The sequence below is a fragment of the Massilia sp. BKSP1R2A-1 genome (genome assembly GCF_050586525.1).
Taxonomy (GTDB): Bacteria; Pseudomonadota; Gammaproteobacteria; order Burkholderiales; family Burkholderiaceae_D; genus Telluria.
The window spans coordinates 1-57,671 of record NZ_JBOBRE010000012.1 but is presented as its reverse complement, the minus strand read 5'-3'; the positions used below and the strand labels follow the sequence as shown (position 1 = coordinate 57,671).

The window sequence follows — 57,671 nt, the reverse complement described above, 5'->3', positions numbered from 1 at the left end:
TGCCGGCCAGCTGTTCCTTGAGGTAGCCGACCTGTTCCTTCTTGCTATCGCGCGATTCTTCCAGGCCGCGGATCTGCAGCTTGAGGCCGGCGATGCTTTCCTCAACGCTGGACAGTTCGCTCTGCAGCGACAGCTGGCGCGACAGCAGCAACTGTTCCTGCAGCGCCATGACTTCGGCCACACGCGGATCGCTACGGCGCGACTTCAGCTCGGCCGGAAAGTCGATGCTGCGCTTGTTGGCCATCTCGGCCATCAGGCGCGCCTCGACCGCGCGAGCGCTCAGGTACTGCGCCTCGGTCATCGAGAATGCCGACTGAGCGGTAACCGGGTTCATTCGCACCAGCACCTGGCCGCGTTTGACTGTGTCACCATCCTTGACCAGGATTTCCTGGATGGTGCCGCCAGTCAGGTGTTGTACCGACTGGCGGTTCGATTCCTTGGCCACCGTACCTGACAGCGGCACACCCTTGTCGAGCGGCGCCAGGGTAGCCCACAGGATGAATCCGACGAAGCCGACCAGCACCACGATCCAGCCGATACGCGCAAAACTGCGTGCGTCGGTGCTCACTTCCACCGGAGTTACGTCGTGGGTGACGACGTCTGCGGTTTCTTTCTTAACGAGCTGCATTAGTTACCCTCCCCTGCTGCCGCATTTGCGGCTGCTTGCGCCTCGGCTTGGGCGCGCTGTTGCTGCATGGCCGCCTGCTGTGCAGCCGCCTGAGCCGCCGCTTGCTGGGCTGCCTGTTGTTGCTGGATCATTTTCTGGTTCGCTTCCTGCAGCGCGGCCATTACCTCCTTGGTCGGGCCGAAGGCCTGCGCAGCGCCGTCGCGCATCAGGAGCAGCTTGGTGGTCACGCCGAGCACAGTGGTACGATGGGTAATCAGTACGATGGTCTTGCCGCGCTGGCGCAAATCGAGCACTGCCTGCACGAGTGCCTGCTCACCGATGTCGTCGAGATTCGAGTTCGGCTCGTCCAGCACGATCACGGCAGGGTCATCGTACATGGCGCGCGCCAGGCCGATACGCTGCTTCTGGCCGCCGGACAGGCCGGCGCCGCCGTCGCCCAGCTTGGTGTCATAGCCGTTCGGCATGTGCAGGATCATGTCGTGCACGCCGGCGCGCTTGGCCGCCTGCACCACCTTCTCGGAATCGACGTCGCCGAAGCGGCCGATGTTCTCGGCAACGGTGCCGCTGAAGAGTTCGATGTCCTGCGGCAGGTAGCCCATGTGCGGGCCGAGTTCGCCCTTGTTCCACTGGTAGATATCGGCGCCGTCCAGGCGCACCTTGCCGATCATCGCTGGCCACACGCCAACAAGCAGGCGCGCCAGCGTCGACTTGCCGGAGCCACTCGGGCCGATCACGCCGAGCACATCGCCGGGAGTGATGGCGAAGCTCAGGCCCTTGATGACCGGGGCCTTGGCGCCCGGCGGACCGGCGGTGACGTTTTCGACCGACATCGCGCCTTGCGGCTTCGGCAGTTCCATACCGGCTTCGCGTGCCGGATTGGCTTCCAGCAGCTTGCTCAGGCGCTCGAAGGCGCTGCGTGTGGTGCTCAGGGACTTCCATACCGCGATGACTTGCTGGACCGGCGCCAGGGCGCGACCGACCAGGATCGAGGCAGCGATCATCATACCCGGGGTCATTCTGTTTTCCAGCACCAGCAACGCGCCGAAACCGAGCACCAGCGATTGCAGCGAGACCTGCACGAACTTGGTCGCGGACGCGACCTTGGCAGCCTTTTCGCTCGCGTCTGCCTGAAGTTGCAGGAACTTGCCGTGGGTCTTGAACCAGCGCTGGATCAGGTTCGGCAGCATGCCCATCGATTCGATGACTTCGGCATTGCGCAGGTTGTTGGTGGCCATGGTGTTGGCTGCGATCGCCATGCTATTGGCTTCGGTCAGCGGCGCCTTGGTGGTACGCTCGTTGACATAGGCAAGCACCACCAGGATCAAGGTGCCGCCGAGAGAGAACCAACCGAGCGCGGGCTCGAACATGAAAATGACGGCCAGGTAGATCGGGAACCAGGGCGCATCGAAGAAAGCGAACAGCGCGTTCCCGGTCAGGAACTGGCGCAGGGTGGTCAGGTCGCTCAGCGACTGGCCAGCATTGCCACCCGCCTGCTTCAGGTTCTGCTCGAATGCCGCGGTGTAGACGCGCTTGTTGAGCATCATGTCGAACTTGGCGCCAACCCGCACCAGAACGTAGGAGCGCACTAGCTCGAGGCCAACCATGAGCAGGTAGGCGCCCAGCATCAGCACGGTGAGCATTACCAGGGTGAGCTCGTTGCGACTTGCCAGCACGCGGTCATAGACCTGCAGCATGTACAGCGAGGGCACGAGCATCAGGAGGTTGGTGATGGCGCTGAAGGTGCCAACCGTCCAGAAGGTGCTTTTGAAAGCGAGCAGGGCTTGCTCGATTTCGTTTTTCTTGTTGAAGAGTTTGGTATTCATTGGGTCCGTGAAGAACACATGGGGAATTCACTCCCTTGTCCTTCAAGCGGACTCGGCAGGAGCGAGCGACACATTATCGCTCAAATCCTACAGGAAATGTGATGTGCATCACATTTTTTGGGTATTTTGCCAACCCCGATTCCCAGTTTTTGAATACTTGACGTGGCGTACTGGATACAGGCGGGCCGTGATCGGCCCGCCTGTTATGCAATCAGCATTCGATACGTAGTGATTTCAGCAAGGGCAGCATGGTCTCGTTAAATCCGTTGGTGAGCCTCAGGGCTTCCGCGAACTCCGCTTCGGGCGTGTCCACAGGCTTGCCATTACTGATGATCCGCGACCCGCCCAGCGCCAGATTGCTGATGACAAAGCGTGCCAGCGACTCGGGTTCGTTCGCACCTTTCGCCGTCCCCATCAAAAGCAGTTTATCGATCCGGTTCAGATTGATGGCGCCGCCGATCACGGGAGAGGCCACGGCCACCACCGCATCCGAATAGCGCGCCTGTTCGCACAGCATCCGGTTCAGGCGGCGGGTCATGGGCAGGGCCGCCTCGATTGCGGCTTCGTGCTGCGCCGGCTGCAGAACGGATTGGGAAATGAGGATCGTCAATGCCTGCATCAGTGCTTCGAAACGTACACCGGCGGCCCGCACCGATTCTTCCAGCTCAGCAAACGTCAGCACACGATAGCCAGCGAAGCAATCAAGAATGGGCTTGTAGATCGCTTCGCTCATGTCGGCTTCGCCGAGAATGCCCTTGACCTTGAGCTTGACCTGGTCCCGCGGCATTACCATGGCAAAGCGCAGGCCCCGCAGCGCCTCGATCCGCTGGACCATGTTCAACTGCCGCGCGCCACGTACCCAGTAGTCCTTGCGGAACTGGCTGTTGACCATGAAGTCGCGCACGGTCTCGCGGAACATGCGGTCCGGCACTTCGCCCAGCAGCTGCCGCTGCTCGGCCGTGAGGTTGAGCACATCGACATGGTCGAGGAAGTTTGCCGAACATGCGTAAGTCAGCTTCGCCTCTTCCAGCCAGCCGCGCAAATCGGAGAAGGACATCGGCGCCCAATCCCTGTTGAAGTATTCGTGCGCCAGGTATTGGCGGTTCTGCTCCTTCAACTGGCCCAGGCGCGTGACGACGTGCGGATTGATGCGTCCATAGAGCGCGCCGCTTTTCATGACCTTGTCAGCGAAATCGAGGGACGCGTCGATGCGCGGGACAATGCCCTCGCCCGGTGCCGCCATCAGCTGGGCATGCTCGGTCAGCAGATTGCGCAGCGGGGCCATGGCAGCCCATCCCGGCTGGGTGTTATAGCTGATGTAGACGACGCCGCCGACCTTCAGCTTGCGGCGGATGAAGTCTACGATCACCTGGCGATTCGCATCGGAGATCCAGCTCCAGATGCCGTGCAGGCCAATGAAGTCGAAGTCCGGCAGGTCGGCGCGGCCGCAGAATTCGTCGAAGGCCTGGTCATACAGCTTCACGTCGGCGCCGGATGCTTCCGCCATCTCTTGGGCGAAGCCGGCCTGGGAGGGATTGAAGTCGGTTCCATGCCAGCGAGTGACAGAGGCGGCAGCATGCACATTGGTGCTCACACCTTGGCCGAATCCCAACTCACATGCAGTTCCCGTCTCGGGGAAAGCATAACCCGCGTTGAGGAAAGCCAGCTTGATCCGCAAGGGGTTGAGCTCCGCGTAATAACCGTGGGTGTACCCGATCTCGGCGACGTAGCCACCGGTCCAATCCGACATGATGTCTCCTAACATGTTTCAAAGATTAAACATGGTAACACTGGCCGCCAGCAATATTCCGTTAGACCCTAGGAGTAAAGAAAAAACCCCATCCCTCTTGCGAGGAATGGGGTTTCGAGCACATGTCAGACGCCCGCTTGGGCGGGCGCCTGTTGCCGGGTCGATTAGACCAGGCCGACGGTGCCGTAGGTGGCGTTCCAGGACACGTTGTCCAGGGTGTTCACGCCAGCCAGCTGGATGATGGCGTCGACGTTGGTTTCCCAAGCGCCGCCGTCCACGCCGTTGTCGATCACGACATACGAGTTGCCGTTGAACGCGAACCAGACCGCACCGTTACCGGCTTGGGCAGTTGCTGCAGCCACGTAGTCGGAGAACACCGAGGTGCTCTCGTTCAGGGTGGCGGTCAGCTTGGCGAACGAGCCCACGACAGCGCCCACGTTGGTGTGCAGCTTCAGCAGGTCGCCAGCTTGCATGTCGGTGACGATGCTGTAGGTGTTGGCTTCCTTGCTGCCAGCTTGCAGGACGAACATGTCGTTGCCTGCGCCGCCGGTCAGACGTGCACCGTTGCTGCCTGCGTACAGGGTGTCATCGCCAGCGCCGCCGACCAGAACGTCAGCTTTGGCGTTCGCGCCAGCAGTTGCGTACAGCACGTCGGCACCAGCACCGCCGGTCACGGTGACTGCAACACCGTTGTGAGCCGACAGGTTCAGTTGCAGCGAGCCGGTTGCAGCGCCTGCGTTCACAGCCGACACAGCGGTAGCACCTGCACCGTTACCACCGGTACCCAGGGTCAGGACGGTATCGCCTGCACCAGCGACGGTGACGGTCTTCAGCGAGGTGTTGCCGGTGATAGCGATCGAGATGTCTTCGTTCGCGGTCACGTTCACGGTTTCGGTGTTGGCGGTGCTGATGGTACCCAGGGCGCCAGCAGCGTTGCCGATCACGTTCAGCACGTCGGCGGTGCCGGTAGCAGCGTCCTTGATGCTGACGAAGGCGCCGGCGCCGGTGTCAACCAGTTCCAGGGTGCCATTGTTGGCGAAGTTGCTGATGGTCAGCGAAGCAGCGGCCGTACCAGCGTTGGCGCCGGCGGTCGACGTGCCGATTGCGAAGGCTGCGGTGCTTGGGGTGGTCGCTTCGTCGGTGAACCAGCCGGTGGTTGCAGCCGGGACGGTGGTCGCTGCGCCAGCAACACGTGCTTCGAAGGTGACAGCGGTGCCGCTGACCGACTTGACGATCCAGTCGGTGTAGGTCTGGGCGCCCAGTTGCAGAGCCAGTTGCTCAGCAGTCAGGTTGCCAGCGACGTTCACGGTGCCGCCGTTGAACTGGAAGGTATCGCCAGCGTTTGCGGCGCCGGTGACGTTCACGGTGAAGACCGACTTGGTCGCTGCCGGGGTGCTGGTGCCCGAGTTTTCGCTGATGACGTAGTCGATGTTGTCCAGGTTCGCCATGTTGATGGTGCCTGCAGCAACTGCGCGGTCGATCGCCAGGATTTCGAAACCGTCGAACTTGGCGCCAAAGGCGGTAGTCGCCGACAGGGCCACTGCGTTTGCAGCGGTCATCGCCAGGGTATCACGGCCGTCGCCGCCCTTCAGGTCCACGGTCGGGGTGACGATGGTGCCCAGCAGGGTCAGGGTGTCGTCGCCGGCGCCCAGGTTGATCGACTTGCCGATTGCGGTGCCAGCGTTGGTCACGGTGACGTTGTCGACGCCAGCGCCGCCAGCGTAGGTCGAGGTGCCCTTGATAGCGATGGTGGTTTCGCCGGTGGTGCCGGTGGTGTCGACCGAGGTCACGTTGGTACGCTCGGTGGTGCCCAGGTCCAGACCAGCCGAACCGCTCACCTTGATGGTGGTGACAGTGGTCAGCACCGAACCGTCAGCGGTCAGCGTGCCGGTGCCCGAAACGTTCAGGTTGGCGGCAGCGGTGGCGCCCGACAGGTCCAGGTCAAAGGCGTTGTCGCCGTTGCTGGTCACGTTCAGGGTCTTGGTGGTGGCGTTGGTCAGGACGAAGTCGCCATCGACGTTGGTCAGGTTGACAGCCAGGGCTTCTGCGGCTGCGTCGACGGTGAAGTCGCCGCCGTTCAGCAGGTTCAGGGTGTCGAACTTGGTCGAACCCGCGCCGGTCATGCCCGAACCATTCGCGGTGTAGCCGTCGACGGTCACGGTCTTCAGTGCAGCTGCGCTCGATGCGTCGATGCTGACGACACCGGTTTCCACGCCCATCACGCCACCGGTGAAGGTGGTGCCGGCGGTCTGTGCGACGCCCTGGACGATGGTGAAGGCCGGAGCGGTGCTGGTGTTGCCCGAACCCTTGGTGAACGTGAACAGCGATGCGTCGTTCAGGTCGGTCACGTTGCTGTTGTTCGGCACGGCGGTGAACACGACGGTGTCGCCGGTGGCGGCGCCGCTGGTCCATGCTGCGGTGTTGAACAGGCCGGTGTAGCTACCCTTGGTGTACACGCCACCCGACTGGGTGTCGCCGGTTGCCGGCAGGGTGTTCTTGACCAGGCTTGCGAAGGCGGCAGCGACTTCGTTGGCGGTCATGTCGGCCTTGGCGGTGAAGGTCAGGCCGTTCAGGGCGATCGAATCACCGTTCTTCAGTGCGTTGAACTTGACGGTTGCGGTTTCGCGCACGCCGCCGGTTGCGGCAGCTTCAGCAGCTTCAGCAGCCATGTCAGCGGTTTGCTTGACGGTGATGGTGGTGGTGGCTGCGTCGGTGGTCAGGTCCACGGCGCCCTGGTGCACGGTGCCCGGGGTGTCGTCGGCGCCGACAGCGGACATGCTGACAGCTGCGGACTGGTTCACGGCGATGGTGGTGCCGCCTTTCACGGTGATCGAACCGAAGTAGGAGTCAGCGACGGTTGCGTCGTACTGCTTGCCAGCGACGTTGACGACCACATTGCCTTTGGCGGCGACGTCGCCACCGATGTTGATGGTGTCGGCGTTCAGGGCAGAGGTATTGCCCATGTCGGTCAGGGTCACGGTGACGTTCTTGCCGCCGTCGATGTCGTGGGCCAGGGCGCTGCCTGCGGTGGTGTCGCGTGCGGCCAGGGTGATGTCGGTCGCTGCGCCAGCGGTGATGTCGACGACACCAGCTGCCTTGACGACGTTCAGTTCGGTGATGCCGGTGCTGCCGGTGCTGTCGACGGTCACGCCAGCGGATGCGGCGCTTTCGATCTGGACGATCTCGATGTTCGACAGGTTGCTCAGGGTGATCGCGCCGGTGCTCTTAGCGTGTTGCAGCTTCAGGAAGTCGGTGCCGGTGCCGCCGTTGATGATGTCGATGTTGCTGAAGGTGTTCAGTTCAGCGTTGTCCGAATCGATCGAACCGATGATGGTGTCGCTGCCTGCGGTGCCGTTGATGACGTCCAGGCCCTTGGTCAGGGTGCTGGTCACGCCACCCGACTGGGTGCCGACTTGCGACACTGCGGTGACGGTTGCTGCCAGGGCTGCCGGCTGGGTAGCGGCTGCCAGCGACTCGGTGGTGCCGATGGTCGACAGCCACACTTTGGCGGCGTTGTTGGCGGCGTTGCCCGAGTAACCGAGGATTTCCGAAGCGGTGTTCAGTTCAGCGGTGAAGGCGGTAGCAGCTGCAACCTTGTTCGCGTAGGTGGTCTTGTCTTTCGCATCGGTGTCCGATGCGTTGTCAGCGATGATCTTGACGATCTGGTCAACGGTGAAGTCACGGTTGTTCAGACGCTCGGTCCAGAACAGCAGGCCGGTGGTGTCGGCTTCGCGGTTGAACAGGTTCTGGTAGATCATGTTAACGATCTGCATGTTGGACTTGCCAGCGACCTGCTCTTTGTATTCGGTCGAGTTGGCGAAGGTGCTCGAGACCAGCGACAGGTTGCCCTTGGTGTTCACCAGGACTTTTTCCCAGAATGCCAGACCTTCGAAGTCTGCCGGGCGATTGAAGTAGGCGACGTACAGCTTCTGAATGTCAGCGGTATAAACAGCCATTTATTGCTCCTAAGTTTCGGGGATATGTAAATTTGCAGTCGCACTAAAGACTTCTGCAATCCAACCGGGCGAATGATGACAGAGGCAAGCCGCGCGCTCGTGTGACGACCGTCACACGAATCACACTATTTTGTCCCTGAGTTGTAAATTTTCATCAGTGCTTTTGTGGCCGGCCATTATCAGAGAAGCGCTATGCTTGCGCAAGATCGTAATGAACGGTGCGGCATTCGAGATGCAGATGTGAATAATCACACCGCTAAAGCCGATGGTGCCTGGTCGACACTATGCATTTTGGATAAGAGCGGATCATCAATCTTATCTATTTATCAATGATAATATGTGGTTGGGATGTCGTTACGCTTAATGCGCCACACGACCCCAAGTAAGGGTAAAAAAAATGCCCGGCAATCCTTTTTGCCGGGCACGCGCCGAAGAGCGGAAAGGAGTATTTACTTCTTTACGCCCCAACTAGTGACGCCATTAATAGAGCGATTGTCATTGAGCGTCCGCTTGAAGTAGTACGCCGCCGCGCCCCCGTTCTCATTGCTGAGCAAACCCGTCACCTCCATATTATTTTCCTGAGGGCGGCTGTACTGGTCCATGCTGGAATTGCCGAAGCGCCCATCCTGCGTCACGTAACCATCGGCTTTCATATTGAATGTCTCGGCGCCGCTGACGACGTCGAAGCTGGTGACATAGCTGGCTTTTCCAAAATCGACCGACAGCAACCCGTTCTTCAAGTCCGCCGTCGTCGTTGCAATCGCATTGTCCGCCGTGCGGATGGTCGCCTCCCCCCCCTTGAGAACGAAACTGGCGCTACCGCGCTCCGGCGTGACGTACTCGCGTCCAGCCGTACGGTAGACAATGTAGCCGCCCAGCCTGACCTTGTCGGCGTCGGCGGGCGCAGCATCGGCAATGGTCGGTTCGCTATTGCCGATGGCCGCGTAGCGCCCCCACTCAATCTTACGTTCCGGAAGCTGCGGCACTTCCGGCTTCGGCACTTCCGGCTTCGGCTGCTCCACCGGCACCTCCACCACCGGCGGCTTGTTCTCCACCGGCGGCGTCGGCGGGATCACCACCGGATCCGGCTTGTTGTTCTGCTGTTGCTTGATCTCGTTCGCCAGCTTCTCGAGCGTCTCGCCCTTGCGTGCATCCAGGCTCGGGGTATTCGAACCACCGGTCTTGGCCACCGGCTCGTCCGCGCGCGGCGGCGACACCTGGTCGGGGCCGCTGCCGTTCGCCGGCATCACCTGCGGGGCGGTCTGGCCGCGGCGCACCTGCAGCAGCTGGCCGCGCTGGGCGGCGAACAGCTCGCGGCTGGCCGCGCCTTCGCAGGGGCCGCCGCCTTCCGGACGGCAGCCGTCGGCGAAGCCGCTGACCACCACGCCGCCGGTCAGCACCGTCACGCGCGAGGTTTCCTGGTCCGTGTAGACAGTAAAGTCGGTGCCGCGCACGCCGATCGCCGCCACCGGGGTATTGAAGCGGAAGTTCTGGCGCGCCAGCTTGACGGCGTCACCCGACTTGCTGCGCGCGATGCCGCTGATGAGCTCCAGCTTGATGCGGGTGTTCGCGGGGTTCTTCTTGTCGACGTGGTAGGCCACGATCTTCGCCCTGGTGTTCGGGCGCAGGATGAACAGGCCGTTGTCGATCGTCTTCACGTAGAGGAAGCCGTCCTTGCCGGTGGTGAGCAGCTCGCCCTCCTGGACCGGCGTGCCTTCGGCGCCCGCCTTGTCGGCCACCTGCGCACTGCCTGCGGCAAAGATGACTTTGCCGGCCTCGGCCGCATGAGCCTGGGCTGCCAGCGCAAGCAAGCTGGTAATGAGTAATGGACGCAACATAGATTTCCCCTTTTCGCGCAATTATCCGGGCTGGGCACGCGCTTTCCGTGACGGCCATCACATTTTAAGGCAAACTCATGCGTTACCCGCCCTGCTTACAATTTGTAGCACTTGCCCTCTGAGCAACACTTCCGCGTTATACTGATCGTTTCTTCTGATCCATACTGATTGTCACGGCGTGGCCGATCTCCCTACTTCCCAGAGCAACCGCAGGCTGGCGCCGCGCCGGCAGGCCACATGGGCGCGCGCCGCGATCGCACTCGCGGCGGTCCTGCTGACGGTGTCTGCCCAATGGGGTACGACAAAAGAGGTGTCGTTTTTCGGCAACTCCTTCTTCGGTAACGAGATCCTGCGCGACCAATTCATCCGGTGGCGCGCCACCACCGCCCCGGAACCCCGCATCCTCGTCGTCGATATCGACGAAGCCAGCCTGACCGCCGAAGGGCCGTGGCCGTGGACCAGCAGCCGGATCGCGGACCTGGTGGAAATCCTGCTCAGCCGCTACGAAGCGCGTGGCGTGGCGCTCGACATCGTGCGCCCCAAGGCGAGCGACCCCGAGGGCGACATGCGCCTGGCGGCGCTGGCCACGCACGGCCCGCTGGTGCTCGGCCAGGTGTTCGATTTCGACTACGAGAAAAGCCGTCCTGCGCCGCTGCGCGACGGCGTGCCGGCCGGCGCCCTGCCCCGCTTGCAGCCGCAGGCCAGGCTCGCCGATGGCTACATCGCCAACCACGCCGGCCTTGCCGGCGCGCGCCACGTCGGCAATATGGGCTTCGTACCCTCCCCGGATGGCGTGCTGCGCCACGTGCCCCTGGTGACGCGCTTCGGGGGGCGTGACTATCCTTCGCTCGGCCTGGCCCTGCTGGACTGCTGCAGCGGCGCAGCCCTTCCAGCGCTGCCGGACGCCGCCCACATGCGCATTCCCTTCACGCGCGACTGGGAAGCGTTCACCATCGCCAGCGCCACCGACATCCTGAACGAAGCGATCGATCCCGCCAGCGCCAGCGGCCGCCTGGTGCTGGTCGGCTCGTCCTCGCTCGGCCTGGGCGACCGCGTGACCACGCCGCATGCGGCCAAGCGCCCGGGGTTGGGAGTGCAGGCCGAGATTCTGTCCGCCCTGCTCGACCGCCAGGAAGGCAAGATGCCGGCGCCCTGGCCCGGCCGCCTGATCGCCTGCGCCTTCGCCCTGCTGTCTGCTTGCATAGCCAGCTACGCCTTCCCGCGCCTGTCGGCGGTGGCCAGCGTCGCCACGCTTGCCGGCATGTCCGCCCTGTGGCTGGGCGCCGCCTACCTGATCGCGCCGCACGATCCCTATTTCTCGACCACGGCGCCGCTGGCGACCAATCTCTTCCTGCTGGCGGTGGCCGTGCCCTACCAGTGGCAGCTGGCCCAGCGCCGCTCGCGCCGCCTGCTCGGCACCCTGCAGCAGTACGTTGCGCCCTCGGTGGTGAAGGAACTGCTGCGCAGCGACCTGGAAGACCCGCTGGCGCCGCGCCAGCTCGATGTCACCACGCTGATCGCCGACATGGAGGGCTACACCACCCAGGTCGAATCGCTGTCGATGGAAGAGTCGGCGCACCTGACGCGCGAATTCCTCGACTGCCTGACCGGCCCCGTGATCGCCACCCGCGGCACCCTGGACAAGTACACCGGCGACGGCCTGGTGGCCTTCTGGGGCGCGCCGCTGCCGATCGAGCAGCATGCCGACCTGGCGCTGGACGCGGCCCATGCGATCGTCGAGCGCGTCAATGCCCTGTCGGCCGCGCGCGAGGCGCTGGGCTACCCGCCGCTGCGGGCGCGCATCGGCATCGAAAGCGGGCCGGCGGTGGCGGGCGACTTCGGCACGAGTTTCCGCAGCATCTATACCGCCGTCGGCGACAGCGTGAACACGGCGTCCCGCCTGGAGCAGGCCGCCCGCGACTTCCCGCACGACGTCATCGTCGGCGCCGGCACCGTCGAACGCGCCCGGCGCCACGCCTTCATCGCCCTGGGCGAACGCCGCCTGCGCGGCAAGGGCAAGGCGACCGCGCTGTTTACGCCCAGGGATTTCCCCTTGTCGCAGGTGGCGATGTCGATGGCGCTTGATACGAAAGGCAGCGCATGATGCCTTTCGTAGGGGTGATCCGGTCCAGTGGACCGGATCACGGTCTCCCGCCCACGCGTTCAAATTACCGTGCTGCAGCCCGTGCGGCTGCTCACATTCCAACTATCACCGCGTGGGCAAGGAACTTGCCCACCCTACGGTTCTCACTGCCCGGCGTCTTGCCAATGAAGTCCGTTTCACTGCGTGCCCGGTGCGCGCTTTCCCTCCTGCTGCTCTGCGGCGCCGCGCATGCCGCGGATGCACCGCAATCGGCCAAGGAACCGCTCGACCAGGACCTCTACCTGCAGGCCCTGCAGTCGATCGCCGAAGGCCGGCGCGCCGACGCGGCGGCCGAGCTGCGCCGCCTGATCGAGCAGGCGCCCGAGCACGCCGGCGCCTGGCTCGAGCTCGCGCTGACCCAGTGCTCGCTCGGCAATTCGGACGAGGCCGAGCGCCTGTTCGCCATCATCGAGACCCGCTTCAAGCCCTCGCCCGCGATCCTGGAGCTGATCGCCGAGACGCGCGAGGAAGGCTGCACGCGCTGGGACGTGTTCAGCAGCAGCCTGGTGACGGCGGGACGCGGCATCGACCAGAACGTCAACCAGGGCGCGCGCACCAACCGCTACGTCGTCGACGCCCCCGACGGCCAGGTCGAGTACGAGCTGTCCGGCGACTTCACGCCGCGCCACGACCAGTACACGCAAGTCTCGGGCGAGACCATGCGCGAGGTATCGCCCAACGGCATGCTGGGCTTCGCCCAGTACCAGATCCGGCACAACGACCGCCTGCACCAGTACGACACCAGCTCGCTGTTCGCCGGCCTCGAGGCGCCCTATCGCTTCAAGGCCTGGCGCCTGCGCGCCACCGCGACCCTGGGCCTGGTCACTCTCGGCGGCCATCTCTACCAGCGCCAGGTGCAGCTGCAGGCGCGCGTGGTGCCGCCGCTGCGCCTGCCGCAGACGATGCAGTTCAACGTGGTGGGCGGGATCACCTACAACAACTTCCCCTCGCTGACGAACTTCGATTCGAGCACCCAGGAAGTGCGCGGCAATCTGTCGTGGCGCAAGGGTCCCAGCTATGCCAGCGCCACGCTCGGCTGGCAGAACGACCATGCGCTGGCACATCGCCCCGGCGGCAACCGCAAGGGCAGCTTCGCCAACCTGATCCTGCGCCGCGGCCTGGGGGGCGGCATCAACACCGAAATCGGCTACTCGCGACAGAGCTGGCACGGCAGCCGCGCCTATTCGCCCACGCTGATCGACGTGGTGCGCGATCAGGCCACCCAGGTCCTGCGCGGCAGCGTCAGCTACGCGATCGACCAGCGGCAATCGCTGGTGCTGGAGGGGCGCCTCGTGCGCAACCAGGAAAACATCTCGATCTTCCAATATAACAACCGCCAACTCCAGCTCAGCTGGCAATGGCAGCTCCCCTGACCCCACCCATGGCACATCTTTCCCAAGGCCGCACGCTGGAAGCGGCGATCGGCACCCACGACAACGGCTTCAACCTGGTGCGCCTCGTGTGCGCGCTGGCGGTGGTGGTGTACCACACCTGGATGATGAACGTGGCCGAGCCCATGCGCGACCCCATCACCCGCTTCCTCAACCCGAACACCGACCTGGGCGCGGTGGCGGTGGGCGTGTTCTTCGTCATCAGCGGCATGTTCGTCTCGCGCAGCTGGATGGGCGACCCGCACCTGGGCCGCTTCGCCGCGCGGCGCGTGGCGCGCATCGTGCCGGGCCTGTTCGTCTGCCTGCTGGTCACCACGGTGGTGGCGGTGGGCTTCTTCTCCACCTTCGGCTGGGCCGGCCTGTTCGAGAGCGCGCCCTGGCGCTACATCTTCGGCAACACGGTGCTGCACGGCCTGGTCTACCACATCCCGCCCGGGCACCTGCGCATCGCCGGCGTGCTGGGCGGCCAGCCCCTGAACGGCCCGCTCTGGACCCTGTACTGGGAAGGCCGGATGTACGTGATGGTGGCGCTGATCGGCCTGGCCGCCGCCCTGCCCCTGCGCACGTGGATGCGCGGTGTCGCCCTGTTCCTGCTGCTGGCCGCGAACGTGTATCCGGAAATCGTCAGCGGCTACGTCTGGGAAACCCGCATGTGGTCGCTGTTCCTGACCGGCATCGTGCTGCAGACGATGGCGCCGAACGTGAACATCGGCTGGCGCCACGTGGCCTGCGCAGTGGCGCTGGTGCTGCTCAACTGGACGCGCTCGGCCGACCAGACCCCGAGCCCGCTGACCTGGTTCGGCATCGCCCTGGTGGCGGTCACGCTGGCGCTGTGCGCCGGCAGCATGCGGCTGCCGGGCTGGGCCGCCCACCTCCAGCGCCATGATTATTCCTACGGTATCTATATCTGGCATTGGCCGGTGATCGTCATGCTGCGCGAAACCCTGCCGCCGATGGGGCCGAAGCGCCTGACGGTGGTCTCGCTGGCGGTGGTGATTCCGCTCGCCATGATGAGCTGGCACCTGGTCGAACGGCCGTCGCTGCGCGTCGTGCGCCGCTGGCTGGGACGCAGCGAAACCGCGAAAGCCGTCACGGTATAGTAGGGTAGGCGGTCCCCCGCCCACGCGTTCAAACGGTGGGACATTGTGCGATGCGCGTCAATGCACACGTGATCTGAACGCGTGGGCAAAGGATTGCCCACCCTACAAAGACCTGCAACATCACGCATGCGGCCTTCCTGCAACGCTTGTGTGAAAAATCACCGTCAATACGGTTTTTAGTTGCCCTTCGGCATTACACTAAAAATTACCGTTGCCGCCCCGCCGGGGCGACCGTTTCCCGGAAAACGCCATGATCAGCCTCGCCAGTTTCTTCGAAGACGTCCGCCTGCCAACCATCTCAGAAGTCGCACACTCCCTCATCGCGACCCTCGACGACGAGGATGCCTCGGCGAAAAGCGTCGCCGCCATCATCGCGCGCGACCCGGCGCTCACCGCCAAGCTGATGCGCCTGGCGAACAGCGCCCGCTTCGGCTCCAGCCGCAACGTCAGTTCGCTCGACGAGGCGATCGCCCTGGCCGGCATGTCGCATATCCGCACCCTGGCCCTGGCGGCCTGCTTCGCGGACTCCTTCCCCCAGCTGCCCGGCCTGGACACCGACGAGTTCTGGAAGAGCAGCATGGCCTGCGCGGGCTACGCCAAGTGGCTGGCCAACGGCGCCGGCGCCGACGGCAACGACGCCTGGCTGGCCGGCATGGTCATGCGCCTGGGCGAACTGCTGATCTACCAGGTGGCGCCAGCCGCCTTTGCCGAGATCGAACAGCTGCCGCATCTGCCCGGCGCGCGCTGGGAACGCGAGCAGCGCCTGCTGGGCCTGGCGGAAGGACAGATCACGGCCGAGCTGTGCCGCCGCTGGAACTTCCCTGCGCGGATCGTCAGCGCCGTGGAGCGTTCGGCCGATCCCATGGCGGCCCTGCCGTTCTGCAAGCTGGCGGGCGTGGTGCACCTGGCCAGCCTGCTGGCCGATACGCCGAGCGACGATCCGGCCATCCTCGACACCCTGCCGGATGAGGTGATCGCCGCCCTCGGGCTGGGCCGCGACTGGATGCGCGCGCGCTTCCCTTCCCACGATTCCTTCGCCGCAGCGGCCTGAGCAAAAAAGCCCAGCCAGCCAGGATTGCTGCCGTTCAGTTAAGCGAAGTGGAAGCTGTTGTAGGGTGGACGGGGTAATTGCGGGCAATGCCCGGAATTACGAACGTCCGCGCGTTCAACTCCCAGATGAATGGATGCGACGCATGCTGTTCATGCACTGTTTGGACGCGCGGACGGCGAAGCCGTCCACCCTAGGCTACGCTAACTGAACGGCATTACAGCCAGCCAGGCTGGGCTTTTTTACGTCAAGTGCCGGGCGGTGCGTACGGCTCAGCCGTGTTCGCGGCTGCTCGATGGCGCCTGCAGGTACTCGACCGGCTCGGGCAAGGCCCCGCCGCCAAAGCCGGCGGCCACTGCGATGCACAGCGAGGCCAGCATCGAATGGCGGCGCCGCGCTTCCGAACGCTTCTTCGACGGTACGTTCTCGAGATCCGGCTCGGCCAGGGGCGCGCAGGACAGGCTGAAATCCCCGTCGGCGCGCCGGATCGCTCCCATCTCGTCCCATAACTGGTCGTAGTCGGCATGCACCGTGCCCTTGCGCAGCGCGCTGCGGACCACCCGGTTGGCATTCGCCACCAGGCGCAGCTCACCGCAGCCGAATTCATGGCCCAGGTGGCGGATGACGCTGACCAGAAGCTGCTTGGGACGCAGCCCATGGAGCTGGCGCGTGGCGCGGCGGATCGCTTCGCGCGTGCCCTCGTCCTTCGCGCCCTGGATGCAGCCGATGTTCACCGCCAGCTTCCCATCGCGCTCCGCGAACGTGAAGGCCACCGCATACAGCGGCGCGTCCGCTTCGCGCAGCTGCAGCACCAGTTCGCCCTCGCGTTCGAGCGGCGCGATGGCGCGCAGCGCGATGTCGTAGGCGCCGCCATCGCGGCCTTCGAAGCGCACCAGCGGCAGCGGCGCCGCTGCCGCCAGCGCCACCATGTCTCCCAGGCCGCGCTCGAACACGGTCGTGTAGTGCACGGTCAGCGCGGCCAGGCGCGCTTCCATCGGCAACTGCAGGGTCATGTACGGACGGTAGATCTTGTACATCAGCCGTGGACTATGGCGGACGTACTCGGCAAAGGCAGGATGGGAATTCAGCAGGTGCAGCCAGCGCCGGGTCGCGCGTGGGTGGGCCAGCGAGCGGAGCTTGAGCTTGATGAATTCGCGGACATAGGGAATACGTCCCTGTCTGCGTGAAATGCCCATGCCAATGGTGACTCGGGGTACTACCTGAGCGCGCCTTGGGGCGCGGAATGCGGTGAACACGAAGCTTGTCTCCTGGCGCTTGCTCCACCCTCGGGTTTTGCAAACATTTACTTATGTAACTCAATGTAACCTATTGTATCAATAGCTTTTGAGCAACGTAAGTACGCCAGTGGAAATCTCACTAATTGTTGCAAGTTCCACACACAACGGTAGACCGGGCTCCAGATCGATATCAGGCTGACATACTTCGTTGCTGGGACGCGCCAATGCCGGCGATCAGGCAGGGCTGGCGCACCCTAAGCGGGCTCGACCGTATACAATCACCGCTGTCGGAGAATCTCGAAGGGCGTGCGAAGGTGTGGTTTGATCTGGTGTTGCTGGGCGTGGCCATGAGCGCTGTGTGTGTGGGCTGCCTGGTACCCAATCGCTGGCTGCCTCCTCTGCCGAACGACAAGTTCCTGCATTTTGCGAGCTTCGCCGTCCTGGCCGGACTGGCGCTGCGGGTGGCACAGGGCCGCCTCGAAGCGCTGTTCTGGCTGCTGGGCCTGCTCCTTGCCGGCTGGCTGATCGAATGCCTGCAGGGCGCCTTCGTGCCGGACCGCCGTTTCTGCTGGCGCGACATGGCCGCCAATGCCGCCGGCATCGCCTTCGCCGCACTGGCATCCCAGCTGTATACCAGTTTCTTCTGAAGTAACCGTTTTCAGAGAGTCAATGACCGCAACCGCCAAATCCTCCGTCCGCAAGACGCCCGCCGAGACCGACACCGCCGTGCCGGAAGAGCGCCACGTTCAGATCCACCTGCGCAAGATCCCGCTGCTGGCCGAACTGTCGGACGAGGAAATCATCCGGGTCAAGCAGGACCTGCGCATCCGCCAGTACAGCAAGCGCGACATCGTGCTGCAGAAAGGCGGCCATGGCGACGGCCTGATGTTCCTGCTTTCGGGCCAGTTGCAGGTGATCGACGTGACCGAAGACGGCCGCGCCATCGGCCTGCGCATGCTCGCGCCTGGGGACTTCTTCGGCGAGATTGCGCTCATCAACAACTCGACCCGCTCCGCTTCGGTGGTGGCGATGTCCGACGCCCTGGTGGCCTTCCTGCCGGCCGCCACCGCCATGCACCTGTTTGCGCACGCGCCCTCGGTGGCGACCCACATGCTCAAGCACCTGGCCCAGAAGATCCAGCGCGATTCGGAATTCCGCTCGCTGCTGAGCATCAACAACACGGCGAAGCGCATCTACACCTATCTGGTGCTGATGCAGAAGAACAAGCAGAACGAACCGGGCGCCCCGGCCGTCGTCGAGAACCTGCCGACCCACCAGGACATCGCCAACATGATCAACACCAGCCGCGAGACCGTGACGCGCGCGCTGACGGCGCTGACCCAGCAGGGCATCGTGCAGAAGGACGCGCACCGCCTGATCATCGTCAAGCCGGAGGCCCTGCAAAAGCTTGTGCAGGGGTAGTAACTTTATGCATTACCAATAAGTGGCAGTGTTTTTGTGACTGCGAAGCAACAGCCGCAAAAAAATTGCGTAATCGGTTTAGCAATTGCCGTTAAACAACTTCATTCTTTGTTCTAGTATCGAACTACTCGGCATCTCCCGAGCGTTGCATGTCCAGGCCGCTCCCCGTCCTGACTTGCCCAGATACTGGTACGAACGATGTTGAAGAACCTGAAGATCGGCGCCCGTCTCGCCATTGGATTCGGCGCCATGGGCATGTTGTCCCTCCTCCTCGCGGCAATTGCTCTCCTCCGTATGGGCGACACGGCTCGCTCGGTGGCCGAAGAAAAGCGTATCCGCACGTCGGAGGTTACCCAGCTCATCGAACTGCGCGAAGCGCTGGGCCAGACCGGCCTTGCCGCACGCAACGCGTACATCTACGAAGGCGAGCAGGATGCCGCCAGGGAGCTGGACGTACTGGACCAGCAGCGCGCCATCTATCTCGACCGGCTCGACAAGCTCGAACGCGTCATGGGCGAACGCGCCGATTTCAAGAAAGCCAGCGCCGGCCTCAAGGCCATGGCACGCGAACTTTCTCGCCCGCGCCAGTACCGCAACGCCGGGCAGATGAAGGAGTTCGGCGTCTTCCTCGTCGAAGAATGCAGTCCGCTGCGGCGCCAGATCGTCGCCGATCTCGACGTGGTGATCAATAACATCGAGTCCGAGCTGGATGCCGCCGCAGCGCGCGTCGACACCGTGCTGGACGAGTCGAGGACCATCATCCTCGGCATCGCCGCGCTGGCCCTGCTTGGCGGCGCCGCGCTCGCCTACCGCGTCACCCTGGGCATCACGCGTCCACTCGGCGAAGCGGCGAAGTTTGCGCGGGCTGTTGCCACCGGCGACCTGACGGCGCGGATCGACACGACTTCCAAAGACGAGATCGGCATGCTGCTACGATCGTTGCAGGACATGAGCGCCGGCCTGGCGAGCATCGTGCACGGCGTACGCCAGGGCACAGAGTCGATCTCCGTCAGCAGCCGCGAAATCGCGTCAGGCAATCAGGACCTGTCGGCCCGCACCGAAGCGCAGGCCAGCTCGCTGCAGCAGACTGTCAACACCATGCATTCGCTGACCGACACCGTCAGCCGCAACGCCGCCGATGCACGCGCCGCCAGCGCACTCGCGGCGGAAGCGTCCTCGATCGCGCAGCGCGGCGGGCAGATCGCCGCGGACGTCGTGAAAACCATGGGCGACATCAATGACGCTTCGAGCCGGATCGTCGATATCATCTCCGTCATCGACGGCATTGCCTTCCAGACCAATATCCTCGCCCTGAACGCGGCCGTCGAAGCGGCGCGCGCCGGCGAACAGGGCCGCGGTTTCGCCGTGGTCGCGGCCGAGGTGCGACAGCTGGCGCAACGCTGCACCAGCGCTGCGCAGGAAATCAAGCAACTCATCCATACTTCCGTGTCGCGCGTCGGCGACGGCACGGCCCTGGTCGACCAGTCGGGTGCGACCATGCGGGAACTGCTCGACAGCGTCGGCCGCGTCAGCCAGCTGATCGAACGCATTGCTTCCGCCAGCGACCAGCAGGCAGACAGCGTGCGCGAGATCGACAACGCCGTGGGGCACGTGGACGACCTGACCCAGCAGAATTCTTCCCTGGTCGAGCAGGCCGCGGCCGCCGCCGAGTCCATGCACGACCAGGCGAAGGCGCTGGCGCGACAGGTCGAGGTCTTCCGGCTGGCCGCTTGACGCGCGAGTCGCCGGGCGCAGCGGAGCATGCTAAAGTAACCATGGTTGAATACCTTTCATGGAGACGACAATGAGCACGCTGGCCGGCAACCATCTCGCCAAACCGCACCTGGGCAAGTCCCTCCTCACCGTTGCCGCGGTGACGGCGGCCATCCTCATGATTCCGCTGGTCGCGATGCAGTTCACCAGCGAAGTCGTGTGGACCGGCACCGACTTCATCGTGGCGGGCGTGCTGCTGGCATTCACCGGCCTGGTGCTGCTCACTGCCCTGCGCAGGCTGCGCAGCGCCAGGTCGCGTTTCATCGCCGCCGGCGTCATTGGCCTAGGCTTCCTGTACTGCTGGGCCGAGCTGGCCGTCGGCATCTTCACCAATCTCGGCAGCTGATTCACCTGGGGGCCCAGCCTCCTCGTCCCTCCTTCTTCTCATCCGGCTGACAGGCCGGATGCTGCGCCAACACGCCCGCACCCACCTCACCTTTTCCCCGACGGAATAGACAGGGAAGAAGATTCACCAGCCTGGCCCAGGACATGGCCCTCGGACCCCGTTGACCCGGCCCTGCTCCTCCAAAAACATTGCTTCGAAACCCATGCGAACACCGACTTACGACTACCTGGGCCGCCTGTCCGAGGAGGGCATGTCCATCATCTAGGCTGTGTTCGCGTTAATTAGACTTTCGCAGCTGCCTTCACTATGCCTGCCGCATCGCAGCACATAGCCACTGCACTGGTGTACGCAACGCTTGCGCGTCCAATAAGCGCTGCCACCCGGAATAGTTTGCCAGGTATCGGCTGGCCACGCCCTTGAAGCGCACGAGCCAGTTCTTGAAGCGGCTGTGCCAGCCATTTACGTTCTGGATGTGGATCGCGCCGCGTGCGCGCCGGCGCGCCCGGACATTAACGGACTCATGCGTGATCCCGGCGTCGGCGGCAAACCGGGCATAGGCGGCAGCACCATCGCTGATGAGCAACCCGTCGCCGGGCAGCACCGGCTGCAGGCAAGAACGTAATTGCGCCGCGGTCACGGGACCACGTCCCGTATGAAAGTCCAGCGTCGTGCCGCTGCGGTCGCGCGCCACCAGCAGGCAATCATGCTCGCGGTTGATGCCGCGCCGCCGGGCGACACCCCCGCGCTTGCGTGGCGGACGTGTCAACGTGCGCGATCCCTTCTGCGATTCCAGGCGGTAGGTTTCGTCGGCCTCGACGATCGCCGACAGGGTGGCCGGCCGGTGGCGCGCGGCGCCCGGAGCGAACCGGTGGCGCCAGCGAAAGCTGGTGGTGCGATGCACGCCGGTAGCAAGCGCCGCCTCGCGCACGGTGCGCGAGTCCAGCAAGCACTGGATATAGGGCAGCCAGCACGCGCGCTTGCGCAGCCGGGCCAGCGGCGTGCCGGTCAGCGCGTTGAAAGAACGGCGGCAGCCCAGGCAGCGGAACCGCTGCAGGCCGCTGGCGAAGCCGCAGCGGTGCAGGCGCGCACAGGCGCAATGCGGACATGGCCGGCCTGCTGCCGCCGCTTCGATGAGCGCCAGGCACTCGGCTGGGTCGCGGATGCTGTCGATCCATTCACGCAGCCGGGTCAGATCGGTGCTGGACAATGGTGCCGCGGACAGGCAGGCAAACAATTCATCAAAGCTCAAGCCTTGCATCGTCACTCCAGATGAGTTAACTCGACGATGCGTAAGACTTCGACAACACGATTTGGTTCACCCAACAACCGCGAACACAGCCATCATCTACGCCTCCGGCCCGCTCGCGCCCAGCGGCAATCCGCGGTACTTCAAATATTTCTGGCAACTGTTCAGCATGGAGTCGCCGCTCGAGGGCGGCGAATTCCTGTTGAACGCGCCCGCGCTGTGCACCGCGCGGTTCGAGGCGGAAGTCGCTCGCCTGCACGCTCTGCGCATGCCCTGCATGGTGTACAGCTGGCGCCGGCCGCGCAAGGATCCGGCCAATCCGTTCGACCTGGACAGCGAAAAATGGAAGAACACGAAGTTTGCACCCGCATGGGACGACGATACCGACCCCATCGCCGACGGAGGCCATAAATGATGGCGCATACACCCGCACAATCCTTCCTGTCCGAAGTCCGGGAGATCAACGGCTTCACCGACGACATCCTCTCCTGCCCCAGGAAGAGCGACTGGCACTGGCCATCGTTCTACCTGCTCTACGTCGATGCCGATCGCCTGGCGATGGCCCTAACGAGGACCGAGCATGTCTTCGGGCCGCCATTCTTCGCATCCTCTCCTCCCACCACCGAGCAACTTGTCGAGGACAGCCGCGCCGTTCTCGGTGAGGTAGTCCGGCATCAAAAGGCGATCTTCGCGCGGCTGTATCCCATGTCGCGGCGCATTGTCCGCCTTCCCGACAACGCCGCCCTGCATGCCCGGCTGGAGGCCCACCTGCACCCGAAGAGCGGCTGGCACCAGGAATTCCTCGCGCAGTACGACGCCGGCGCCTTCTCGCCCGACGGCACCACCCTGCTGCGCACCGTGCTTCCCATCCTGGCCGAGGCGCCGTATGAGCGCGTCGACCACGCCACGGCGAACTGCATGCTGCGCCGCCAGCGCTTCGATGTCAGCACGCCCGAGGCGCGAAAAGCGCTGGCCGATGCAACGAACGAGGCCGCGCAGACGCTCGGGGGCATCGCCGCCCGCATGCAGGCCTGTTTCCTGGCGCATTGCAAACTCGAGGATCTGCTCCATCCCTGCTCGGCATAAGGAGCCAGGCGTTCAAATTCCCGCCACTTTGACAAAGCTCACCCACATTACATTTTCTTGTTGACTTAAGACAAGAAGTTACATCTGTAACAAGGAACGGGGTAGTGGATGAAGTATAATTTTGGGCTCATCCGGCTCAGCCATTCCTTATGTTGACATCCTTGACGCACCCAAGCGGGGCGCTGCCAGAGCGGGCCGCCCCATGATTTCGCCCATGATGCTGCGAGGCCTGTGGGCCTACCGCGGTTTCGTTCTGGGCAGCGTCAAACGCGAATTCCAGTCGAAATACGTGAACGCCATGCTGGGCGCCGTCTGGTCGGTGCTCAGCCCGCTCGCCATGATCCTCGTGTACACCGTGATCTTTTCCGAGGTCATGCGTGCCAAGCTGCCCGGCCATTCCTCGAGCGCCGCCTACTCCATCTACCTGTGCGCCGGCATCCTGACCTGGGGCCTGTTCGCGGAAATCGTCGCGCGCGGCCAGAACATGTTTCTCGAGCAGGCCAACCTGATCAAGAAGATCAGCTTCCCGCGCATCTGCCTGCCCATCATCGTCGTGATGAATGCGCTGGTGAACTTCGGCATTATCTTCGGCCTCTTCCTCGCCTTCCTCGTCGTCTCGGGCAATTTCCCGGGCATGGTGTTCTTCGCCATCCTGCCGGTGCTGGCCCTGCAGATCCTGCTGGCCATCGGCCTGGGGATGGTGACGGGCATCCTGAACGTCTTCTTCCGCGACGTCGGCCAGTTCGTGACGATCGCCATGCAGTTCTGGTTCTGGCTGACCCCGATCGTCTACCCGGCCACCATCCTGCCGGAAACGGTGCGCCCGATGCTGGTGTATAACCCGATGGCCGCCGTCATCCAGGCCCACCAGGCGATCCTGGTCGAAGGCCGCATGCCCGACTGGAATTCCCTGATCCCGGCCTTCCTCATGGCGCTGCTGCTGTGCATCCTCGGCCTGCGCCTGTTCCGCAAGCGCTCCGGCGAAATGGTGGATGAACTCTGATGGGCACCATCGTCGTACAGAATCTGGGCAAGGCCTACAAGCAGTACCCGACGCGCTGGTCGCGCCTGGGTGAATGGATGCTGCCCCTGAGCGGGACGCGCCACAAGCTCAAGTGGGTGCTCACTGACATCAACTTCCAGGTCTCGCCCGGCGAAGCCGTGGGCCTCATCGGCATCAACGGGGCGGGCAAGAGCACGCTGCTCAAACTCATCACCGGCACCACGATGCCGACCACCGGCTCGGTGTGGATGGAAGGCCGCGTGGCCGCCCTGCTCGAACTGGGCATGGGCTTCCACCCCGACTTCACGGGCCGCCAGAACGTCTACATGGCGGGCCAGCTGCTGGGCATGACGGCGGACGAGATCACCCAGCTGATGCCGCAGATCGAATCCTTCGCCGACATCGGCGAGTACATGGACCAGCCGGTGCGCGTGTATTCCAGCGGCATGCAGATGCGCGTGGCCTTCTCGGTGGCCACCGCGCGCCGCCCGGACATCCTGATCGTCGACGAAGCCCTGTCGGTGGGCGACGCCTACTTCCAGCACAAGTCCTTCGACCGCATCCGCCAGTTCCGCAAGGAGGGCACCACCCTGCTGCTGGTCTCGCACGACAAGCAGGCGATCCAGTCGGTGTGCGACCGCGCCATCCTGCTCGACGGCGGACGCCTGGCGCGCGAAGGCAAGCCGGAAGAGATCATGGACTACTACAACGCCATGATCGCCGAGCGCGAGAACGCTCAGGGGCGTAATACTGTTCGCCTGAACGAAACAGAGGACGGCAAGGTGCAGACCATTTCCGGCACCGGCGAGGCGACGGTCAGCGACATCGCCCTGCTGGACGAAGCGGGTGCGCGCGTCGAAGTCGTCGACGTGGGCGCGGCCGTGACCCTGGAAGTGAAGGTCCGGACCAAGGCCCCAATTCCGCGCATGGTGCTCGGCTACATGATCAAGGACCGCCTGGGCCAGCCCATGTACGGCACCAACACCCACCTCAAGGGGCTGCCGCTGGAAAACGTGGCGGCCGGCGAAGAGGTCGTGTACCGCTTCGCCTTCCCGATGAACCTGGGGCCCGGCACCTACTCGGTCGCGACCGCGATCGTCAGCACCGAGACCCACCTGGTCAACAACTACGAGTGGCGCGACCTGGCGCTGGTGTTCACCGTGATGAACATGCGCCGTCCGCACTTCGAGGGCTCGGCCTGGCTCGACCCTGCCATCGACATCCAACGCTCATGACATTCATTTCCTACGCCCAGAACTGTGAGGACGTGCTGCTGTGGCGCGCGCTCGCGCACGTCAAGAACGGCTTCTACATCGACGTCGGCGCCAACGACCCGGTCGAGCACTCGGTCACCAAGGCCTTCTACGACGCCGGCTGGCGCGGCATCAGCATCGAGCCGCTGCCCTCCTTCCACCAGGCCTTCATCGAGCAGCGCCCGCGCGACGTCAACCTGGCGATCGCCGCCGGCGCCGAGAACGGCGAACTGACCTTGTATGACGTGCCGGCCGTGCGCGGCTGGGCTTCGCCCGAAGCGTCGGTGGCCGCGCTGCACCGCTCCGAGGGCCACGAAGTCGCCGAGATCACGGTGCCGGTGCGCACCCTGGCCTCGGTTTGCGAGGAGCACGTCGACGGCGAAGGCGGAACTGAGATCCACTTCCTGAAAATCGACGTCGAGGGCTTCGAAGGCGAAGTGCTGCGCGGGATGGACTTCAAGCGCTGGCGTCCCTGGGTGCTGGTGATCGAAGCGACCCTGCCGAACAGCCGCGCCACCAACCATGGCGCCTGGGAGCACCTGGTGACGAACCAGGGCTACCGCTACGCCTGGTTCGACGGCCTGAACCGCTACTACGTCGCCGAGGAACACGCCGAGCTGCTGGCCCAGCTGGACATCCAGCCGAACGTCTTCGACGACTGGATTCCCCACCACCTCGACAACGCCTGGCGGCAGATCAAGGACCTGCGCGAGCAGGCCGGCAAGGGCTGGGAACAGGCCGCCGTCATGGAGCGCCAGGCCATCGAGCTGGACACGCTGCACCAGCAGGCCGCGCGCCGCGCGCAGGAGCTGGAACAGCAGGCCGAAGCCCAGCGCGCGCGCCACGAGCAGGCCGTGCAGCGCCTGGAGGCGCAAGGCGCCCAGCTGCGCCAGCAGCTGCGCGAAAGCGAACTGCACGCCCAGCAGGCCGAGCTGCAGGCCCAGACCCTCACCGCCCAGCTGCACGAATCCGCCGCCTGGGGCAAGGACCTGGAGACCCGCCTGGTCGCCACCCTGAACAGCACCTCCTGGCGCATCACCGCGCCGCTGCGCTTCATCGCGCGCAAGGGCGAGCACAGCCCCGCCGCGATTGCCCGCCGCAAGGCCAAGGGCGCCGCGCGCCGCAGCCTGCGCTGGCTGACCACGCGCGAGTCGCTGCGCCGCGCCATCCTGCCGCTGGTGATGCGTTCGCCGAAGCTGCAGGCCCTGGTCGCCCAGACCCTGGCCGCCGCCAAGCAGGCCACCGCGCCCGAAGGCGCCAGTGCCGGTCCGGCCGTCCCTGCCGCCCTGCGCGAACTGCCGCAATCGGCGCGCGAAGCCCTCGACGAGCTGCGCCGCGCCTACGAACCGACTACCGACTGACCATGCGCCTGATTATCGACTTCCACGCCCCGCAGGCCGCGCCCGCCCAGGATACGGCGCTGCTGCGCACCCTGGCGCGCGACCTCGCGCAGGCCCTGCTGCGCGGCCAGTACCATGCCAGGGCACAGCACGACATCCACGTGGCCGTGAGCAGCCGCCACCCCAGCGACGTCGACGTGCTGCGCCACGCCTTCGAGAACGTGCTGGCCGCGGGACGCTTCCACGTCTACGCCCAGCCGAACGGCGCCGATGCCTTCTCGCGCCACAGCGCGGCCACGCTGCGCGCCGGTTTCCTGGCTTCCCTCAAGCCCGACCTGTTGATGAGCATGTGGCAGCCGGATGCCGACGCAAGCAGGCTGCCGCAGGTGCTGGGCGTGGCCGACGCAGCAAGCGTGCTGGCGGCGACGCGCCAGCAGCAGGCGCCCCTGCGCGCCGCCGCCCTGGTGCTGGCGCCGGACGAAGCGTCGGCGCGCCGCCTGGAAGCGGTGCTGGCGCCGGCGCCCGTGGTGGGCATCGACGACGTTGCCGCCGTCTGGCGGGCACTGGAACAGGAAGCGGCGCGTGTGCCCGCGCCTGGCGTCACGACATCGCACAAGCCGCGCCTGGCCCTGGTCTCGCCGCTGCCGCCGGAACACTCGGGCATCGCCGACTACAGCGCCGAGCTGCTGCTGGAACTGGAACGCCACTACGAGGTCGAGCTGGTGCTCACGCCCGGCGCGACACCCGAAGCCTCGCTCGCGCGCTTCCCGCAGCGCGACGTCGCGTACTTCGAGCGCCACGGCGCGGCCTACGACCGCGTGCTCTACCACTTCGGCAACTCGAACGTGCACAAGCACATGTTCGCCCTGCTGCGCCGCATTCCCGGCACCGTGGTGCTGCACGATTTCTATCTCAGCGGTGTGCTGGACAATATGGAGCGCGACGGCGACGTGCCGGAGGCCTTCCTCCAGGCCCTGTACGCCTCGCACGGCTACACCGGCCTGCACTACCACGCCGAGCACGGACGCAACCCGAGCATCTGGCAGTACCCCTGCAACAAGGAGGTGCTGGACCGCGCCGCCGGCGTGATCGTGCACAGCGATTTTTCCCGCCGCCTCGCCGAACAGTGGTACGGCCCGGGCGCCGCCGAGGGCTGGCGCACCATCCCGCTGCTGCGCGGCCAGGTGGCGCAGGACGCCGACCACCTTGCTGCGCGCATGGCGGCGCGCGCCCGGCTCGGCCTGGGCGAGAACGACTACATCGTCAGCGCCTATGGCATGCTGGGCCCGACCAAGCTGAATCACCGCCTGCTGGACGCCTTCCTCGCCTCCCCTCTGGCGAGCGACCCGCATTGCAAGCTGGTGTTCGTGGGCGCCAACGACCCGGGCCAGTACGGCATCGAACTGCTGCGCAAGATCGCCGATAGCGAGGCAGCCGCCCGCATCCGGATCACCGGTTTCGTCAGCAGCACCGACTACCAGCACTGGCTGGCCGCCAGCGACTGCGCGGTGCAGCTGCGCACCCAGACCCGCGGCGAGACCTCGGCCTCGGTGCTCGACTGCCTGATGCACGGCCTGCCGGCCATCGTCAACGCCCATGGCGCCAGCGCCGACCTGCCGCAGGACACCCTGTGCATGCTGCAGGACAGTTTTGACGACGCCGAGCTGTCCGCCGCCCTCGCCGACCTGCACGCATCGACAGCGCGTCGCGACGAGCTGGCGCGGCTTGGGCGCGCCCACATCGCGCGCCACCATGCGCCCGCCGCCGTCGGCGCGCTCTACGTCGAGGCCATCGAAGCGTTTGCCCGCGACAGCGCCCCGGCCCTGCGCCGCCGGCTGGTTGCCGCGCTTGCCGCACCCGACGCCCCGCGTCCGCCGCACGAAGCTGCACTGGTCGAAACCGCCGCCATGATGGCGGCGAACACCCCGGCCACGGCGCCGCGCCAGCTGCTGGTCGACATCTCGGCGCTGGTCCAGGCCGACTACAAGACCGGCATCCAGCGCGTGGTGCGCAGCATCGTGCTGGCCCTGGTCAAGGAACCGCCGCCGGGCTACCGCATCGAACCCGTGTACAGCGAGGGCGGCAACCGCGCCTACCGCTACGCGCGCCGCTTCAGCTGCGCGATGCTGGGCGCGCCCAACTTGGCGCTGGAAGACGCGCCGATCGAAGCGCGTCCGGGCGACACCTTCCTGGGCCTGGACCTGGCGACCAATATGACGACCCAGAACCAGCAGCAGCTTCAGGCCCTGCGCCGCAAGGGCGTGGCGATCTGGTTCACCGTCTACGACCTGCTGCCCCTGCTGCGCCCGGACTGCTTCCCCTTCGGCGCGCAGAAGTACTACGGCGACTTCATCGACACCATCTCGCTGGTGGCCGACGGCATCGTCACGATCTCGCGCGCCGTGGCCGACGAGACCCAGGCCTGGCTGGCGGGCCGGCCGAACCGCCGCCTGTCGCCCCTGAAGCTGTCCTGGTTCCACCTGGGCGCCGACATCGACAACAGCGTGCCGAGCACCGGCATGCCGGACAATGCCGAGCGCGCCTTCGAGGCGCTGCGCGAAGCCCCGTCCCTGCTGATGGTCGGCACGCTGGAGCCGCGCAAGGGCCAGGCCCAGGCGCTGGCCGCCTGCGAACTGCTGTGGGCGCAAGGCGTCCAGGTCAATCTCGTCATCGTCGGCAAGAACGGCTGGCTGGTCGACCAGCTGGCCGAACGCCTGGAAAAGCATCCCCAGCGCGAGAAGCAGCTGTTCTGGTTCAACGGCGTCTCCGACGAAATGCTCCTGAAACTCTATGACCGGAGCTCGGCCCTGCTGGCGGCCTCAGAGGGCGAAGGCTTCGGCCTGCCGCTGATCGAGGCGGCCCAGAAGGGCCTGCCGATCATCGCGCGCGGCATTCCCGTGTTCCGCGAAGTCGCCGGCGAACACGCCTTCTACTTCGAGGGCGGCAAGCCGGAAGACCTGGCCGCCGCCATCGAAGCATGGCTGGCCCTGCACAAGGCTGGCAAGGCGCCGCCGTCGAAGGACATGCCATGGCTGACCTGGCGCCAGAGCGCCGGCCAGCTGATGGAAGCGGTCCTGTACAACCGCCACCACGCGGTCGTCGGGGGCGAACGACTGGCGCCGCAACTGCTGGTGGACGTCTCGGCCATGGTGCGCGAAGACCTCAAGACCGGCATCCAGCGCGTGGTGCGCGCCCAGCTCCTCGAACTGCTGCGTGGGCAAGGCAGGGACTACCAGGTCCTGCCCATCTATCTCACCGACGAAGGCGGCTACTGGCACTACCGCTACGCGCGCCGCTACCTGCACCAGCTGGTCGGCACGGTGGGCGACGGCGTGCACGACGAGGAAGTGCACGTTTCCAGCGGCGACGTGTTCTACAGCCCCGACGTGTTCCCCGGCCCGGTGGCCGAAGCCGCGCGCCTGGGCCTGTACCGGCGCTGGCGCGAACAGGGCGTGCGCATCCACTTCCTGGTGCACGACATCCTGCCGGTGCTGCGACCGGAATTCTTCCCGCCCGGCGCCGAGTCCGAATTCGCCGGCTGGCTGCGCGCCGTCGGCGACGAAGCCGATGTGCTGGTCTGCATCAGTGCGGCCGTGGCGGATGAAACCCGCGCCTGGCTGGCCGGCCAGCAGCCTGGGCGTGCCCTGCCCGAATTCACCGTGCTGCACCACGGTGCCGACATCAGCGCCTCGCAGCCGAGTACCGGCCTGCCGCCGGACGCGGAGAACGTGCTGCGCGACATCGCCAGTGCCCCGAGCTTCCTGATGGTCGGCACCGTCGAGCCGCGCAAGGGCCATGCCCAGGCCCTGGACGCCTTCGAACAGCTGTGGGCGCAAGGCGAGGACCTGCGCCTCGTGATCGTCGGCCACGAAGGCTGGAAGGGCCTGCCGGACGGCAGCCGCCGCACCATTCCGGCCATCGTGAAGCGCCTGCGCAATCATCCGGAGCTGGGCAAGCGCCTCCACTGGCTGCAGGGCATCAGCGACGAGTACCTCGACCGCGTGTATGCGGCGGGCGCCTGCCTGCTGTTCGCCAGCGAGGGCGAAGGCTTCGGCCTGCCGCTGATCGAGGCGGCGCGCCACGGCGTGCCCCTCTTGGTCCGCGACCTGCCGGTATTCCGCGAAGTGGCCGGCAGCCACGCCCATTATTTCAGCGGCAGCGGCGGCGCGGACCTCGCCGGCGCCATCCAGGACTGGCTGCGCCTGGAGGCCGCCGGCAGCGCACCGGCGCCGCACGGCATCCCGGCGCGCAGCTGGGCCGACAACGCCGCCGAACTGGTGACGATGCTGTTCCCGCCCGCGGGCCGGCACAACCACGCGCAGCCGCCCCATGCCGGCGCGCCCGATTTGATGACCCAACCATGAACGCACCTGCCCCCCAAGCCATGAACGCCCTCGACCAACCGGCCGCCAAGGAGGCTGCACTCATCGCGGTGGTGATCCCGAGCTACAAGGTCACGCGCCACATCCTCGGCGTGATCGCCGGCGTCGGGCCGGAAGTCGGCCGCATCTACGTGGTCGACGACACGTGCCCCGACCATAGCGGCGACTATGTGCGCGCCAACTGCCGGGACCCGCGCGTGACCGTGCTCGATCATGCGGAGAACCAGGGCGTGGGCGGCGCCGTCATGACCGGCTACCGCGCCGCGATCGCGGACGGCGCCAGGGTGATCGTCAAGATCGACGGCGACGGCCAGATGGACGGCAGCCTGATCCCGAGCTTCGTTGCGCCGATCCTGGCGGGCGAGGCCGACTACACCAAGGGCAACCGCTTCTTCAACCTAGAGCGCCTGGGCGCGATGCCGCCGATGCGCCTGTTCGGCAATGCCGTGCTGTCCCTGATGACCAAGCTGTCCTCGGGCTACTGGGACCTGTTCGACCCGACCAACGGCTACACCGCGATCCACGCCGACGCCGCGCGTTTCCTGCCCTTCGACAAGATCAGCAAGCGCTACTTCTTCGAATCGGACATGCTGTTCCGCCTGAACATCCTGGGCGCGGTGGTGGTCGACGTGCCGATGGACGCGGTGTATGGCGACGAGGTCAGCAACCTCAAGATCTCGAAGGTCGTCACCGAATTCTTCACCAAGCACGTGCGTAACTTCGGCAAGCGCATCTTCTACAACTACTACCTGCGCAATATGTCGCTGGCTTCCCTCGAGCTGCCGCTCGGCGTGCTGCTGGCCGGTTTCGGCACCGTGTACGGCATCGCCCACTGGATCGCCTCGGCGCGCTCGAACGTGGAGACGCCGGCCGGCACCGTGATGCTGGCCGCGCTGCCGGTGATCATGGGCGTGCAGCTGATCCTGGCCTTCCTGGCCTACGACATCGCCGCCGTGCCGCGCCGCCCGCTGCACAAGAAGACCCTGTTCCGCAGCACTCCATGACCGTATCGACCCTCGCTTCCAAACTGGCTTCAAAGCTCGCTACGCGCCAGTTCGGCGTCTTCGTCACCGGCGGGCTGATCTGCGCCCTGGCCGACGTCGGCCTGATGCAGCTCCTGCTGCTGTCCGGCGTGACGGCGACCGCCGCGGCCAGCGCCGGCTTCGCGGCCGGGCTGCTGGTCAACTACGCCTTCCACAGCCGTGTTACCTTCAATGCTTCGGCCAATCCGGCGAATTTCGCGCGCTATCTGTGCGTGGTCGGTGTCAATTACCTCATGACCATTGCTTGCGTCGCCCTGGGACAGGCCGTCTTCGACAATCCGCTGGTCGGGAAAATCGTCTCGCTGCCCCTGGTGGCGGCGAACGGCTACCTGCTCGGCAAATACTGGATCTTCAAGTGATGGAATTGCGTTTCGCGCCTGTCCAGCATACCCCCGCCATCCTGAAACAGTACGGCGCCCTGTTCGCCGCCTGCTTCCCCGGCACCGACAAGTTCACCCCCGCCTACCTCGACTGGCTGTATCTCGCCAATCCGGACGGCGCGGCGGTCGGCTACGACGCCTGGGACGGCGAGCGCCTGGCGGCGCACTACGTCTGCGTGCCGGCGCGCGCCTGGGTCGAAGGCCGGGAGGTGCGGGTGCTGCTGTCGCTGAACACCGCCACCCATCCGGACTACCAGGGCAAGGGCCTGTTCACCAAACTCGCCGCGATGACCTACGAGGCCGGCGCCGCGGGCGGCTTCGACGGGGTCTACGGCGTCGCGAACGCCAACAGCACGCCCGGTTTCGTGCGCAAGCTCGGTTTTCAGCTGGTGCGCCCGCTGGAAGCGCGCATCGGCGTCGGATCGCTGCGCCATACCGCGCAGGCACAGGCATCCTCCCTGTCCTTCGAACGCAGCTGGAGCCCGGAGGCGCTGGCATGGCGCTGCGCCAATCCGCACAACCGCGTGTGGCACCGCGAGCATGGCGGCCGCCTGCAGTTCCACGCGCCGGCAGTCGGCATCGTGCCGGCCTATGCCGAACTCGGCGCCGCGACCCTGCCGACCTCGCCCAAGAGCCAGGGCCCGGCGCCCTCGCCGCTGCGCCTCTTCATCGGCCTGGCCCCGGACGCCGCGGCGAACTACTGGAACTACGCCAGCATCCCGATGCGCATGCGCCCCTCGCCGCTGAACCTGATCTGGCGCGCATTCAATCCGCGCGCCCCGCAGCTGGACCCGGCGCGCATCCAGTTCACCTTCCTCGACTTCGATGCCTACTGAGACGGCCTCCGTCGCGCCTACGCCGGCCGCGCTGTTCCTGTTCGCCCACCAGGACGACGAGTTCGGCGTGTTCCAGCGCATCCTCGCCTGGCGTGCGCGAGGTGTGCGGGTGGCTTGCGCCTACCTGACCGACGGCCAGACGAAAAGCGCCAGCGCGGCGCAGCGCAATGCGGAGTCGCTGGCGGTGCTGGCCAGGCTCGGCGTGCCTGCCGGCGACGTGTTCTTCGCGGGTGGCGAACTCGGCATCGGCGACGCGCGCCTGCCCCTGCACCTGGAAGCGGCCTCGCACTGGATCGCGCGCTGGTTCGACAGTTACCAGAACATCGAGGCGATCCACGTCACCGCCTGGGAAGGCGGCCACCACGACCACGACGCCCTGCATGCGCTGGCCGTCACCTTGGCCGCCCAGCGCGGCCTGCTGGCGCGCACCTGGCAGTTCTCGCTCTACCAGTCGAAGCATCTCGGCGGCCCCTGGTTCCGCGTGCTGGCGCCGCTGCCGGAGAACGGCCCGGCGCGGGCCATCCGCATCCCCTGGGGCCGGCGCTGGCAGCACCTGAAAGCCTGCCTGTCCTATCCTTCGCAGCGCACGACCTGGATCGGCCTGTTTCCCTTCGTGCTGCTGCACTACCTGCTGCGCGGGGTCGAGCAGCTGCAGCCGGTCGATCCGGCCCGCCTGGACGAGCGGCCGCATGCCGGGCCGCTCTACTATGAAAAACGCCAGTTCTTTACCTGGGAGCGCATGGCCGTGCAGCTTGCCGCCTGGCGCGGCGCTTCCCTCTCCCCATAAGACCAAGAACGTCCTGATGATGAAGACCGCTTCCCCAGACCTGAACCGGTACGCCGGCCCGATCCTGTGCTTGTCGCTGGCCGCCGTGTTCGGATGGCTCATGATGCGCAACCTCGGCCTGAACCCGGCCATCTTCGCCGACGAGTGGTATTACTCGAAGATGGCGCGCCTGATGCCGCTGTCCGAAGCCATCGTGCCGTCCTACCTCTACCTGTGGCTGTTCCGCGGCTCGATGGCCTGCGGCGACGGCTTCCTCGATTGCGTCCGGTTCGGCAATGCGCTGTTCTGGGTGGGCGGGGGCTTCCTCTTCTACCTGGTCGCGCGCAACTACATGCCGCGCCTGCTGGCGATCGCCCTGGTGGTGGCCGGCCTGCTGGCGCCGACCAACCTCTACACCTCCTTCTTCATGCCGGAGGCGACCTATTACTTCGGCTTCGCGGCCCTGAGCTGGGTGGCTCTGTCGCCGGCCGCCTGGACGGTGCTGCAGCGCGCGCTGGCGGCCGGCCTCGTGGTCGGCCTGATGAGCCTGGTGAAGGTGCACGCCGTGTTCCTGATCCCGGCCCTGAGCCTGTTCCTGGCCGTCCTCGCCTGGAATGAAGGCGGCGCCGGCCGCCTGGGCAAGGCAGTGGTCGCTGCGGTCGTCGCGCCGGTCGCGGCGCTGCTGGTGAAATTTGGCGTCGGCTACCTGATCGCGGGCGACGCTGCGCTGTCGATCTTCGGCAGCTTCTACGGCAACACGGCCTCGTCCACCGGCAATACGTCCAAGCTGGCCCTGCTGGCTCCGGCCTTCATCAATTTCCGCGGCCACCTGATGGCCCTGACCATCCTGGCCAGCCTGCCGCTGGCCATGCTGCTGCACCTGATGCTCAGCCGCGCGGCGCGCCGGCAGTCGGGCAGCTCCCTGGGAAATCTCCAGTTCTGGACCTTGCTGATGCTGGCTTCGACCGCCGGCCTGACCGTGGCGTATACCGCCTCGATCTCGGGCATCGGCCCAAAGGAAGTGCTGCGCCTGCACCTGCGCTATTACGCCTTCGTGCTGCCGCTGCTGCTGATGCTGGCGGCAAACGCCTTCGCGCGCCCGCCCGAGCCGCTGCCGGCCCCGTCGCGCCGCCTGGCCTGGCTGGTGACGGCAGGCCTGCTGGGCGTGCTTGCCTTCGCCGCCTGGCGCCTGCCGACCTATGCGATCACCCCGGTCGATGCGCCGGAGATTTCCGGCATCGGCCTGGATACCGGCGCCGGCCAGGTGCTGGCCGTCCTGAGCGCCGTGGCGCTGGTCCTGTGGGCGCGCGGCAGCCGCCATGCAGCCACCGTCTTCCTGTTCCTGGCCCTGCCGCTGGTGCTCTACTACGGCAACCGCGAAACCGGCGCCTACCTGAACCAGCTGCGCGGCGGCTGGGCGGCCGACCATGGCGGCCGCTTCGCGCGCGACAACGTGCCCGTGGCCGAGCGCAACGAGATCACGGTGGCCGCCACCGGCATCCTCGACCTGATGCGCGCGCAGTTCCACGTCGACGCGCCGGACACCGGCATGCTCGACCTGGAAAAGGATGCGCCGATCGAAGACTACCAGCTGCCGGTGCGCAAGAAGTGGCTGCTGGTGATCGGCAATCACCCGCTGCCGCCGGGCATCACGCCGTTCAAGGCCACCGCCGACTACGCCCTCGTGCGCCTGCCGGGCAGCACTGGCCATGCACTGGGCAGCCTGCACCTGTCGCAGCCCTACGGCGGCTTCGTGACGGATGCGCAGGGGCTGTCGGGCGCCGAACCCTGGGGCCGCTGGTCGGAGGCGAAGCAGGTCGTGCTGCATTTCGACCGCCCGCTGCCCAGGCAGGCCATGGTCATCCTGACGGCGCGCGGCTACGGACCGAACGCCGGCCTGGCCTTCCTGCTGCGCGTGGGCGACACCGAACGCGCATTCCGCGTCGGTCCTTCGTTGCAGGAAGTCGGCCTGCGCGTCGCCACCGACGGGACGCAGCGCAGCTTGACGATCGTCGTGCCGCAGCCGACCTCGCCGGAAGACCTGGGCGGCCGCGGCGACAAGCGCAAGCTCGGCATCGGCCTGGCCGAGATCAGCGTCGTCGACGTCGCGCAATCGGTCCAGGCGGCCCGTTGATCTGCCACAAGCAGCAAAGGCTGTGTGAAGTCACGAACGGAGTAAGACGGGTCCGCCGGGTAGAGTAAAGCCATGACAGGCCTGCGCCTCTAGCCTACCTCCGGCAGGCTGCGGCATGGCCGCGCTTTCCAGGATCTCCCGATGGCAACCGGACAGGACAAGGACGAACACCTCGACAGGCCGCTCGACGTACAGGGCGGCGGCCAGAGCGCGGGCGTACAGGCGCGCGGCGAAGTCGAGGGCAATGCCGTCAATCCGGCCGGCGGTCCCGGCATCAACCACTGGCAGGCCAGCTACATCGGCCGCAAGGGCCTGGATGACCGCGGCAACATCTTCTTCGCCGCCGTCGAGATGACCCGCATGCCCATGGTCGTCACCGATCCCAACCAGGAAGACAATCCGATCGTGTTCGTGAACGGCGCCTTCCTCGACCTCACCGGCTACAGGCAGGAAGACGTCCTGGGACGCAACTGCCGCTTCCTGCAGGGCCCGGACTCCGACCGCGCCACCGTCGCCGAGGTGCGCAAGGCGCTGCAGGAGCAGCGCGCCGTCTCGGTCGACCTGCTGAACTACAAGGCCGACGGCGAGCCGTTCTGGAACGCCCTCTTCATCGGCCCGATCTTCGACCGGCAGGGCAAGCTGCTCTACTTCTTCGCCTCGCAGATGGACATCACCGAGCGCCGCAACATGCTCGAATCGAACCTGCAGGCGCAGAAGATGGAGGCGATCGGCCAGCTCTCGGCCGGCATGGCCCACGATTTCAACAACCTGCTGCAGGTCATCAACGGCAACCTGGAACTGGCCAGCCTCACGGCCGGCAAGACTCCGGCGGGCGAACCGATCCGGCGCGCCCAGCGCGCCACCATGCAGGCCGGCAAACTCACCCAGCAGCTCCTGAGCTTTGCGCGCAAGCAGCGCCTCGAGCAGAAGCAGGTCAGCCTGAACGGCCTGGTGGTCGAGTTCTCGGACATGCTGGTGCGCACGCTCGGCGACAAGGTCGAGCTGCGCCTGGAGCTCAAGCCCGGCCTGCCGGCCTGCTCGCTCGACCCGACCTACCTCGAGATGGCGCTGCTGAACGTCGTCATCAATGCGCGCGACGCCATGCCCCAGGGCGGCACGGTGACGGTAGGCACCGCCGTCGTGAACGAAACGCGCCGCGCCGCCTCCCGCCTGCCGCCGGGCGACTACGTGTCGATCTGCGTGCTGGACGAAGGCGAAGGCATGACGCCGGAGGTGGCCAGGCGCGCCACCGAACCCTTCTTCACCACCAAGGGCCTGGGCACCGGCCTGGGCCTGGCGATGGTGCACGGCTTCGTGCAGCAGTCGCATGGACGGCTCGAGATCGACAGCGAGCCCGGCCGCGGCACCCGGGTGCGCATGATCTTCCCCGTGAGCCGGCATGCCCGGGACGAGGACGCCGGCGGCCCGGACCTCGCCAGCGCGGCCGCCGAAGCCGGGCGCAAATGCCGCATCCTGGTGGTGGAAGACAATGAGGACGTGCGCGAGCTGGCCGAAGCCATGCTGGCGGCGGCGGACTACGAGGTGGTATCGGCGCCCAGCGGCGAAACGGCGCTGGCGCTGCTGGAACGGGAATCGGTGGACCTGCTGTTCACCGACGTCATCATGCCGGGCGGGATGAACGGACTGCAGCTGATCGAGAAGGTGCACGAAGCGCGCCCGGGCATGCCGGTGCTGGTCACCACGGGGTATATGGACGAACTGCCGGCGCGCGGCTCGCAGGGCCAGGCGCTGGAGGTGCTGGCCAAGCCGTATGACCACCAGGAACTGCTGGACCGGGTGTATATGGCGCTGCACGGGCGCCGCGCAGCCTGATCGATCCCGAAACGGAATCGGTAGGGTGGTCGGCTTCGCCGACCACCCTACCACATCAAACGCTGGTACGCGGACCGCCGCCGAGCAGGAAGGCCAGCTTCTGCTTGCCCCCCTTCGCCGGCGCGGCCGATGCCGTCACGGTCTCGCGGCGCGCCGCCGTCGAGGGCTCGTAGGGCTTGAGGAACCACGGGTCGACCTTCTCGCGGCGCGGCGTCGGGCTGTAGCCCGCGTTGTAGCCGCCGCGCGCGGGACGCTCGCCGCGCTCGCCACCGCGTGCGGGGGCTTCCTCGCGGCGGCCGCGGCGCTCGCCGCCGAAGTCGCGGCCGCCCTCGCGCGAACCTTCGCGCGAACGGCTGGAAGGCGCCACGAAGCCGGCCAGCTCGCCGCGCGGGATGGTCTGCTTGATCAGCTTCTCGATGTCCGCCAGCAGGCGCTCGTCCTTGTCCGAATACACCGACAGCGCATCGCCCGAGGCGCCGGCACGGCCGGTGCGGCCGATGCGGTGCACGTAGTCTTCCGCGTTGTAGGGCAGGTCGTAGTTGATCACGCAGGGCAGGTCCGAGATGTCGAGGCCGCGCGCGGCCACGTCGGTCGCCACCAGCACTTCGACCGCGCCGCCCTTGAAGGCGTCGAGGGCGGCCATGCGCTCCTGCTGGGTCTTGTCGCCGTGGATCGCCGAAGCCTTGATGCCCTTCTGCTCCAGGTGGCGCGACAGGCGCGAGGCGCCGATCTTGGTGTTCGAGAATACGATCACCTGCTTGAGCTTGCGTTCGCGGATGATGTGCTCGACCACGTCGCGCTTGAGCTCCTCGTCGACCTTGTAGACGGTCTGGGTGACCTTGTCGGCGGTCGCGTTGCTGCGCGCGACTTCGATCAGCACCGGCTTGTTCAGGAAGCTGTTCGCCAGCTTCTTGATCTCCGGCGAGAAGGTGGCCGAGAACATCAGGTTCTGGCGCTGTTTCGGCAGCAGGTTGATGATGCGCTGCAGGTCCGGCAGGAAGCCCATGTCGAGCATGCGGTCGGCTTCGTCCATGACCAGCATCTGCACCTGGCCCAGGCTGATGTTCTTCTGCTCGACGTGATCCAGCAGGCGGCCCGGGGTGGCGATGACGATCTCGACGCCGCCCTTCAGGACCACGGTCTGGCCCTTCATGTCCATGCCGCCGAACACGACGGTCGAGCGCAGCGGGGTGTGCTTGGCGTAGGCCTTGACGTTGTCGGCCACCTGCACCGCCAGTTCGCGGGTCGGGGTCAGCACCAGGGCGCGCACCGGGTGGCGCGCAGGCGACATGCTGCTGTTGGCGTGGGCCATCAGGAGCTGGATGATCGGCAGCGAGAAGCCGGCGGTCTTGCCGGTGCCGGTCTGGGCGGCGCCCATGACGTCGCGGCCCTGCAGCACCAGCGGGATGGCCTGGGCCTGGATCGGGGTCGGGTGCACATAGCCCTGGTCGCTCAGCGCGCGCAGGATTTCCGGCGCCAGGCCGAGATCGGCGAAGCGCACGGTCGGCGCCTCGTCGGCGGCAACCTGGACGACCGGCAGGTCCTCGCTCATCGGCATGTTGTCGACCGGTTCTGCGGTGGCTGGGATATTCTGGGTATCAGACATTTTCTTCTTCGACAGTATTTCGTTAGCTCTACGGCAACGCCCGCAGGCACGGTTGCGCCTGCGCGGGAAGCTTCCTGGGGAGACGGCGGCCGGCGACCGGACCGCATGACCGCGGAGGCGCCGGGGTACGGGCGCGCGGAGGTAGAGGCACTTTAGCGGGTGACACGATACCTCAAATCCACCCCACTGTATATAAAGTCCTGTTGACGACCGGTTTTTCCCAGGGGTGGCCATCCCGACAATTCTTGCTCAGGCACATGACAGGATCATGGCGTCCAGCCACGCTGCTGGGCCGCCCGCTCCGCCTGCGCATCGAGGGCGGAACCGACGATGCGCCCGTCGATCGCGGCCTGCACCGCCGGCGGCGGCACGCTGCCGTCGAGGTAGGCGGCGCCGGCCGGCGCCTGGGCCAGCACGGGAATCGTCCAGCGTCCATTGCTGCGGCAGGCGAGGCCGGCGCTGGTGTCGACCACGAAGCTGCGGCAATAACTGCCGTCCTTCGACACGAAGGTGACGCCGATGCGCACGCCGGATTCCGCCGGGCCGGGGCTGGCCAGCTGGTCGCCCAGCGCGTCGACCAGGCGACCGCGCGCGACCAGGGCGCCGTCGCTGGCCACCAGCATCACCAGGCTGGGCGAGGGTTGCAGCTGCTGCCAGCCGAGGGCGCCGGCCACCAGCCCGGTGACCAGGGCGCCGCCCACGGCCAGCCAGTGGCGCGGGGACCAGCCGCTCCGCTGCGGCGGCGGTGGCGGCATCGGGCGTCCCGGGCGGATGGCGTCCAGGTGCACCACCTTGGCGCCCTGGGGCGGCAGCTGGCGCTGCGGGTGGCCGCCGTCGTGGTGGCCGTTGGCCGAGACGCTGAAGATGTGGGCGCGGGCGTCGCTCCTGCGGTGCTGGGCGATGCGGGCTGCGAGGATGGGGTCGGCGTGCATGGCGCGCTCGACCGCCGCGCGCGCCGGCTCGGCCAGCTCACCGTGGATGTAGGCGATCAGGAGGTCGTCCGAGAATTTCATGGCCGCCGCATCTCCCTGCTAGGAAGTGATCAGGCCGTGCTCGTCGAGGACGTCGTGCAGCAATTCGAGCCGGATCACGGGGTTGTCCAGCATGAGCATATTGTGCTTTTGCCGGTTGGGCAAGGGCAGCAGTTCACACCAGCGGTTGGCGACCCAGCCGCAGTCGTCCAGCCGGAACGGCGGCTGCACCGGCCAGCGGTGCTGCGGTACGTCGTGCAGCGAGTTCAGCACCCGGTCGAGGGCGTCGGACGCGCCCTGCAGTTCGGAGGGGATGCGGACTTCGTGGTCATCCTCGACCAGCTCGGCCTCGGCCATCCAGAGGCCGTTCAGGCGCTGCTCGGCGGTAACGACGGAAAAGCGCGAGCCGCCGCGGCACAGGACCTGCAGCAGGCCCGGCGTGGTGGCGGCGGTCTCGGTGACGGACGCGATGGTGCCGGCCGCGACGAAACGTTCGGGCTCGCCCTCCGGCTGGCGCACCTCGCGCCCCTGGGTCAGCAGCACCACCCCGAAGGGCGTGTCCTCGGTGAGGCAGCGGCTGATCATGTCGAGGTAGCGCACCTCGAACACCTGCAGCGGCAGCACCCCGTCCGGGAACAGTACCGTACTGAGCGGGAACAAGGGCATGGAAATCGTCGACATGATGCCCATGATGACAGAATCGCAGGGGGGCGGGGAGCACGATTGGCGCCTTGGTGCGCCTCAGTCCGGGCCCTGCAGCGGCAGGTGGCGGATCGCGCTGCCCAGGTTGCCGAGGCGCCAGCGCAGGCGGTCCCAGCCCGGGTCGGGCAAGCGCACCACCCGCACCCGCAGCAGGCCGCCTGGCAGGACCGGCACCGGGACCGCCTGCTCGCCTTCTTCCTCGAAAGGCAGGCGGTACTGGGCGCCGGGGGCAAGCTGCAAGGGCCCGAACACCAGCGGCTTCCCGCTGCGGTTACGCAGCAGCAACACATCCTGCACGCCCGCGGTCAGGCGCACCTCGAGCGGCACGCCGCGCCCGCCCGGCGGAAAGTCCAGCAGCACCTCATGGCTGTCGCCGCGCACCGGCCACAGCGCGCCCCACAGCAGGGCCAGGGCGAGGGCGCCCGACAGGGCCGCCAGCGGCCAGTGGCGCTGCAGGAAGGGAAGCGTAAAAAGTTGCATTGAGTCAATTTTAGGCGATAATGCCGTTGCTAAACACGCAAAGTGGCGTGCGCCCCGACACAGCAGGGATGCGTATGCTACCGCTTTCCGCGCGTTTCCGATCAACCCGCCGCCACAGCGCCGCCGCGCGTATCGAAGCATGCCCGCCACCCAGTCCGCCTCCACCAGCCGCAGCACCCCGCCCGATTCCGGGCAGCTGCCGCTGCTGCTGGCCATGCTGGTGGGCCTGGTGACCCTGCTCGTGACCTTTTTCGCGTGGAGCAGCGCCAGGCACGCCGCCGAGGCGCAGATGGTCGAAACCTTCGACTACCGCACCCGCGACATGGTGGTCGGCATCAGCCGCCGCATGGCGGTCTACGAGCAGGTGCTGCGCGGCGCGCGCGGCTACCTGCGCGGCTCGGTGGCGCTCGAGCGCGGCGACTGGGCCAGGTACTATGCCCTGCTGCGCCTGGACCAGTCCTTCCCGGGCATGGAGGCGCTCGGCATCGCTACCCTCGTCCCGCCGGGGCAGCTGGCCGCCCACGAGGCCGCGCTGCGGCGCGAAGGTTTCCCGGGCTACCGCGTCACGCCGCCCGGCCAGCGCCCGGTGCTGACCGCCATCACCCACATCGAACCCTTTACGGACCGCAACCTGCGCGCCTTCGGCTTCGACATGTACAGCGAACCGGTGCGCCGCGCGGCGATGGAGCGCGCACGCGACAGCGGCCTGGCGGCCCTGAGCGGCAAGGTGGTGCTGGTGCAGGAAGGCCAGGGCGCGCGCCAGTCCGGCGCCCTGATGTACCTGCCGGTCTACCGCGCCGGCATGCTCTCCGGCACCGTCGAGCAGCGCCGCGCCGCCCTGGTCGGCTGGGTCTACGCGCCCTTCCGCATGAACGACCTGATGCGGGGCCTGGGCGGCGCCCACTCGCTCGACCTCGACATCGAGATCCACGACGGCGATCCGAAGGGAGAAACCACCCTGCTCTACCGCTCCGCGAAAGCCGCGCCGATGCGCACGCCCCGGCTCAAGGCCAGCGCCCAGATCCTGCCGGGCGGGCGCACCTGGACCATCATGATGCGTTCCAGCCCCGCCTTCGAGAACAGCCTCGACACCACCCGCCCGCGCCTGATCGCGCTCACCGGCATCAGCCTGAGTTTCCTGCTGAGCGTGGTGGTGTGGCTGCTGGCCAGCTCGCGCCGCCGCGCCCTGCTGCTGGCCCGGTCCATGACCCTGGAGCTGCGCCAGTCGCACGACCAGGTCGCCGCCGAGCGCCAGCGCATCCAGGTCATCCTCGAGCACACCCACGACGCCTTCCTGGCGCTCGACGCGGGCGGGCGCATCACCGACTGGAACGCCCAGGCCACGCGCCTGTTCGGCTGGAATCCGCGCGAGGCGATCGGCCGCGGCGCCGAAGACCTGTTGCCGCCGGGCGCACGCGCGCCTTTCCGCGAGGGCTACACGCGCTTTTCCGCCAGCGGCGCCTGCCGCCTGCTGGGCGGCCCCACCGAACTGGACGTCGTCGACCGCCAGGGCCGCGAGATCCCCGTGGAGCTGAGCGTGGCGGTGCTTCCGATCGGCGAGCGCTTCGGGGCCACGGTCTTCGTGCGCGACATCAGCGCGCGGCGCGAAGCCTTGCAACGCGAACAGCAGCGCCAGCAGCGCCTCGACGAAGCCCGCCAGGCGCTGGCGCGCGCCCAGAAACTGGAAGCGGTCGGCAAGCTGACGGGCGGCGTGGCGCACGACTTCAACAACATCCTGCACATCATCAGCGCCAACGTGCAGCTGATGCTGCGCGCCGGCCGCCTCGATGAAGGCAAGCGCAAGCGCCTGCTCAGCATCCTGGATGCGGTCGAGCGCGGGTCCAAGCTGGCCGGCCAGCTGCTCGCCTTTGCCCGCCGCCAGCCGCTGCATCCGAGCGAGGTCCACGTCGACGAACTGCTGGCGCGCATGGACAGCCTGGTGCTGCGCGCCGCGGGGGACGGCATCAGCGTCGAGAAAAGCGCCCCGCCCGCGCTGTGGCCGACCCTGGTCGATCCGAACCAGCTGGAGAACGTGCTGCTCAACCTGGTCATCAATGCGCGCGACGCCATGGACGGCAGCGGCAGCGTGCGCCTGGCCCTCGACAACGTCACGGTCGCGAACGACCCCATGCTGGCGCCCGGCGACTACGTCACGGTGGCAGTGAGCGACACCGGGCACGGCATGCCGCCGGAGGTGATGGAACACGTCTTCGAGCCCTTCTTCACCACCAAGCCCGAAGGCAAGGGCACGGGCCTGGGCCTGTCGATGGCGCACGGCTTCGCGCGCCAGAGCGGCGGCGACATCCGCCTGGCCAGCGAACCGGGCAAGGGCACGACGGTGACCCTGTACCTGCCGCGCCACGTCGCGGTGACGGCGCGCGCCGTGTCGGACGGGGTAGCCGAGCCGCAACAAAGCCGGTAAATCCGGGCCACATCCAAACCTGGGTGTCAGGTCTGACATCCGGACACGACCTCATCTGCATCAAAACCTGGGTGTCAGGTCTGACATTCGGACACGACCTCATCTGTATCGATGCCGCGCCCGTTCTTCAGCGCCTCAGCAAGGTTCGAGAACGTTCATTCTTCGCAGATCGGTTCGCCGTTATGCGTGCGAGCCGTGGCGTATTGTTGAGCTCGTGTCCAAATGTCAGACCTGACACCGAGGTGTGCGGTTTATGCTTCGTCCCGGTGGCAGCTCTCGACCCGGTTGCGGCCGTGCGACTTGGCGTCGTACATGGCGCCGTCGGCGCTGCGCAGCAGGGCCTCGCCGTCCATGCCGTCGTCCGGATAGAGGGCGATGCCCAGGCTGCCCGAGATGCGGTGGGTCAGCTCGCCGTCCTCGAAAGGCTGGTTGAGCTGCGCCAGGATGTTGTCGGCCACGATGGCGGCGTCCTGGATGCCGGCGCAGCGCGGCAGCAGCACGACGAATTCGTCGCCGCCGATGCGCGCCAGGGTGTCGGACTCGCGCAGGCCGGCGCGCAGGCGGCGCGCCACCAGCTGCAGCAGGCGGTCGCCGGCGGCGTGGCCGTGGGTGTCGTTGACGGGCTTGAACTTGTCGAGGTCGAAGTAGATCACGGCCGCCTTGTGGCCGTCGCGGCCGGCGGTGCGGATCGCCTGGCGCAGGCGGTCGCCCAGCAGCACGCGGTTCGGCAGGCCGGTCAGCGCATCCTCGTGCGCCATGCGGCGCATGCGCGCCTCCTCGTTCTTGCGCACGTCGATGTTGGAAAAGGTGCCGACCATGCGCAGCGGCTGGCCCAGTTCGTCGCGCTCGCTGACGGTGCCGCGCGCCTCGATCCAGCTCCAGTCGCCGCGCTTCATGCGCACCCGGAATTCGACCGCGAAGTCGGCGCTGCGGCCGGCCAGGTGGCTGCGCAGCGCGGCGCGCAAACCCGGCAGCTCGTCCGGGTGGACGATCGCGTCGAGCGCGCTGCCGTACAGGGAAATGATGGCGCGGTCCGTGTCGAGGATGAGCTGGGCGCGCGAGGACAGGGTCGCCAGGCCCGTGACCAGGTCGCAGTCCCAGACGCCGTCGCCGGCGGCGTTCAGCGCCAGCTTCCAGCGCAGCTCGGCGGCGGCGAGGGCCTTCAGGGCGCGGCGCCGGCGGTCGGTGGCCGCCAACGCGGCCCAGCCCAGCAGGGTGAGCAGCAGCGAGACCGTTCCTCCAATGCCGGCCAGCACGTCGCGCTGTTGCTCGAAGCGCAGGCCCGCATCGTGCACGGCCTGGCCGACCGTCACCACCATGCCGTACTCGGGGATCCTGTGCCAGGCGTAGTAGCGCTCGATCTGGTCGATCTGGCCGACGCGCCGGAAGCTTCCCGTGACGGGGCTGTGGGCAGTGTGCGGATTGTCTTTCAGGACGCTGCCGATGCCGCGGTGGCGGTCGACCCGGGTGCTGCGCGCGATCACCGCGCCATCGACCGTGATCAGGGACACCGAACCGCTCGGCCCGAGATCCACGTCGTCGTAGAAACGCACGAAATAATCGGGCGACACGGCGGCCACGATCACGCCCTGCAGCTTGCCCCGCCTGTCGCGGATCGCGCGGCTGAAGTGGACCACCCAGGCGTGCGTGAGGGGCGACACCACGGGACGGCCGCTGAAGAATCGGTCGTCGCTCGCTTCCAGGTGGGCATAATACGCGGCATAGGCGCTCAGGTCCCTGCCGGTATGCGAAGGTCCGGCGTTCGTATAGACGAGCCGGCCGGCAGCATCGACCACCGTGACGATCATCGGCACCCGGTGGCGCAGGTGGCGCGCGTGCTCTCCTACGGTCTGGGCGAAGCTCTCGCGGTCGCGCAGCCAGGTCGAGCGCAGCTGCAGCAGCGACAGGTCGACCATGCCGACGGTGGCGCGCACCTCCTCGGTGAACACGCGCGCGTAATTGCGCAGGTCGCGCCGGGTACTGCTTTCAGCGAGCGACGAGAAACGCGCCTGCTCCACCGCCACCAGGCCCCAGACGATAGGCAGCATGCAGGCAAGGTAGATGGCGAGGTCGCGCAGCACGCGCGGGCGGAAGAAGTCTCCCGGGCGCCGGGACGGAGAGCGAGTGGAAGGCGAAATGGACGAAGGCATGACGGCGGACTGCGGCAACCGGTGAATGAAGGCGAAGCCGGGCGTCATGCTCGCGCCCGCTCAGTAATGGATCGCGCCCGTCAAATTTGACACGATTATACCTGTCGTTTCCATATGGAACTTACGGAACAGCTGCGATTTACCGAAATTGATGCCGCAAAGCAACGATGAAACATTGTTTCATTTGCAAGCACCCGGTGAAATATTCTTTCACCGCTTCACCCGTCGCGGGCATGCTAGAGTGACATCATCATGAAACCCTTCTACAACGTGGCCGGCGCGATCGCCGTGCTGCTGGGCATCCTCGGTATCTTCCTGCCCCTGCTGCCGACCACACCCTTCCTGCTGCTGGCCTCCTGGTGCTTCGCGCGCGGCTCCGACCGCCTGCACGGCTGGCTGCTCTCGCACCGCGTGTTCGGCGAATACCTGCGCAATTTCGAGGCCGGCCGCGGCATTCCGCTCAAGGCCAAGATCGTGGCGACCGTGATGCTGTGGGGCTCGCTGCTGCTGGGGATGCGCCGCTTCGAAGGTCTCCCGGTGCCGGCCCTGCTGGGCCTGGTCGGCGCCTGTGTCAGCTTCTACATGTGGCGCGTCCTGCCCACCCTGCACCTGCCTCCCCGCTGATTGTTTCGCCCGCCTGCGCACACGGCCGCGCGAATTTGTAATATCATGAGTTACATGAGACGCGACAGCAAACTATCCTCGGTGCTCCACGTGCTGCTGCACCTGGCCCACAGCGACCACCCGATGACCTCGGAAGACATGGCGCGCTTCCTCGACACCAACCCGGTGCTGGTGCGCCGCGTGCTGGCCGGCCTGCGCGAGCGTGGTTTCATCGCGTCGAACCGCGGCCACGGCGGCGGCTGGAGCATCACCTGCGACCTGGCGAAGGTCACGCTGCGCGACATCTACGAAGCGGTGGGCGCCCCACCCTTCTTCGCGATGGGCAACCGCACGGAGTCTCCCGGCTGCCTGGTCGAACAGGTCGTCAACGCGTCGCTCGGCGCAGCGTTCGACGAGGCCGAGGCCCTCCTGATGCGCCAGCTCGGGCACGTCACGCTGGCCGACCTCTCGGCCGAGTTCAACCGCCGCTATGACCAACATGCGCATACCCATGGAGTCCACCATGCCCACCATGAACGAGACCTTTGACGCCATCGTCGTCGGCGGCAGCTATGCCGGCCTGTCGGCCGCCCTGCAACTGGCGCGCGCCCGCCGCCGCGTGCTGGTAATCGACGCCGGCCGGCGCCGCAACCGCTTCGCCCAGGATTCGCACGGCTTCCTCGGCCGCGACGGCCAGCCGGCCGCCGCCATCGCGCAAGCCGGCAAGGACGATGTGGCGGCCTACCCGAACGTCAGCTGGCACGCGGGCGCCGCCGTGGATGCCCGTGCCGACGGCAATGGCTTTCGCATCGAACTCGAGGGCGCGGACCCCGTCCACGGCCGCCGCCTGGTGCTCGCCACCGGCGTGCGCGACGAGCTGCCCGCCATTCCCGGCCTGGCCGAGCGCTGGGGCCGCAGCGTCTTCCACTGCCCCTACTGCCACGGCTACGAGCTGCAGCAGGGCGACATCGGCATCCTCGCGAGCGGCGAGCTGTCCTTCCACCAGGCCATGATGCTGCCGGACTGGGGCCGCGTGACCCTGTTCACCAATGGCCGCTTCGAGCCCAGCGAAGATCAGCGCGCCGCCATGGCGCAGCGCGGCGTGGCCGCCATCGAAGCAACCCTGGTCGCGCGCATCGAGGACGCCGCCACCGTGGTGCTGGCGGACGGCCGGCGCGTCGCCATGGCGGGCCTGTTCACATATGGCCGCACCCACATGGCGAGTCCGCTCGCCGAACGCCTGGGCTGCGCTTTCGACGAGGGGCCGACGGGACGCTTCATCCGCACCGACGAGCGGAAGCAGACCACCGTGCCCGGCGTCTACGCGGGCGGCGATGTGGCCCGCGCGGCGGGCAATGTGGCGATCGCGGTGGCCGACGGCGCCATGGCCGGCACCGGCGCCCACCAGTCGCTGATGTTCGGCTGAGCGCTATTCGCAACTGCGCCGCAGGCGCCCCTGGCTGTCAGCGGTGTAGTGCACCTCGATCGCGCCTTCGCGCGACGCCCAGCTTAGCTGGACGTCGCCTTCGCGTGAGGCATAGCGGTTGGGGCCCGCCTCTTCCAGCCTGACCAGCTCGCGCCCTTCGAAGATGGCGACCAGGTCGCCGTAGTGGTCGGTCAGCCGCAGCCGTTGTCCGTTCGACAGCGTGTACAGCCCGACCACGCTGCCGCCCATCGGAGCAGCTGCCTGCCTGGCCGCATCGACCAGGGCGAGCCGCGATACCGGCCGGCTGCACTCGGCCCTGGCGACAAAGGGTGCGGCCAGCAGGCATGCTGCCGCGATCGGCACAATGAACTTGCGCATGACACCTCCTCGTGAACGATGATGGTGGCAGCCGCTCCATGGCGGCCGTCCTGTCACGTCAGACAAGTCGAGGGGGTCCTGCGGTTTGAGAAAAATCAAACATCGCAGCGATTGCGTGATAATAGGGCATCCTCATCGCAATCAGATTCCATGGAAATCCAGTTCCTCGGCACTTCCTCCGGCACCCCTACCCGAAGCCGCAACATGACGGCGGCTGCGGTCCGCAGCAGCGGGGCGAAACACTGGTCGCTGGTCGATTGCGCCGAAGGGACGCAATACCGCCTGCAGCGCGCCGGCCTGTCGCCGGTGAGCCTGCGCGCCATCTTCATCACCCACCTGCACGGCGACCACTGCTATGGCCTGCCCGGCCTGCTGGCCACGGCCGGCATGCTGAACCGCAGCGAGCCGCTCGCCATCGTCGGCCCGGCGCCGCTGCGCCCGATGACCGAATGCATCATGGCCGCGACCCAGCTGGAGCTGCCCTACCCCGTCGAGTGGGTGGCGATCGAGGACTTGCCCGATGCGGGGGTGCTGCCGGACCTGCGGGTGCGCGCGACCAGACTGTCGCACCGCATCGACTGCTGGGCCTACAGCTTCACCGAAGCGCTGGTCGAGCGCCGCCTCGACACCGGCAAGCTGCGCGCCGGCGGCGTCGCTTCGGGGCCGGCCTGGGGCGAGATCCAGCAGGGGCGCAACGTGGAACTGCCGGACGGACGCACGATCGTCGCCGAGGATTACCTGGCGCCGCCGCGCAAATCGCGCAAGGTGATCATTGGCGGAGACAACGACAGCCCTTCGCTGCTGGCGGAGGAAGCGCGGGATGCCGACGTGCTGGTGCACGAGGCGACCTATACCGAGGAAATCCGGCAGAAGGTCGGCCCCGGGCCGCAGCACAGTTCGGCGGCCATGGTGGCGCGCTTTGCCCAGGAAGCCGGGGTGCCGAACCTGGTGCTGACGCATTTCAGTCCGCGCTACCAGGACCGGCCGGGGCATGGGCCGCTGAGCCTCGAGGATATCGAGCGCGAAGCGCGCGCGCACTACCAGGGCACGCTGGCGCTGGCGCGCGATCTCGACCGATACGAGCTGGGCAAGGATGGCGTGCTGCGCCTTGCAGGCGAATGAGAGGCCACAGCCGCGCTAGAATCCGCCATGCCCAAAAAATCCCCCCTCTTCCCCGGCCCCATGACCGCGCGCGGCGCCGTCCTTGCCGTCCTGCTGTCCAACGAAGACCAGACTGGCGCCGAACCGATGCGCGGCCGCATCACCCTGGCCGCCATCGTGCGGGCGCTGAAGCGCAAATACCACTGGCCGATCGAGACCAGCAGCTTTCCCTCCAATGCAGCCGACGGACGCGCCACCTGGGCCACCGTTTACAGCCTGCCGCCCGAGGTGATCGCCAACGCCCTGGCCAACGGCGGCCGCGACTGGCTGGCGAGCCGGAGAAACAGCGCGTCTTGACGCAGGGTCGAGATCACCGCTGAACACGATCAATGGATCATCGGTAGCCGCGCGAACTCCTCGATCGCGAAATCGACGAAGGCACGCACCCGCCGCGCCATGTGGCGGGCGCTCGGGAAGACGAGCTGCACAGGAATTGGCCCGGGCTCGCAAGCCGTCAGTATCCGCGTCAAGCTGCCCGTCTCCAGATCCGGCGCGGCCTGGTAGGACAGCGCGCGCGCAATCCCGAAGCCTTCGCGCGCCGCATGCAGCACGCCCTCGACGTCGTTCATCTGCAGCCGCGGCGTGAAGCGCACGACCTGCTCGCGCTCGTCCACCCGGTAGCGCCATTCCGCAAGACCGCGCACGGCAGTGCCCAGGATCAGCTCGTGATGAACCAGCTCCGCGGGCGCTTGCGGCTCGCCGCGCCGTGCAAGATAGGCGGGACTGGCGAGCGTCACCATGTGCACCGTGCCCAGCTGGCGCGCCACCAGCCCGGAGCTGTCGAGCGCCCCGATGCGCAGGGCGACGTCGATGCCGTTGTCGATCAGGTCGACGTTGCGGTCGGCCAGCACCAGGTCGACCTGGATGTCCGGATAGCGCATCAGGAAGCGCGTGACGACCGGCGCCACGTGCCGGCGGCCGAACACCATCGGCGCGGTCACCCGCAGCAGGCCGCGCGGCGCGGTGGAACCGTGTTCGCGGATCGCCGTGTCGTAGTCCGCCAGCAGGCGCCGCGCCCCATCGGCCAGGCTCAGCCCTTCACTGGTCGCCGTGAGCCGCCGCGTGCTGCGCTCGAACAGGCGCGTGCCGACCCTTTCCTCGAGCGTCGCCAGGGTGCGGGTGACGCTCGATGCGGAGCGCCGCAGCTTGTGCGCGGCCGCCGCCATGCTGCCCGTCTCGAGGATGGCGAGGAAGACCTGCAGTTCGTCCAGACGGTCCATGAATTGTTGCGCAGTATGGAAGGATGAATTGCCATTATGCCCCATTCCGCAATACAGCAATCCCGCCTACGATGAAGCACCGTCAACCACTCTATTGCAGACATGAGCTCTCCATCCATCACCGTCTACGGGACCGCGCTGTCCGGCCACACCCACCGCGTGGAACTGTTCCTGCACCTCCTGCAACTGCCCTTCCGGCGCATCGAGGCGTCGAGCGCGGTGCGCCAGAGCGCCGAGTACCTCGCGCTCAACCCGCTCGGCCAGATTCCCGTGCTGCAGGACGGCGAGCTCGTGCTCGCGGACAGCAACGCCATCCTGGTCTACCTGGCCAAGCGCTACGCGGCCGGCAGCGGCTGGCTGCCCGAGGATCCCGTCGAAGCGGCGCAGGTCCAGCGCTGGCTGTCCCTGGCGGCCGGCGAAATCGCCTTCGGCCCGGCCAGGGCGCGGATCTCGGCGCGCTTCTACGACACCGGCATGCCGCCTCTGCTCATGCGCCAGCTGGCGGACAAGGTGCTGGGCTTCATGGACGCCTCGCTCGCAAAGGGAGGCTACCTGGCCGGCGCACGGCCGACGCTGGCGGACATCGCCTGCTACGCCTACATCGCGCATGCGCCGGAGGGCGGCATCGGGCTCGATTCCTATCCGAACGTGCTCGCCTGGATCGGCCGCGTGCAGGCCCTGCCCCATTTCGTCGCCATGCCGGAGAACTGAGCCATGCTCGACCACCGCATCCCCGAACCCTTCCACGCCGGCGAGCTGCGCGCCCAGCAGCTCGCCGGCGGCGGGCCGCCCGGCGCCCCCATCCGCAGCCAGATGCCGGAGCAGCACCGGCAATTCTTTCCCCTGCTCCCCTTCCTGTGCGTGGGCGTGGCGGACGAGAGCGGCTGGCCGCTGGCGACACTCCTGCACGGTGAGCCGGGCTTCGTGAGTTCGCCCGATGCCGCCCGGCTGCGCATCGCCGCCCTGCCCGACGTGGACGACCCGGCCCGCCCCTTCTTCGACGCCGGCGCCGGCGTCGGCATGCTCGGCATCGACCTCGCCACCCGCCGGCGCAACCGGGCCAATGGGGTCGTCGCGCAGGGGGATGGCCAGGGGCTGCTGGTCGACGTCGACCAGTCCTTCGGCAACTGCCCGAAGTACATTCACGTGCGCCAGCTTGCGCCCGTCGCGCGCCAGACGGGCCTGGTGACGGCCTTCGGGGCCGAGCTGCCGGACGAAGCCGCGGCGCTGATCGCGCGCTGCGAGACCATGTTTGTCGCCACGTCGAGCGGCGCCTCCGTGCGCGCGGGCGGGCTCGACATCTCGCACCGTGGCGGAGAGGCAGGTTTCCTGCGCCTGGACGGGGCGGTGCTGACGGTGCCCGACTACTGGGGCAACCGCTACTTCAATACCCTGGGTAATCTGCTGCTGGAACCGCGCGCCTCGCTCGTGATGGTCGATTTCGCCAGCGGCGACATCCTGCAGCTGCAGGGCCTGGCCGTGGTGCACTGGCTGGTCTCGGATGCCAGCAAGGACGTGCGCGCGGAGCGGGAATGGACCTTCCGCACGGTGCGCGGCTGGCTGCGCCAGGGGGCATTTCCTCTTGGCTAAAACTATCGCCCTCATTGATTTAATTTGATTGTCCGCTCGATAACAGTGGCTTAGGCTGAACGTGCTGTTGACTGAAGCAGTCCAACACCGTGCCCCTATCCGATGGAGACCGACATGCAAGACAAGGACAATACCCGCAGCGTCAGTGAAAGCGAAAACCCGGCAATACCGGCCCCGACCCCGAAGGTCGGGCGCCCCAGACGGAACCAGGACTGGTGGCCGAACCAGCTGGATCTTTCCGTGCTCCACACCCATTCCCATCTGTCCTGTCCGCTCGAAGAAGAATTCGACTACGCCGAACAGTTCAAGGAGCTCGACCCTGAGGCACTCAAGCGCGACCTGGTCGAGGTCATGACCAAAACCCAGGACTGGTGGCCGGCCGACTACGGCCACTATGGTCCCCTGTTCATCCGCATGAGCTGGCACGCGGCCGGCACCTACCGCATCGCCGACGGCCGCGGCGGCGGCGGCGAGGGCCAGCAACGCTTTGCGCCGCTCAATAGCTGGCCAGACAACGCCAACCTCGACAAGGCACGCCGCCTGCTCTGGCCCATCAAGAAGAAATACGGCCAGGCCGTGTCCTGGGCCGATTTGCTGGTGTTGGCCGGCAACGTCGCCATCGAATCGATGGGCCTCAAGACCTTCGGCTTCGGCTTCGGCCGCTCCGACGTCTGGGAGCCCGAGGATATCTTCTGGGGCCCGGAAGACACCTGGCTGGGCGACGAGCGCTACGGCGAAGGCCGCAAACTCACCGGACCGCTCGCCAACGTCCAGATGGGCCTGATCTACGTGAACCCCGAAGGCCCTGCCGGCAACCCCGACCCGCTGGCCGCCGCCCACGACATCCGCGAAACCTTCGCCCGCATGGCGATGAACGATGAAGAGACCGTGGCGCTGATCGTCGGCGGCCACACCTTCGGCAAGGTCCATGGCGCCGGCCCGGCGGTCGGCAACGTCGGGCCCGAACCGGAAGGCGCGGCGCTCGAAGACCAGGGCCTGGGCTGGAAGAACAAATTCGGCAGCGGCAAGGGCCCGCATGCCATCACCAGCGGCCTGGAGGGCGCCTGGACCGCCAACCCCACCAAGTGGGACAACGGCTTCCTGGAAAACCTGTTCAAGTACGAATGGGAGCTGACGACCAGCCCGGCCGGCGCAAAACAGTGGACCCCGAAGAATCCGGAAGCGCAGGACATGCCGCCGGACGCCCACGATCCGGCGAAGCGCCATCCACCCATGATGCTCACCACCGACCTGTCGATGCGCATGGACCCGATCTACGGCCCGATCGCCAAGCGCTTCCACGAACACCCGGAAGAGCTGGCGGACGCCTTTGCCAAGGCCTGGTTCAAGCTCCTGCACCGCGACATGGGGCCAATGTCGCGCTACCTCGGCCCCTGGGTGCCGGAACCGCAGTTGTGGCAGGATCCGGTGCCGCCGGTCGACCATCCGCTGGTCGACGAGGGCGACATCGCCGCTTTGAAGCGCACCATCCTGGAATCAAGCCTGTCGACGGCCGACCTGGTCTCTACCGCCTGGAACGCGGCGGCAAGCTTCCGCGGCACCGATAAACGCGGCGGCGCCAACGGCGCACGCATCCGGCTCGCTCCGCAGAAGGATTGGGAATCGAACGAACCGGCGCGGCTGGCCCAGGTGCTGGCCGTGCTGGAACGCATCCAGCAGGACTTCAACGGCGCAGCATCCGGCGGCAAGAAGGTCTCGCTGGCCGACCTGATCGTGCTGGCGGGTTGTGCGGCCGTCGAGGATGCGGCCGCGAAGGCCGGCGTACAGGTCACGGTTCCCTTCGTGCCGGGCCGGACGGATGCCTCGCAGGAGCAGACCGACGAGAACATCTTCGAGGTGCTCGAACCGCTGGGCGACGGCTTCCGCAACTTCTTCCGTCCCGACGATCCGCTCAAGCCCGAGACCCGCCTGCTGGACCGGGCCAACCTGCTGAAACTCACCGCGCCGCAGATGACGGTGCTGGTGGGGGGCTTGCGGGTGCTGGGGGCAAACCACGGGCAGACGCAGCACGGGGTGTTCACGGACCGGCCGGGCGTGTTGAGCACGGACTTCTTCACGAACCTGCTCGACATGGGCACGGCATGGCGGCCGTCGGTGTCGGGCGAGAAGATCTACGAAGGGCTTGATCGGGCGACAAACGCGGTGCGCTGGACGGCGACGGCGGCCGATCTGGTCTTCGGCGCGCACTCGCAACTGCGCGCGCTGGCCGAGGTGTATGCGAGCGACGACGCGAAGGAGAAGTTCGTGCGCGACTTCGTGGCGGCGTGGGACAAGGTCATGATGCTGGATCGCTTCGACCTGCTGCAGCGGCGCAATCCGCGGCGGGCCTTGAAGATGGCGGCCTAGTTCTTTCATTGGAAGGGGGCGGCGTTTCGTCGCCCCCGGCATGGATTCGTCGCAAAGCGCAGACGCTTGCACGAGCGGGCGAGGAAACTGGCGTTTTCCCTCAAGGAGACGCCATGTTCGCGTACGCACGCTTCTCATCTGTCTTGTGCCTGCTGTGCTTGGGCGCTACTGGTTTCGTATCGGCGCAGTCACTTCCCGCAGCACCGGCCTGCGCGCTGGCGAAGGCGCCGGCCGCCAGCTTTCCGGTGCGAGTTCCCTTCGACGTGGTCGACGGTCGCATCTACGTGCAGGCCCAGGTCAATGGGCGCGGTCCGTTCAGGTTTGCCGTCGATACCGGGGCGAGCGGCCTGGGGCGCGCAGACAAGTCCCTGGTGTCGGCATTGGGCCTGAAGATCCACGGCACGAGCAGTACCTCGGACGGCGTGCAGTCCGCCACGGTCGATACGGTGCGGCTCGATTCCGTGCAGCTGGGTGGTTTGTCGCGGCAAGGGCTCGAAGTGATCACGCGCGACTATGGAAGCCGCATGAAGCCGGAAGCCGCCTTTTACGGCATCCTCGGGCGCGACTTCTTCGCGGATGGCCTGCTGATCCTCGACTATCCCACCAAGACCTTGTCCTTCAGTCCTGCCCTGTCCCTACCCGCACCAGGTGACAAGGTGCTGAAGTACGAGCGCGCGTTTCGCGTTCCCGTCTCCATCGGCGGGAACAGGCTGGAAGGCAATCTCGATACCGGTGCAAACGTCAGCCTGGTGATGCCGCAGGCGATGTACGACAAGGTGGCAAGCGCTCCGCTGAAGGATGCCGGGCAAGGAACGCTCACCAATACCCGGATCGATACCAAACGCGGCGTTCTCGATCAGGACGTCATGATCGGTTCCGCGCGCCTGTCAGGCGTGGAGGTGCGGGTATCGGAGCGCTTTCCTGAACTGCTCGTGGGCGCGCATATCCTTCAGCGCTATACGGTCATGATCGACCAGCGCACGAAAGCCGTCGCCCTGTGCGACTGAAGTACGCGCCGGCTTAACCACAGGTTTCGACGTAGGCCACCGCCGGCTGCAGGCCGGCGCGCACCTTGGTCACCTTGCCGCCGGACTCCTCCAGGATGATGGCGCCACGCCCATCGGAACTCGGGAAAGTCACGTAATGGCCGTTCTTGTCGTACTTGTGCGTGCCGACCTGTGCGTCGGGATGCTTGTCGCGCACCTGCGCCAGCGTGTCGCCCACCGCGACCCCTGCGGCATTCTCGACACCGGGCTCGGCATCCGCACGCGTGACGACACCCTCCTCGACCATGAAGCGCAGCTTGGGCAAGGAGGCGAAGCGCACCATGCTGCAGACCGGATCGAAGGGCTCGGGCAAAGTTGCTTTGCCTGCTGCCTGCTCCGCGTCGGCCAGCTTCATGCCAAAGCGGATTGCCCCGATTCCCTCTGCACTGAGGACATTCGATGCGGGGACTGGCGCCGGTGTCGAAGCAGTCGGCGCAGGACTGTCGTGTACAGGCGTGGAAGGCGCTTCAGTTCTGCTGGCGGTATTGGCTGGCGCCGCAGGTGCCGCCGATTTATCGGAGCACGCGCTCAGGATGGCAATCGCACCGAGGAGGAAAATCTTTCGCATAGTGGCCTTTCTTTTTGCATTCGCGTTCGAAACACGAATATAGCGGGTATGCCCGAAACTCGACGCAAAGAAGCTGTTGTATGCTGAGTGCAGCAGCGTCCGCGACAGGTCGCCATCGGATGATTTCGTCGGCCAGCATTTCGGAGAATTCAATTGAGAACATCATCCATTTGCTATCCCCTTGCACTCGCGCTCCTTGCGATACCCGCATTGGCGGCGCCAGCTTCGACAGACCCTGACTTTCGAGGTATGTACTTCTACAACTTCGAAAACTCCGTCTTTACGCCTGATGGAAAGGACGAAGCCTGGTGCATCGATTCGGACATGTCGAAGGCAATGCTCCCGCCTGGCAAACACGGCGTGAAGTGGGGAACGGCCTATGTGATCGTTCGCGGCAAACTCGGACCAGAGGGGAAGTTCGGAAGCATGGGGACGTGCAGACGCATGCTCGAAGTGACCGAAATACTCGAGGTGAAAGACATGCGTCGTCGATAGTCAGTAGAGCCGATGCCTCCGCGGACCGCGCCTTTCCAATAAAGATTCGTCAGCGCTGGTACCCCTTCACCCCTCCCTTTGCCCCGTTCGTCGGAAAGGCTGGGCAGCGTAACGCGCGCGGCGCTAATCTGCCGGCATGAAAACGCTCCTCCTCCTCGCTGCTTTCGCCGCAACGAATGCCGCCGCCAATCCTTGCCTCGAACGCCTAGTTCCATATTCGACGCCAGTCGCTAATCCGGAGTATCGCGTGGCACTGGTCTCCGGTACCGGACAACTGACGTATATCGGGGCACAGCATTCATCCGATCCAGCCGATCCCCAATTCGCTGAAATCGAAAAACAATGGAACGCGCAACGTCCCCACATTGCTTTCTACGAAGGGCCGAACAGGCCGGTACCCAAGGACAGAAACGAGGCGATCCAGCAAACCGGCGAATCCGGATTCGTCCGCTGGCTCGCGGCCCGCGATGGCGTCCAACTGGGTCGCCTGGAGCCCGATCCGAAAGACGAAACCAACTACCTTCTGGAGCGGTTCAAGCCTGAACAGGTCGGCCTGTTTTTCACGCTGCGCGAAGCTGCACGACTGCGCGAGCGACGGAATATGGGTGAAGCAGAAATCACGCGCAGCATCGATCAGCTGCTGGAACGTGCCGCTGGAATGGGGCTCAGCGCCATCCCCTTCCGTACCTCAGCCGACGTCGCCCAGGCATATGGCCGCTATTGGAAGG

At 66.5% G+C, this 57,671-nt stretch carries 46 protein-coding genes (1 of these 46 running past the window's edge); 31 read left to right on the top strand and 15 right to left on the bottom strand.

Annotation, left to right across the window (positions count from 1 at the left end):
- The 5 genes from ACQ7JA_RS18110 to ACQ7JA_RS18090 form a co-directional block, all read right to left on the bottom strand.
- On the bottom strand, positions 1-628 hold the start of the coding sequence (locus ACQ7JA_RS18110) for an HlyD family type I secretion periplasmic adaptor subunit (RefSeq protein WP_430900230.1). It extends 725 nt beyond the left edge of the window; only the first 628 of its 1,353 coding nucleotides appear in the window; the start codon lies at positions 626-628; its stop codon lies off the left edge, out of view.
- Positions 628-2,451, bottom strand: a complete 1,824-nt coding sequence (locus tag ACQ7JA_RS18105) for a type I secretion system permease/ATPase (RefSeq protein WP_430900228.1) — start codon at positions 2,449-2,451, stop codon at positions 628-630. The genes ACQ7JA_RS18110 and ACQ7JA_RS18105 overlap by 1 nt, the downstream gene beginning before the upstream one ends.
- 211 nt (positions 2,452-2,662) lie before the next feature.
- Positions 2,663-4,201 (bottom strand): class I SAM-dependent methyltransferase, encoded by a 1,539-nt coding sequence (locus tag ACQ7JA_RS18100; RefSeq protein ID WP_430900226.1) that lies wholly within the window; start codon positions 4,199-4,201, stop codon positions 2,663-2,665.
- A 164-nt stretch (positions 4,202-4,365) separates the two neighbouring features.
- Positions 4,366-8,157, bottom strand: coding sequence for a DUF4214 domain-containing protein (locus tag ACQ7JA_RS18095; RefSeq protein WP_430900224.1), 3,792 nt, complete (start codon positions 8,155-8,157; stop codon positions 4,366-4,368).
- A 449-nt stretch (positions 8,158-8,606) separates the two neighbouring features.
- The gene (locus tag ACQ7JA_RS18090; RefSeq protein ID WP_430900222.1) at positions 8,607-9,995 is read right to left on the bottom strand and encodes a FecR family protein; all 1,389 of its coding nucleotides are present in this window, start codon (positions 9,993-9,995) and stop codon (positions 8,607-8,609) included.
- A 178-nt stretch (positions 9,996-10,173) separates the two neighbouring features.
- Between ACQ7JA_RS18090 and ACQ7JA_RS18085 the strand changes: the two genes are divergently transcribed.
- From ACQ7JA_RS18085 to ACQ7JA_RS18070, 4 genes are all read left to right on the top strand, one after another.
- Complete coding sequence (locus ACQ7JA_RS18085; RefSeq protein WP_430900220.1) at positions 10,174-12,099, top strand: CHASE2 domain-containing protein; 1,926 nt, start codon at positions 10,174-10,176, stop codon at positions 12,097-12,099.
- 164 nt (positions 12,100-12,263) lie between these two features.
- Complete coding sequence (locus ACQ7JA_RS18080) at positions 12,264-13,511, top strand: tetratricopeptide repeat protein (protein ID WP_430900218.1); 1,248 nt, start codon at positions 12,264-12,266, stop codon at positions 13,509-13,511.
- Positions 13,512-13,519: 8 nt separating this feature from the next.
- Positions 13,520-14,629 carry an acyltransferase family protein gene (locus tag ACQ7JA_RS18075; RefSeq protein ID WP_430900216.1) on the top strand — a complete coding sequence of 370 codons (1,110 nt, stop codon included), beginning with the start codon at positions 13,520-13,522 and terminating at the stop codon, positions 14,627-14,629.
- Between the two features lie 250 nt (positions 14,630-14,879).
- The gene (locus ACQ7JA_RS18070) at positions 14,880-15,680 is read left to right on the top strand and encodes an HDOD domain-containing protein (protein WP_430900214.1); all 801 of its coding nucleotides are present in this window, start codon (positions 14,880-14,882) and stop codon (positions 15,678-15,680) included.
- A gap of 269 nt (positions 15,681-15,949) precedes the next feature.
- Here the strand turns inward: ACQ7JA_RS18070 and ACQ7JA_RS18065 are convergent, their stop codons facing one another.
- Entirely contained in the window at positions 15,950-16,873 is a 924-nt protein-coding gene (locus ACQ7JA_RS18065) for a DUF535 family protein (RefSeq protein WP_430900212.1), read from the bottom strand.
- Between the two features lie 389 nt (positions 16,874-17,262).
- On the opposite strand from ACQ7JA_RS18065, the gene ACQ7JA_RS18060 reads away from it, so the two are divergent.
- The 4 genes from ACQ7JA_RS18060 to ACQ7JA_RS18045 all read left to right on the top strand — a co-directional run bounded on the left by ACQ7JA_RS18060 (position 17,263) and on the right by ACQ7JA_RS18045 (position 20,456).
- Positions 17,263-17,562: a hypothetical protein gene (locus ACQ7JA_RS18060; protein WP_430900210.1), complete on the top strand. Its 300-nt coding sequence runs from the start codon at positions 17,263-17,265 to the stop codon at positions 17,560-17,562.
- Between the two features lie 22 nt (positions 17,563-17,584).
- Complete coding sequence (locus ACQ7JA_RS18055; RefSeq protein ID WP_430900208.1) at positions 17,585-18,337, top strand: Crp/Fnr family transcriptional regulator; 753 nt, start codon at positions 17,585-17,587, stop codon at positions 18,335-18,337.
- 198 nt (positions 18,338-18,535) lie between these two features.
- Positions 18,536-20,071: a methyl-accepting chemotaxis protein gene (locus tag ACQ7JA_RS18050; protein WP_430900206.1), complete on the top strand. Its 1,536-nt coding sequence runs from the start codon at positions 18,536-18,538 to the stop codon at positions 20,069-20,071.
- Positions 20,072-20,141: 70 nt separating this feature from the next.
- Complete coding sequence (locus ACQ7JA_RS18045) at positions 20,142-20,456, top strand: hypothetical protein (protein WP_430900204.1); 315 nt, start codon at positions 20,142-20,144, stop codon at positions 20,454-20,456.
- Between the two features lie 304 nt (positions 20,457-20,760).
- On the opposite strand, the gene ACQ7JA_RS18040 is transcribed toward ACQ7JA_RS18045, so the two are convergent.
- Entirely contained in the window at positions 20,761-21,714 is a 954-nt protein-coding gene (locus tag ACQ7JA_RS18040) for an IS1595 family transposase (protein ID WP_430900202.1), read from the bottom strand.
- 52 nt (positions 21,715-21,766) lie between these two features.
- Here ACQ7JA_RS18040 and ACQ7JA_RS18035 point away from each other — a divergent pair, with 52 nt between their 5' ends.
- The 12 genes from ACQ7JA_RS18035 (at position 21,767) to ACQ7JA_RS17980 (ending at position 37,758) form a co-directional block, all read left to right on the top strand.
- A complete protein-coding gene (locus ACQ7JA_RS18035; RefSeq protein ID WP_430900200.1) occupies positions 21,767-22,117 on the top strand; it encodes a hypothetical protein in 351 nt (116 codons plus the stop codon).
- Complete coding sequence (locus ACQ7JA_RS18030) at positions 22,114-22,788, top strand: hypothetical protein (protein WP_430900198.1); 675 nt, start codon at positions 22,114-22,116, stop codon at positions 22,786-22,788. Before ACQ7JA_RS18035 ends, ACQ7JA_RS18030 begins: the two co-directional genes overlap by 4 nt.
- A gap of 202 nt (positions 22,789-22,990) precedes the next feature.
- The gene (locus ACQ7JA_RS18025; protein ID WP_430900196.1) at positions 22,991-23,791 is read left to right on the top strand and encodes an ABC transporter permease; all 801 of its coding nucleotides are present in this window, start codon (positions 22,991-22,993) and stop codon (positions 23,789-23,791) included.
- Entirely contained in the window at positions 23,791-25,026 is a 1,236-nt protein-coding gene (locus tag ACQ7JA_RS18020; protein WP_430900194.1) for an ABC transporter ATP-binding protein, read from the top strand. The genes ACQ7JA_RS18025 and ACQ7JA_RS18020 overlap by 1 nt, the downstream gene beginning before the upstream one ends.
- A complete protein-coding gene (locus tag ACQ7JA_RS18015) occupies positions 25,023-26,405 on the top strand; it encodes an FkbM family methyltransferase (protein ID WP_430900192.1) in 1,383 nt (460 codons plus the stop codon). The genes ACQ7JA_RS18020 and ACQ7JA_RS18015 overlap by 4 nt, the downstream gene beginning before the upstream one ends.
- Before the next feature lie 2 nt (positions 26,406-26,407).
- The gene (locus ACQ7JA_RS18010) at positions 26,408-30,748 is read left to right on the top strand and encodes a glycosyltransferase (RefSeq protein ID WP_430900190.1); all 4,341 of its coding nucleotides are present in this window, start codon (positions 26,408-26,410) and stop codon (positions 30,746-30,748) included.
- Complete coding sequence (locus ACQ7JA_RS18005; RefSeq protein WP_430900188.1) at positions 30,745-31,770, top strand: glycosyltransferase family 2 protein; 1,026 nt, start codon at positions 30,745-30,747, stop codon at positions 31,768-31,770. Before ACQ7JA_RS18010 ends, ACQ7JA_RS18005 begins: the two co-directional genes overlap by 4 nt.
- Positions 31,767-32,168 (top strand): GtrA family protein, encoded by a 402-nt coding sequence (locus ACQ7JA_RS18000; RefSeq protein WP_430900186.1) that lies wholly within the window; start codon positions 31,767-31,769, stop codon positions 32,166-32,168. Before ACQ7JA_RS18005 ends, ACQ7JA_RS18000 begins: the two co-directional genes overlap by 4 nt.
- Positions 32,168-33,025 carry a GNAT family N-acetyltransferase gene (locus ACQ7JA_RS17995; protein ID WP_430900184.1) on the top strand — a complete coding sequence of 286 codons (858 nt, stop codon included), beginning with the start codon at positions 32,168-32,170 and terminating at the stop codon, positions 33,023-33,025. The genes ACQ7JA_RS18000 and ACQ7JA_RS17995 overlap by 1 nt, the downstream gene beginning before the upstream one ends.
- Complete coding sequence (locus ACQ7JA_RS17990; protein WP_430900182.1) at positions 33,015-33,812, top strand: PIG-L deacetylase family protein; 798 nt, start codon at positions 33,015-33,017, stop codon at positions 33,810-33,812. The genes ACQ7JA_RS17995 and ACQ7JA_RS17990 overlap by 11 nt, the downstream gene beginning before the upstream one ends.
- A 16-nt stretch (positions 33,813-33,828) precedes the next feature.
- On the top strand, positions 33,829-35,925 hold the full coding sequence (locus ACQ7JA_RS17985; RefSeq protein ID WP_430900180.1) for a DUF7024 domain-containing protein: 2,097 nt from the start codon (positions 33,829-33,831) through the stop codon (positions 35,923-35,925).
- A gap of 141 nt (positions 35,926-36,066) precedes the next feature.
- A complete protein-coding gene (locus ACQ7JA_RS17980; RefSeq protein ID WP_430900178.1) occupies positions 36,067-37,758 on the top strand; it encodes a response regulator in 1,692 nt (563 codons plus the stop codon).
- Positions 37,759-37,813: 55 nt separating this feature from the next.
- Here ACQ7JA_RS17980 and ACQ7JA_RS17975 read toward each other — a convergent pair whose 3' ends face one another.
- The 4 genes from ACQ7JA_RS17975 to ACQ7JA_RS17960 form a co-directional block, all read right to left on the bottom strand.
- A complete protein-coding gene (locus ACQ7JA_RS17975) occupies positions 37,814-39,310 on the bottom strand; it encodes a DEAD/DEAH box helicase (protein ID WP_430900433.1) in 1,497 nt (498 codons plus the stop codon).
- A gap of 320 nt (positions 39,311-39,630) precedes the next feature.
- On the bottom strand, positions 39,631-40,377 hold the full coding sequence (locus ACQ7JA_RS17970; RefSeq protein ID WP_430900176.1) for a hypothetical protein: 747 nt from the start codon (positions 40,375-40,377) through the stop codon (positions 39,631-39,633).
- A gap of 18 nt (positions 40,378-40,395) precedes the next feature.
- Positions 40,396-41,016: an LON peptidase substrate-binding domain-containing protein gene (locus ACQ7JA_RS17965; protein ID WP_430900174.1), complete on the bottom strand. Its 621-nt coding sequence runs from the start codon at positions 41,014-41,016 to the stop codon at positions 40,396-40,398.
- Positions 41,017-41,076: 60 nt separating this feature from the next.
- Positions 41,077-41,517, bottom strand: coding sequence for a hypothetical protein (locus ACQ7JA_RS17960; RefSeq protein WP_430900172.1), 441 nt, complete (start codon positions 41,515-41,517; stop codon positions 41,077-41,079).
- A gap of 139 nt (positions 41,518-41,656) precedes the next feature.
- Between ACQ7JA_RS17960 and ACQ7JA_RS17955 the strand changes: the two genes are divergently transcribed.
- Positions 41,657-43,939, top strand: a complete 2,283-nt coding sequence (locus ACQ7JA_RS17955; RefSeq protein WP_430900170.1) for a CHASE domain-containing protein — start codon at positions 41,657-41,659, stop codon at positions 43,937-43,939.
- A 251-nt stretch (positions 43,940-44,190) separates the two neighbouring features.
- Here the strand turns inward: ACQ7JA_RS17955 and ACQ7JA_RS17950 are convergent, their stop codons facing one another.
- Positions 44,191-46,089, bottom strand: a complete 1,899-nt coding sequence (locus tag ACQ7JA_RS17950; RefSeq protein ID WP_430900168.1) for a diguanylate cyclase domain-containing protein — start codon at positions 46,087-46,089, stop codon at positions 44,191-44,193.
- A gap of 252 nt (positions 46,090-46,341) precedes the next feature.
- On the opposite strand from ACQ7JA_RS17950, the gene ACQ7JA_RS17945 reads away from it, so the two are divergent.
- The 3 genes from ACQ7JA_RS17945 to ACQ7JA_RS17935 are packed head-to-tail and all read left to right on the top strand — an operon-like array spanning position 46,342 to position 48,118.
- On the top strand, positions 46,342-46,713 hold the full coding sequence (locus ACQ7JA_RS17945) for a YbaN family protein (RefSeq protein ID WP_430900166.1): 372 nt from the start codon (positions 46,342-46,344) through the stop codon (positions 46,711-46,713).
- Positions 46,714-46,767: 54 nt separating this feature from the next.
- The gene (locus ACQ7JA_RS17940; protein ID WP_430900431.1) at positions 46,768-47,241 is read left to right on the top strand and encodes an RrF2 family transcriptional regulator; all 474 of its coding nucleotides are present in this window, start codon (positions 46,768-46,770) and stop codon (positions 47,239-47,241) included.
- Positions 47,216-48,118, top strand: coding sequence for an NAD(P)/FAD-dependent oxidoreductase (locus ACQ7JA_RS17935; RefSeq protein WP_430900164.1), 903 nt, complete (start codon positions 47,216-47,218; stop codon positions 48,116-48,118). Before ACQ7JA_RS17940 ends, ACQ7JA_RS17935 begins: the two co-directional genes overlap by 26 nt.
- Positions 48,119-48,121: 3 nt before the next feature.
- Here the strand turns inward: ACQ7JA_RS17935 and ACQ7JA_RS17930 are convergent, their stop codons facing one another.
- A complete protein-coding gene (locus ACQ7JA_RS17930; RefSeq protein WP_430900162.1) occupies positions 48,122-48,496 on the bottom strand; it encodes a hypothetical protein in 375 nt (124 codons plus the stop codon).
- 150 nt (positions 48,497-48,646) lie between these two features.
- Between ACQ7JA_RS17930 and ACQ7JA_RS17925 the strand changes: the two genes are divergently transcribed.
- Both ACQ7JA_RS17925 and ACQ7JA_RS17920 read left to right on the top strand, forming a co-directional pair.
- A complete protein-coding gene (locus tag ACQ7JA_RS17925; protein ID WP_430900160.1) occupies positions 48,647-49,618 on the top strand; it encodes a ribonuclease Z in 972 nt (323 codons plus the stop codon).
- A gap of 27 nt (positions 49,619-49,645) precedes the next feature.
- Complete coding sequence (locus ACQ7JA_RS17920) at positions 49,646-49,954, top strand: hypothetical protein (RefSeq protein WP_430900158.1); 309 nt, start codon at positions 49,646-49,648, stop codon at positions 49,952-49,954.
- 29 nt (positions 49,955-49,983) lie between these two features.
- Here ACQ7JA_RS17920 and ACQ7JA_RS17915 read toward each other — a convergent pair whose 3' ends face one another.
- Positions 49,984-50,877 (bottom strand): LysR family transcriptional regulator, encoded by an 894-nt coding sequence (locus ACQ7JA_RS17915; RefSeq protein WP_430900156.1) that lies wholly within the window; start codon positions 50,875-50,877, stop codon positions 49,984-49,986.
- Between the two features lie 102 nt (positions 50,878-50,979).
- Here ACQ7JA_RS17915 and ACQ7JA_RS17910 point away from each other — a divergent pair, with 102 nt between their 5' ends.
- From ACQ7JA_RS17910 to ACQ7JA_RS17895, 4 genes are all read left to right on the top strand, one after another.
- Positions 50,980-51,588, top strand: a complete 609-nt coding sequence (locus tag ACQ7JA_RS17910; RefSeq protein ID WP_430900154.1) for a glutathione S-transferase family protein — start codon at positions 50,980-50,982, stop codon at positions 51,586-51,588.
- Between the two features lie 3 nt (positions 51,589-51,591).
- Positions 51,592-52,467 carry a pyridoxamine 5'-phosphate oxidase family protein gene (locus ACQ7JA_RS17905; RefSeq protein ID WP_430900152.1) on the top strand — a complete coding sequence of 292 codons (876 nt, stop codon included), beginning with the start codon at positions 51,592-51,594 and terminating at the stop codon, positions 52,465-52,467.
- A gap of 114 nt (positions 52,468-52,581) precedes the next feature.
- Complete coding sequence (katG, locus tag ACQ7JA_RS17900) at positions 52,582-54,834, top strand: catalase/peroxidase HPI (RefSeq protein WP_430900150.1); 2,253 nt, start codon at positions 52,582-52,584, stop codon at positions 54,832-54,834.
- A gap of 113 nt (positions 54,835-54,947) precedes the next feature.
- Positions 54,948-55,841, top strand: a complete 894-nt coding sequence (locus ACQ7JA_RS17895; RefSeq protein WP_430900148.1) for an aspartyl protease family protein — start codon at positions 54,948-54,950, stop codon at positions 55,839-55,841.
- A gap of 13 nt (positions 55,842-55,854) precedes the next feature.
- Here ACQ7JA_RS17895 and ACQ7JA_RS17890 read toward each other — a convergent pair whose 3' ends face one another.
- Positions 55,855-56,235: a hypothetical protein gene (locus ACQ7JA_RS17890; RefSeq protein WP_430900146.1), complete on the bottom strand. Its 381-nt coding sequence runs from the start codon at positions 56,233-56,235 to the stop codon at positions 55,855-55,857.
- A gap of 844 nt (positions 56,236-57,079) precedes the next feature.
- Between ACQ7JA_RS17890 and ACQ7JA_RS17885 the strand changes: the two genes are divergently transcribed.
- The coding region (locus ACQ7JA_RS17885; RefSeq protein WP_430900144.1) for a hypothetical protein at positions 57,080-57,671 on the top strand (592 nt) is incomplete at its 3' end.

Bases quoted from the DNA above. Each gene is read 5' to 3' on its own strand.
- ACQ7JA_RS18105 (WP_430900228.1), bottom strand. From the start codon at position 2,451: ATGAATACCAAACTCTTCAACAAGAAAAACGAAATCGAGCAAGCCCTG.
- ACQ7JA_RS18100 (WP_430900226.1), bottom strand. From the start codon at position 4,201: ATGTCGGATTGGACCGGTGGCTACGTCGCCGAGATCGGGTACACCCAC.
- ACQ7JA_RS18095 (WP_430900224.1), bottom strand. From the start codon at position 8,157: ATGGCTGTTTATACCGCTGACATTCAGAAGCTGTACGTCGCCTACTTC.
- ACQ7JA_RS18090 (WP_430900222.1), bottom strand. From the start codon at position 9,995: ATGTTGCGTCCATTACTCATTACCAGCTTGCTTGCGCTGGCAGCCCAG.
- ACQ7JA_RS18080 (WP_430900218.1), top strand. From the start codon at position 12,264: ATGAAGTCCGTTTCACTGCGTGCCCGGTGCGCGCTTTCCCTCCTGCTG.
- ACQ7JA_RS18075 (WP_430900216.1), top strand. From the start codon at position 13,520: ATGGCACATCTTTCCCAAGGCCGCACGCTGGAAGCGGCGATCGGCACC.
- ACQ7JA_RS18070 (WP_430900214.1), top strand. From the start codon at position 14,880: ATGATCAGCCTCGCCAGTTTCTTCGAAGACGTCCGCCTGCCAACCATC.
- ACQ7JA_RS18065 (WP_430900212.1), bottom strand. From the start codon at position 16,873: ATGGGCATTTCACGCAGACAGGGACGTATTCCCTATGTCCGCGAATTC.
- ACQ7JA_RS18060 (WP_430900210.1), top strand. From the start codon at position 17,263: ATGAGCGCTGTGTGTGTGGGCTGCCTGGTACCCAATCGCTGGCTGCCT.
- ACQ7JA_RS18055 (WP_430900208.1), top strand. From the start codon at position 17,585: ATGACCGCAACCGCCAAATCCTCCGTCCGCAAGACGCCCGCCGAGACC.
- ACQ7JA_RS18050 (WP_430900206.1), top strand. From the start codon at position 18,536: ATGTTGAAGAACCTGAAGATCGGCGCCCGTCTCGCCATTGGATTCGGC.
- ACQ7JA_RS18045 (WP_430900204.1), top strand. From the start codon at position 20,142: ATGAGCACGCTGGCCGGCAACCATCTCGCCAAACCGCACCTGGGCAAG.
- ACQ7JA_RS18040 (WP_430900202.1), bottom strand. From the start codon at position 21,714: ATGCAAGGCTTGAGCTTTGATGAATTGTTTGCCTGCCTGTCCGCGGCA.
- ACQ7JA_RS18030 (WP_430900198.1), top strand. From the start codon at position 22,114: ATGATGGCGCATACACCCGCACAATCCTTCCTGTCCGAAGTCCGGGAG.
- ACQ7JA_RS18025 (WP_430900196.1), top strand. From the start codon at position 22,991: ATGATTTCGCCCATGATGCTGCGAGGCCTGTGGGCCTACCGCGGTTTC.
- ACQ7JA_RS18020 (WP_430900194.1), top strand. From the start codon at position 23,791: ATGGGCACCATCGTCGTACAGAATCTGGGCAAGGCCTACAAGCAGTAC.
- ACQ7JA_RS18015 (WP_430900192.1), top strand. From the start codon at position 25,023: ATGACATTCATTTCCTACGCCCAGAACTGTGAGGACGTGCTGCTGTGG.
- ACQ7JA_RS18010 (WP_430900190.1), top strand. From the start codon at position 26,408: ATGCGCCTGATTATCGACTTCCACGCCCCGCAGGCCGCGCCCGCCCAG.
- ACQ7JA_RS18005 (WP_430900188.1), top strand. From the start codon at position 30,745: ATGAACGCACCTGCCCCCCAAGCCATGAACGCCCTCGACCAACCGGCC.
- ACQ7JA_RS18000 (WP_430900186.1), top strand. From the start codon at position 31,767: ATGACCGTATCGACCCTCGCTTCCAAACTGGCTTCAAAGCTCGCTACG.
- ACQ7JA_RS17995 (WP_430900184.1), top strand. From the start codon at position 32,168: ATGGAATTGCGTTTCGCGCCTGTCCAGCATACCCCCGCCATCCTGAAA.
- ACQ7JA_RS17990 (WP_430900182.1), top strand. From the start codon at position 33,015: ATGCCTACTGAGACGGCCTCCGTCGCGCCTACGCCGGCCGCGCTGTTC.
- ACQ7JA_RS17985 (WP_430900180.1), top strand. From the start codon at position 33,829: ATGATGAAGACCGCTTCCCCAGACCTGAACCGGTACGCCGGCCCGATC.
- ACQ7JA_RS17980 (WP_430900178.1), top strand. From the start codon at position 36,067: ATGGCAACCGGACAGGACAAGGACGAACACCTCGACAGGCCGCTCGAC.
- ACQ7JA_RS17975 (WP_430900433.1), bottom strand. From the start codon at position 39,310: ATGAGCGAGGACCTGCCGGTCGTCCAGGTTGCCGCCGACGAGGCGCCG.
- ACQ7JA_RS17970 (WP_430900176.1), bottom strand. From the start codon at position 40,377: ATGAAATTCTCGGACGACCTCCTGATCGCCTACATCCACGGTGAGCTG.
- ACQ7JA_RS17965 (WP_430900174.1), bottom strand. From the start codon at position 41,016: ATGTCGACGATTTCCATGCCCTTGTTCCCGCTCAGTACGGTACTGTTC.
- ACQ7JA_RS17960 (WP_430900172.1), bottom strand. From the start codon at position 41,517: ATGCAACTTTTTACGCTTCCCTTCCTGCAGCGCCACTGGCCGCTGGCG.
- ACQ7JA_RS17955 (WP_430900170.1), top strand. From the start codon at position 41,657: ATGCCCGCCACCCAGTCCGCCTCCACCAGCCGCAGCACCCCGCCCGAT.
- ACQ7JA_RS17950 (WP_430900168.1), bottom strand. From the start codon at position 46,089: ATGCCTTCGTCCATTTCGCCTTCCACTCGCTCTCCGTCCCGGCGCCCG.
- ACQ7JA_RS17945 (WP_430900166.1), top strand. From the start codon at position 46,342: ATGAAACCCTTCTACAACGTGGCCGGCGCGATCGCCGTGCTGCTGGGC.
- ACQ7JA_RS17940 (WP_430900431.1), top strand. From the start codon at position 46,768: ATGAGACGCGACAGCAAACTATCCTCGGTGCTCCACGTGCTGCTGCAC.
- ACQ7JA_RS17935 (WP_430900164.1), top strand. From the start codon at position 47,216: ATGCCCACCATGAACGAGACCTTTGACGCCATCGTCGTCGGCGGCAGC.
- ACQ7JA_RS17930 (WP_430900162.1), bottom strand. From the start codon at position 48,496: ATGCGCAAGTTCATTGTGCCGATCGCGGCAGCATGCCTGCTGGCCGCA.
- ACQ7JA_RS17925 (WP_430900160.1), top strand. From the start codon at position 48,647: ATGGAAATCCAGTTCCTCGGCACTTCCTCCGGCACCCCTACCCGAAGC.
- ACQ7JA_RS17920 (WP_430900158.1), top strand. From the start codon at position 49,646: ATGCCCAAAAAATCCCCCCTCTTCCCCGGCCCCATGACCGCGCGCGGC.
- ACQ7JA_RS17915 (WP_430900156.1), bottom strand. From the start codon at position 50,877: ATGGACCGTCTGGACGAACTGCAGGTCTTCCTCGCCATCCTCGAGACG.
- ACQ7JA_RS17910 (WP_430900154.1), top strand. From the start codon at position 50,980: ATGAGCTCTCCATCCATCACCGTCTACGGGACCGCGCTGTCCGGCCAC.
- ACQ7JA_RS17905 (WP_430900152.1), top strand. From the start codon at position 51,592: ATGCTCGACCACCGCATCCCCGAACCCTTCCACGCCGGCGAGCTGCGC.
- katG (WP_430900150.1), top strand. From the start codon at position 52,582: ATGCAAGACAAGGACAATACCCGCAGCGTCAGTGAAAGCGAAAACCCG.
- ACQ7JA_RS17895 (WP_430900148.1), top strand. From the start codon at position 54,948: ATGTTCGCGTACGCACGCTTCTCATCTGTCTTGTGCCTGCTGTGCTTG.
- ACQ7JA_RS17890 (WP_430900146.1), bottom strand. From the start codon at position 56,235: ATGAAGCTGGCCGACGCGGAGCAGGCAGCAGGCAAAGCAACTTTGCCC.